48 protein-coding genes (2 of these 48 cut by a window edge) are annotated in these 57,671 nt (G+C 70.7%); 31 read left to right on the forward strand and 17 right to left on the reverse strand.

From position 1 onward, the window contains the following. The 5 genes from ACFPQ9_RS12210 to ACFPQ9_RS12230 all read right to left on the reverse strand — a co-directional run. A protein-coding gene (locus ACFPQ9_RS12210; RefSeq protein ID WP_380851221.1) for a phytoene desaturase family protein crosses the window boundary here: on the reverse strand, positions 1 to 730 show its beginning. The gene continues 785 nt to the left of window position 1, outside the view; the window shows 730 of its 1,515 coding nt (coding positions 1-730); its start codon is at positions 728 to 730; its stop codon lies beyond the left edge, outside the window. Between the two features lie 55 nt (positions 731 to 785). Continuing rightward, positions 786 to 1,400 carry a DUF4126 domain-containing protein gene (locus tag ACFPQ9_RS12215; protein ID WP_380851224.1) on the reverse strand — a complete coding sequence of 205 codons (615 nt, stop codon included), beginning with the start codon at positions 1,398 to 1,400 and terminating at the stop codon, positions 786 to 788. A gap of 401 nt (positions 1,401 to 1,801) precedes the next feature. After that, entirely contained in the window at positions 1,802 to 2,431 is a 630-nt protein-coding gene (locus ACFPQ9_RS12220; RefSeq protein WP_380851227.1) for a TetR/AcrR family transcriptional regulator, read from the reverse strand. 23 nt (positions 2,432 to 2,454) lie between these two features. After that, positions 2,455 to 4,539 carry a YhgE/Pip family protein gene (locus tag ACFPQ9_RS12225; RefSeq protein WP_380851230.1) on the reverse strand — a complete coding sequence of 695 codons (2,085 nt, stop codon included), beginning with the start codon at positions 4,537 to 4,539 and terminating at the stop codon, positions 2,455 to 2,457. Further along, a complete protein-coding gene (locus tag ACFPQ9_RS12230) occupies positions 4,511 to 5,335 on the reverse strand; it encodes an ATP-binding cassette domain-containing protein (protein WP_380851233.1) in 825 nt (274 codons plus the stop codon). The genes ACFPQ9_RS12225 and ACFPQ9_RS12230 overlap by 29 nt, the downstream gene beginning before the upstream one ends. 168 nt (positions 5,336 to 5,503) lie before the next feature. Here ACFPQ9_RS12230 and ACFPQ9_RS12235 point away from each other — a divergent pair, with 168 nt between their 5' ends. The 3 genes from ACFPQ9_RS12235 (at position 5,504) to ACFPQ9_RS12245 (ending at position 8,186) form a co-directional block, all read left to right on the forward strand. Next, entirely contained in the window at positions 5,504 to 6,082 is a 579-nt protein-coding gene (locus ACFPQ9_RS12235; protein WP_380851236.1) for an SAV_6107 family HEPN domain-containing protein, read from the forward strand. A 591-nt stretch (positions 6,083 to 6,673) separates the two neighbouring features. Then, positions 6,674 to 7,501, forward strand: a complete 828-nt coding sequence (locus ACFPQ9_RS12240) for a class I SAM-dependent methyltransferase (protein ID WP_380851239.1) — start codon at positions 6,674 to 6,676, stop codon at positions 7,499 to 7,501. A 292-nt stretch (positions 7,502 to 7,793) separates the two neighbouring features. After that, positions 7,794 to 8,186, forward strand: coding sequence for a DUF3040 domain-containing protein (locus tag ACFPQ9_RS12245; protein ID WP_380851242.1), 393 nt, complete (start codon positions 7,794 to 7,796; stop codon positions 8,184 to 8,186). A 98-nt stretch (positions 8,187 to 8,284) separates the two neighbouring features. On the opposite strand, the gene ACFPQ9_RS12250 is transcribed toward ACFPQ9_RS12245, so the two are convergent. The 4 genes from ACFPQ9_RS12250 to ACFPQ9_RS12265 form a co-directional block, all read right to left on the reverse strand. Further along, positions 8,285 to 10,669, reverse strand: coding sequence for a transglutaminase TgpA family protein (locus tag ACFPQ9_RS12250; protein WP_380851245.1), 2,385 nt, complete (start codon positions 10,667 to 10,669; stop codon positions 8,285 to 8,287). Next, the gene (locus ACFPQ9_RS12255) at positions 10,666 to 12,027 is read right to left on the reverse strand and encodes a DUF58 domain-containing protein (RefSeq protein WP_380851248.1); all 1,362 of its coding nucleotides are present in this window, start codon (positions 12,025 to 12,027) and stop codon (positions 10,666 to 10,668) included. Before ACFPQ9_RS12255 ends, ACFPQ9_RS12250 begins: the two co-directional genes overlap by 4 nt. Continuing rightward, entirely contained in the window at positions 12,024 to 13,067 is a 1,044-nt protein-coding gene (locus tag ACFPQ9_RS12260) for an AAA family ATPase (protein ID WP_380852359.1), read from the reverse strand. The genes ACFPQ9_RS12255 and ACFPQ9_RS12260 overlap by 4 nt, the downstream gene beginning before the upstream one ends. Before the next feature lie 245 nt (positions 13,068 to 13,312). Beyond that, entirely contained in the window at positions 13,313 to 13,861 is a 549-nt protein-coding gene (locus tag ACFPQ9_RS12265; protein ID WP_380851251.1) for a beta-class carbonic anhydrase, read from the reverse strand. Between the two features lie 407 nt (positions 13,862 to 14,268). Between ACFPQ9_RS12265 and rsmH the strand changes: the two genes are divergently transcribed. From rsmH to ACFPQ9_RS12345, 16 genes are all read left to right on the forward strand, one after another. After that, on the forward strand, positions 14,269 to 15,225 hold the full coding sequence (gene rsmH / locus ACFPQ9_RS12270) for a 16S rRNA (cytosine(1402)-N(4))-methyltransferase RsmH (RefSeq protein ID WP_380851254.1): 957 nt from the start codon (positions 14,269 to 14,271) through the stop codon (positions 15,223 to 15,225). A gap of 78 nt (positions 15,226 to 15,303) precedes the next feature. Continuing rightward, positions 15,304 to 15,867 (forward strand): cell division protein FtsL, encoded by a 564-nt coding sequence (ftsL, locus tag ACFPQ9_RS12275; RefSeq protein ID WP_380851257.1) that lies wholly within the window; start codon positions 15,304 to 15,306, stop codon positions 15,865 to 15,867. 5 nt (positions 15,868 to 15,872) lie between these two features. Continuing rightward, complete coding sequence (locus ACFPQ9_RS12280; protein WP_380851260.1) at positions 15,873 to 17,834, forward strand: peptidoglycan D,D-transpeptidase FtsI family protein; 1,962 nt, start codon at positions 15,873 to 15,875, stop codon at positions 17,832 to 17,834. Between the two features lie 171 nt (positions 17,835 to 18,005). Next, a complete protein-coding gene (locus tag ACFPQ9_RS12285; protein ID WP_380851263.1) occupies positions 18,006 to 19,535 on the forward strand; it encodes a UDP-N-acetylmuramoyl-L-alanyl-D-glutamate--2,6-diaminopimelate ligase in 1,530 nt (509 codons plus the stop codon). Positions 19,536 to 19,539: 4 nt separating this feature from the next. Beyond that, on the forward strand, positions 19,540 to 20,946 hold the full coding sequence (locus ACFPQ9_RS12290; protein WP_380851266.1) for a UDP-N-acetylmuramoyl-tripeptide--D-alanyl-D-alanine ligase: 1,407 nt from the start codon (positions 19,540 to 19,542) through the stop codon (positions 20,944 to 20,946). Continuing rightward, the gene (gene mraY / locus ACFPQ9_RS12295; RefSeq protein WP_380851269.1) at positions 20,943 to 22,016 is read left to right on the forward strand and encodes a phospho-N-acetylmuramoyl-pentapeptide-transferase; all 1,074 of its coding nucleotides are present in this window, start codon (positions 20,943 to 20,945) and stop codon (positions 22,014 to 22,016) included. Before ACFPQ9_RS12290 ends, mraY begins: the two co-directional genes overlap by 4 nt. Next, positions 21,998 to 23,428, forward strand: a complete 1,431-nt coding sequence (murD, locus tag ACFPQ9_RS12300; RefSeq protein ID WP_380851272.1) for a UDP-N-acetylmuramoyl-L-alanine--D-glutamate ligase — start codon at positions 21,998 to 22,000, stop codon at positions 23,426 to 23,428. Before mraY ends, murD begins: the two co-directional genes overlap by 19 nt. Before the next feature lie 203 nt (positions 23,429 to 23,631). Beyond that, entirely contained in the window at positions 23,632 to 24,993 is a 1,362-nt protein-coding gene (ftsW, locus tag ACFPQ9_RS12305) for a putative lipid II flippase FtsW (RefSeq protein ID WP_380851275.1), read from the forward strand. A 6-nt stretch (positions 24,994 to 24,999) separates the two neighbouring features. Beyond that, positions 25,000 to 26,094: an undecaprenyldiphospho-muramoylpentapeptide beta-N-acetylglucosaminyltransferase gene (gene murG / locus ACFPQ9_RS12310; RefSeq protein WP_380851278.1), complete on the forward strand. Its 1,095-nt coding sequence runs from the start codon at positions 25,000 to 25,002 to the stop codon at positions 26,092 to 26,094. Between the two features lie 23 nt (positions 26,095 to 26,117). Further along, positions 26,118 to 26,915 (forward strand): cell division protein FtsQ/DivIB, encoded by a 798-nt coding sequence (locus ACFPQ9_RS12315; RefSeq protein WP_380851281.1) that lies wholly within the window; start codon positions 26,118 to 26,120, stop codon positions 26,913 to 26,915. Between the two features lie 288 nt (positions 26,916 to 27,203). Further along, a complete protein-coding gene (gene ftsZ / locus ACFPQ9_RS12320; RefSeq protein WP_380851284.1) occupies positions 27,204 to 28,400 on the forward strand; it encodes a cell division protein FtsZ in 1,197 nt (398 codons plus the stop codon). 10 nt (positions 28,401 to 28,410) lie between these two features. Further along, on the forward strand, positions 28,411 to 29,139 hold the full coding sequence (pgeF, locus tag ACFPQ9_RS12325) for a peptidoglycan editing factor PgeF (protein ID WP_380851287.1): 729 nt from the start codon (positions 28,411 to 28,413) through the stop codon (positions 29,137 to 29,139). A 6-nt stretch (positions 29,140 to 29,145) separates the two neighbouring features. Next, on the forward strand, positions 29,146 to 29,865 hold the full coding sequence (locus tag ACFPQ9_RS12330) for a YggS family pyridoxal phosphate-dependent enzyme (protein WP_380851290.1): 720 nt from the start codon (positions 29,146 to 29,148) through the stop codon (positions 29,863 to 29,865). A 125-nt stretch (positions 29,866 to 29,990) separates the two neighbouring features. Further along, entirely contained in the window at positions 29,991 to 30,632 is a 642-nt protein-coding gene (locus ACFPQ9_RS12335) for a cell division protein SepF (RefSeq protein WP_030950524.1), read from the forward strand. A 60-nt stretch (positions 30,633 to 30,692) separates the two neighbouring features. Beyond that, the gene (locus tag ACFPQ9_RS12340; protein ID WP_030950525.1) at positions 30,693 to 30,980 is read left to right on the forward strand and encodes a YggT family protein; all 288 of its coding nucleotides are present in this window, start codon (positions 30,693 to 30,695) and stop codon (positions 30,978 to 30,980) included. Between the two features lie 55 nt (positions 30,981 to 31,035). After that, positions 31,036 to 32,193, forward strand: a complete 1,158-nt coding sequence (locus tag ACFPQ9_RS12345; protein WP_380851295.1) for a DivIVA domain-containing protein — start codon at positions 31,036 to 31,038, stop codon at positions 32,191 to 32,193. 299 nt (positions 32,194 to 32,492) lie between these two features. On the opposite strand, the gene ileS is transcribed toward ACFPQ9_RS12345, so the two are convergent. After that, on the reverse strand, positions 32,493 to 35,639 hold the full coding sequence (gene ileS, locus ACFPQ9_RS12350) for an isoleucine--tRNA ligase (protein ID WP_380851298.1): 3,147 nt from the start codon (positions 35,637 to 35,639) through the stop codon (positions 32,493 to 32,495). Positions 35,640 to 36,232: 593 nt separating this feature from the next. On the opposite strand from ileS, the gene ACFPQ9_RS12355 reads away from it, so the two are divergent. The 6 genes from ACFPQ9_RS12355 (at position 36,233) to ACFPQ9_RS12380 (ending at position 42,162) form a co-directional block, all read left to right on the forward strand. Next, positions 36,233 to 37,486 (forward strand): TraR/DksA family transcriptional regulator, encoded by a 1,254-nt coding sequence (locus ACFPQ9_RS12355; protein ID WP_380851301.1) that lies wholly within the window; start codon positions 36,233 to 36,235, stop codon positions 37,484 to 37,486. A gap of 71 nt (positions 37,487 to 37,557) precedes the next feature. Then, entirely contained in the window at positions 37,558 to 38,211 is a 654-nt protein-coding gene (lspA, locus tag ACFPQ9_RS12360; protein WP_380851304.1) for a signal peptidase II, read from the forward strand. A gap of 87 nt (positions 38,212 to 38,298) precedes the next feature. Further along, the gene (locus ACFPQ9_RS12365) at positions 38,299 to 39,243 is read left to right on the forward strand and encodes an RluA family pseudouridine synthase (protein WP_380851307.1); all 945 of its coding nucleotides are present in this window, start codon (positions 38,299 to 38,301) and stop codon (positions 39,241 to 39,243) included. Beyond that, complete coding sequence (locus ACFPQ9_RS12370) at positions 39,240 to 39,710, forward strand: GNAT family N-acetyltransferase (protein WP_380851310.1); 471 nt, start codon at positions 39,240 to 39,242, stop codon at positions 39,708 to 39,710. Before ACFPQ9_RS12365 ends, ACFPQ9_RS12370 begins: the two co-directional genes overlap by 4 nt. An 86-nt stretch (positions 39,711 to 39,796) precedes the next feature. Beyond that, on the forward strand, positions 39,797 to 41,383 hold the full coding sequence (locus tag ACFPQ9_RS12375; protein WP_380851313.1) for a Na+/H+ antiporter: 1,587 nt from the start codon (positions 39,797 to 39,799) through the stop codon (positions 41,381 to 41,383). 38 nt (positions 41,384 to 41,421) lie between these two features. Next, positions 41,422 to 42,162 (forward strand): SDR family oxidoreductase, encoded by a 741-nt coding sequence (locus ACFPQ9_RS12380; protein WP_380851316.1) that lies wholly within the window; start codon positions 41,422 to 41,424, stop codon positions 42,160 to 42,162. Positions 42,163 to 42,275: 113 nt separating this feature from the next. Here ACFPQ9_RS12380 and ACFPQ9_RS12385 read toward each other — a convergent pair whose 3' ends face one another. Continuing rightward, on the reverse strand, positions 42,276 to 43,394 hold the full coding sequence (locus ACFPQ9_RS12385) for a mechanosensitive ion channel family protein (RefSeq protein WP_380851319.1): 1,119 nt from the start codon (positions 43,392 to 43,394) through the stop codon (positions 42,276 to 42,278). Between the two features lie 95 nt (positions 43,395 to 43,489). Between ACFPQ9_RS12385 and ACFPQ9_RS12390 the strand changes: the two genes are divergently transcribed. Then, positions 43,490 to 44,059 (forward strand): dienelactone hydrolase family protein, encoded by a 570-nt coding sequence (locus tag ACFPQ9_RS12390; RefSeq protein ID WP_380851322.1) that lies wholly within the window; start codon positions 43,490 to 43,492, stop codon positions 44,057 to 44,059. Between the two features lie 8 nt (positions 44,060 to 44,067). Here ACFPQ9_RS12390 and ACFPQ9_RS12395 read toward each other — a convergent pair whose 3' ends face one another. From ACFPQ9_RS12395 to ACFPQ9_RS12410, 4 genes are all read right to left on the reverse strand, one after another. Then, positions 44,068 to 45,729, reverse strand: a complete 1,662-nt coding sequence (locus ACFPQ9_RS12395; protein ID WP_380851325.1) for an alkaline phosphatase D family protein — start codon at positions 45,727 to 45,729, stop codon at positions 44,068 to 44,070. An 80-nt stretch (positions 45,730 to 45,809) separates the two neighbouring features. After that, positions 45,810 to 46,652, reverse strand: a complete 843-nt coding sequence (locus ACFPQ9_RS12400) for a thioredoxin domain-containing protein (RefSeq protein WP_380851327.1) — start codon at positions 46,650 to 46,652, stop codon at positions 45,810 to 45,812. A gap of 87 nt (positions 46,653 to 46,739) precedes the next feature. After that, positions 46,740 to 47,432 carry a hypothetical protein gene (locus ACFPQ9_RS12405; RefSeq protein WP_380851330.1) on the reverse strand — a complete coding sequence of 231 codons (693 nt, stop codon included), beginning with the start codon at positions 47,430 to 47,432 and terminating at the stop codon, positions 46,740 to 46,742. An 89-nt stretch (positions 47,433 to 47,521) separates the two neighbouring features. Next, the gene (locus ACFPQ9_RS12410; RefSeq protein WP_380851333.1) at positions 47,522 to 48,847 is read right to left on the reverse strand and encodes a DUF2252 domain-containing protein; all 1,326 of its coding nucleotides are present in this window, start codon (positions 48,845 to 48,847) and stop codon (positions 47,522 to 47,524) included. Between the two features lie 201 nt (positions 48,848 to 49,048). Between ACFPQ9_RS12410 and dnaE the strand changes: the two genes are divergently transcribed. Beyond that, the gene (gene dnaE, locus ACFPQ9_RS12415; RefSeq protein ID WP_380851336.1) at positions 49,049 to 52,588 is read left to right on the forward strand and encodes a DNA polymerase III subunit alpha; all 3,540 of its coding nucleotides are present in this window, start codon (positions 49,049 to 49,051) and stop codon (positions 52,586 to 52,588) included. A gap of 84 nt (positions 52,589 to 52,672) precedes the next feature. Here the strand turns inward: dnaE and ACFPQ9_RS12420 are convergent, their stop codons facing one another. Beyond that, the gene (locus ACFPQ9_RS12420) at positions 52,673 to 52,837 is read right to left on the reverse strand and encodes a hypothetical protein (protein WP_093745688.1); all 165 of its coding nucleotides are present in this window, start codon (positions 52,835 to 52,837) and stop codon (positions 52,673 to 52,675) included. Positions 52,838 to 53,083: 246 nt separating this feature from the next. Between ACFPQ9_RS12420 and ACFPQ9_RS12425 the strand changes: the two genes are divergently transcribed. From ACFPQ9_RS12425 to ACFPQ9_RS12440, 4 genes are all read left to right on the forward strand, one after another. Next, the gene (locus ACFPQ9_RS12425) at positions 53,084 to 54,304 is read left to right on the forward strand and encodes an NYN domain-containing protein (RefSeq protein WP_380851339.1); all 1,221 of its coding nucleotides are present in this window, start codon (positions 53,084 to 53,086) and stop codon (positions 54,302 to 54,304) included. Between the two features lie 183 nt (positions 54,305 to 54,487). Next, positions 54,488 to 55,462 carry an ABC transporter ATP-binding protein gene (locus ACFPQ9_RS12430; RefSeq protein ID WP_380851342.1) on the forward strand — a complete coding sequence of 325 codons (975 nt, stop codon included), beginning with the start codon at positions 54,488 to 54,490 and terminating at the stop codon, positions 55,460 to 55,462. Positions 55,463 to 55,550: 88 nt separating this feature from the next. Further along, positions 55,551 to 56,375 carry an ABC transporter permease gene (locus ACFPQ9_RS12435; RefSeq protein WP_380851345.1) on the forward strand — a complete coding sequence of 275 codons (825 nt, stop codon included), beginning with the start codon at positions 55,551 to 55,553 and terminating at the stop codon, positions 56,373 to 56,375. A 34-nt stretch (positions 56,376 to 56,409) separates the two neighbouring features. Beyond that, positions 56,410 to 57,168 (forward strand): AAA family ATPase, encoded by a 759-nt coding sequence (locus ACFPQ9_RS12440; RefSeq protein ID WP_380851348.1) that lies wholly within the window; start codon positions 56,410 to 56,412, stop codon positions 57,166 to 57,168. A 162-nt stretch (positions 57,169 to 57,330) separates the two neighbouring features. Here the strand turns inward: ACFPQ9_RS12440 and ybaK are convergent, their stop codons facing one another. Beyond that, positions 57,331 to 57,671, reverse strand: partial view of a Cys-tRNA(Pro) deacylase gene (ybaK, locus tag ACFPQ9_RS12445; RefSeq protein ID WP_380851351.1) — the 3' portion only. 166 nt of this gene lie beyond the right edge of the window; the window shows 341 of its 507 coding nt (coding positions 167-507); its start codon lies off the right edge, out of view; the stop codon is at positions 57,331 to 57,333.

The raw sequence follows: 57,671 nt of genomic DNA on the forward strand, positions 1-57,671 counted from the left end.
CCAGGCACCGCTCGTACACGGCCCGCGCCAACTCCCGTATGCCGCCGCGCACATACCAGGTCCCGAAGGCATGCTCCATGTACGGCAGCACGGCCGCGTTGGCCGGGGAGGTGCCGGGGTCGAGGCCGTACGCCAGCGCGTGGCTCTCCAGCAGGGCGACGAGCCGGGGGTCGCGCAGCTCCCAGGCGCCGACCTCGGCGAGCGTGCCCGCCCGGCGGGTGCGCAGCAGGCGCTTGTGCGGGACCGCGGGGTAGGGCTCGCGCCCGGCCAGCACCTGCCAGTTGGGCCACAGGGGCTCCTCCAGCAGCGGTCTGCGGGTGCGGTCCCAGGTCTCCCGGGCGCGAATCAGGAAGTCGCCCCAGCGGGCGCCCGCCCCGGCACCCAGCGCCTCGTCCAGAGCGGCCACCACGCCCGCGCGCGAGGCGTTCGGCAGCGACACTTCGGTGCCGTCCGCGAAGACGTGCCGGGCGGACGGGTCGACCTGGACCAGGTCGACGCATGCCTCCAGCGGCTCCTTGCCGGTCTTGATGAACAGATCGCGGTACACGGCGGGGACCATGAGCAGCCCGGGGCCCGTGTCGAAGCCGAAGCCGTCCCGCTCGAAGCGGCGCACCGCTCCGCCGTACGTCTCCGTGCGCTCGTACACCGCCACCCGGTGGCCCGCGACGGCCAGTCGGGCAGCGGCCCCCATCGCGCCCATCCCCGCGCCGATCACCGCAATCCTCGCCATGCCAGGGACTTTATCGGCCGGCACTGACAACGGCGCACCGACCTGGGACGACGGCTCAGCCGGGCCGTTGGGCCACCGCTTGCCCGAGCCGTTTCTCCGCCCGCCGCTCGGCCCTGCGCCGCAGGAAGCGACGGATCCGGGAGACCAGGAAGTAGAGCAGGAACAGCCCGGCAAGCAACAGGGCGCCCGCGACGGTGGCCGCGGCGACGGGGTGGAAGATCGCGAAGGTGATGATCGCGGCGACCCCGAGGTCCTCGGCGAGGCTCACGATGACGTTGCTGAACGGCTCGGGCGAGGAGTTGACGGCCATCCGCGTCCCGGCCTTGACCAGGTGGCTGATCAACGCCGTGGAACCGCCGACCGCGCCCGCCGCCAGCTCCGGCACCGACCCGCTCTGCCCGGCGAGCAGCGCCGCGACGACCGCGCCCGACACCGGCCGGATCACGGTGTGCACCGAGTCCCACGCGGTGTCGACGTACGGGATCTTGTCGGCGACGGCCTCGATGAGGAACAGCACGCCGGCGGCTATCAGGACATCGGGCCGTTGCAGTGCCTCGGGCACCTCGTCGCTCAGCCCCGTCGCACCGAATATGCCGAGCAGCAGCACGACGGCGTAGGCGTTGATACCGCTGGCCCAGCCGCTTGTGAACACCAATGGGAGTACAGACACGGGGGCGATCGTAACCACTGGGCAACACCGGGTCTTGGGGATGAGCACGCAGCTCTGAGTACCCGTACCTAGCCCACGAGATGAGTACGCGCGCGGATGGGGCGCGACCTGCGTGAACGAGAGAGTGGAGGCACGGAGAAGGGGATCGGCTCCGGCACCGGCGACACGGGGCGCCGGAACGGAGCGTCCCCGGATCCGCTCCTTCCGCCGGCCACTGGTGTCGGCGGGAGTGAGACCGGGGGACCCGGGGGAACGACCGAACGGGGGTCCAGGGGGGATACGGGGGAAACGGGGGGCGTACGGGGGAACGGGGGAGCACGAGAGGGCGCCGGTTCGACAGTGGCCCGCGGGGGACGCGGCCACTTCGAACCGGCGCTTTCGTGTGTGCGCTCCGGCCGGCCTCAGCGCCGGCCGCTCACCCGGCCCTGCAACAGCCGGGACAGCGCCGCGTGCACATCGTCGAGGGAGCGCTCCGGCTGGAAGGACTGCCAGTCCAGCGCGGCCACCAGGACCATGCCGACCAGCGCGGCGGCGGTCAGCGGGACATCGATCTCGTCGCTGAACTCGCCGCTCTCCACGCCCTCGCGCAGCACGCCCTCGACGACCGCCACGGCCTGCTGGCGGACCACCATCAGCGTGGACTGCCAGGCCCGGTTCGTCCGCCACAGTTCGGCGACGTACAACTGTGTGAAGGACGGGTAGCGGTCGATGAAGACCAGCCCCGCGCGGATCATCGCGTCCAGGGCGTCCACCTTGTCGCCGCCCTCCCGCGCGGTCTGCTCGGCGGCCTCGCGCAGGGAGGCGGTCAGGAGGCCCACTCCGTGCCGCAGCAGCTCCTCGAAGAGGACCGACTTGCTGGCGAAGTTGTAGTAGACCGTGCCCTTCGCCACCCCGGCCCGCTCGGCGATCTCGTCGACCGTGGTGGCGGAGAAGCCCTGCTCGGCGATGAGCGTGACGGCCGCTTCGTAGAGCTTCTGCCGGGTGGCCTCACGGCGCGTGCTGCCGCCCGACGCGGCGCTGCTGCTTTCCATGGGGCTGATTGTGCCGCGCGCGCTCACAGGCTCAGCTCCGGGTGCAGCCGGTCGAGCGTCCACACCTGGCGGCGCCGGGCCGACAGCGCGGTCAGCGCGAGGGCGCCCGCGGTGAAGGCGACGAGCACCACGCACGCGTGCCACACCGGTCCCAGACCGCCGCCCGTGATGAGCCTCCTGAGGGCCTCCACGACGTAGCTCATCGGCAGGAAGGGATGGAGCGCGTTGAAGAAGCCCGGGCTGGTCTGGACGGGGTAGGTGCCGCCCGCGGACGTCAACTGGAGCATCAGGAAGGCCAGGACGAGGATCCGGCCGGCCGCCCCGAAGCGTGCGTTCAGCCACTGCACGATCGCCGCGAAGCACGCCGTCACCAGGAACAGGAAGCCCACCGTGCCCGCCGCGCGCGCCATCTGGAGCCCGACGGCCCAGTGCAGCACCGACATCAGGGCCACCGTCTGGAGCACCCCGATCGCCACCACGGGCAGCCATCCGGCCAGCGCGATCCGCCAGGCCGGGGCGCCCGCGGCGAGCGCACGCCGGTTCATCGGCGCGATCAGCATGTACGCCACCATCGCGCCCACCCATAGGGACAGCGGGATGAAGTACGGGGCGAACCCGGTGCCGTAGTTGGGTGCCTTGTGCAGGTCGTTGGAGAGCAGCTGGACCGGGTCGGCCATGACCTCGGTGCGCTGGTCGCGGTCCTTCTTGTCGTAGTCGGGGATCTGCTTCGCGCCGTCGTGCAGGCCGTCCGAGAGCTTCCCGGAGCCGTCGACGAGCTTGTAGATGCCGCCGTTGAGGTCGTACGCACCGGTCTTCAACTCGCCCACGCCGGTGTCCAGATCGGCCGCGCCGCCCTTGGCGTCGCCGAGCCCGGAGTGCAGCTTCTCGGCGCCCGCGGCGACCTTCGCGGCGCCCTGGTTGAGCTTGTTGATCCGCCCGACGGCGTCGTCGAGGTCCTCGGAGAGGCGGGGCGCGCGGTCGGCGAGGCCCTGGGCCTGCTTCTGGAGGGTGGCGAGGTGCTTGTCGAGCTTCTTCAGATCGCCGTCCTGGTCGGCGATCAGCGTGTTGAGGTCGTCGGCGATCAGCGCCACGTCGGCGGCGGACTGCTTGGCCTTCTTCAGGTCGGAGCAGGCCGGGTCGGGCAGTACGGGGTCCTCGCAGCGCGCCTTGTGGATGAGGGTCAGCGCGTCGGAAGCCGTGTGCGCGCCCTTGGCGGCGGCCGGAGCGCGCTCCACGAGGTCGTCGAGGTTGTTGCGGATCGCCCCCGAGGCGTCCGCGACCAGCTGGGCGGTGTCGCCGATGGTCTTCTCGTTGTCCTTCAGGAACGGGCCGATCTTCTTGTCGATCCCGTTGACCTTGTCGGCCAGCGTCTGCGTGCCCTCAGCGACCCGCCGGGAGCCGTCCTCCAGGTCGCCCGCGCCCTTGTTGAGCTTCTTCAGGCCGGTGGACAGCTTGCCGCTGCCGTCCTTGGCGTCCTTCAGCCCGTCGGCGAGGTCCTTGGAGCCCTTCTCGGCCTTGCCGATGCCGCCTTCGAGCCGGTCGGCGCCGTGCGCCGCGTCGACCGTCGCTCCGTGGATGTCGGAGAACGACACGAAGATCCGGTCCAGGAACGACCGCGACGCCTTCGTGGACGCCGCCTCGCGCACCTCGCTGAAGACCGTCCGCGAGATCTGCCCGACGATGTAGTTGTTCGCGTCGTTCGTCCGTACCTGAAGGGCGCCCGTCTCCGGCGCGTCGCCCGCGCTGGAGGCGATCCGCTCACTGAAGTCGGACGGCATCGTCAACGACAGGTAGTAAGTGCCGTCCTCGACGCCCTTCTCGGCCTCGGCCGCATTCACCTCGCGCCAGTCGAAGACGTCGCTCTCGCGCAGCCCCTTGGTGATGTCGTCGCCGGCCGTCAGCTTCTTCTCCCCGACGACCGCCCCCTTGTCGTCGTTCACGAGCGCCACGGGGATCTTGTCGAGCCGGCCGTACGGGTCCCAGAACGACCACAGGTACAGGGCTCCGTAGAGCAGGGGCAGCACCAGTAGCGCGACCAGTGCGGCACGCGGCAGCTTCCCCCGGCCGAAGCGCCTCAGCTCAAGCGCGGCCAGCCTCGGCGAGCGCATCGGCGGCCTCCTTTCCGTCGGATTCCTGCGCGTCTTCCTGTACGTCTTCCTGCGCGTCCTGGGAGGCCGGTGCCTCGTCCGGCGCGTCGGTGGGCTCGGTCGGCCCGGTCGAGACCCTGACCGTGCCTTCGGGTGCCTCGCTGCACACCGCGACGACCGTGGTCCCGTTCTCGGCGACCGACTTCAACAGCGCCCAGATATCGGCCCGTTCGGTGTCCGAGAGCTTGAGGTCGGTGTCGTCGACACCGAGGAGCTGCGGACGCCCGATCAGGGCCAGCGCGAGCGACAGCCGCAGCGCCTCCGGACGCTCCAGATCGCGTACGGCCGTGCGGGAGCCCTTGGGCAGGGACGCGCGGTCGAGCCCCGCCGCCTTCAGCGCGGCGTCGATCCGGAGTTGTTCCTCCGACCTGCGCTCGGCCCGCGGGCGCAGCAGCCCGCGCAGCGAGTCGCCGAACCGCCGCTGGAGCAGCGCCCGTTCGTGGAGGTGCTCGCAGACGGTCAGGGCCGGGTCCAGGTCGGTCACACCCGGAACGTGGGCCACGGCACTGACGCGCCGCACCGCCGCCATGCGTTTGGGCAGCGCCGTCCCGCCCACGGTCGCGCTTCCCTCGGTGGGCTTCATCCGCCCGGTGAGCGCCAGCAACAGGCACGTACGGCCGGTGCCAGACGGCCCCTCGATCGTGATCAGCGAGCCCGGCTCGGCCTCGAACGAGACCCCGCGGAACGCCCATCCGCGGGGCCCCTTGAGCCCGAGCCCCAGGGCCGTGACGCCGACTCCGGCCACGGTTCCCCCCATCCCTGCCCCCTCCAGATTTGAACTGACTGGTCAGTGCAAAAACTAGTCCGAACTCGCGATCGAAGCAAAGCCGCAGGTCAGAACGGATTGTCAGTGCCATACCTCACGATGGGCACATACGGCATCCCGTATCGGGCATGCCGTCACACAGACGACAGGAGGTTCGTCATGGCCAGCTACCACGCAGCCGCCGCCCGCCGGCGCCGCGCCACCGGCCCTGCCCCCTCACTGACCGGCCCGGCGAGCGACGTGCACCCCGTGCTCCGCCGGGCCACGGCCCCGCCCGCAGCCCTCGACCTGCTCGCCCAGGCCCGTGCCGGACTGGACGAGGCCGCCGTTCTGGAAACACCGAACGAGCGGTACGCGACTGCCCACCTCGCCGCCCTGCGCACCGCCGCCGCCGTGCTGGCCGCGCGCGGGCGCCCGGAGCCCACATCCAGGCGCCGGGCCCGCATCCGGAGCGCTTGGGAAGTGCTCCCCGAGATCGTGCCCGAACTCACCGAGTGGAGCGCCCTGTTCGCCTCGGGCGCCAGGCGTCGCGCCCGGGCCGAGGCCGGCATCCAGGGCGCGGCCAGCCGCCGGGACGCCGACGACCTGATACGCGACGTGGCGATGTTCCTGCGCCTCGTCGAGCGGATGCTGGTGCTCCAGCCGGTCCTGCCCCAGCCGCGCACGGACACGGACGCGAGCACCGAGGATCCGGGCACGCCGCACCGGGGGAGGGACGAGATGCCGGACGCTGGGTGAGAGGGGCCGGGCCGTCCGGCGGGCCGCCGGGAGAACCGGGCCGTCCGGCGGGGCGCCGGGAGAACCGGGCCGTCCGGCGGGGCGCCGGGGCAACCGGGCCGTCCGGCGGGGCGCCGGGACAACCGGCCAACTCGGCGTGCGGAGTGCGACCGGGGCGCCCGGCCTGCGGGGTGCGACCGTGCGGGCCGCGGGCCGTGCGGGCTGCTACCCGGCGGGCTTCTCGGCGTGCGGGAGATGACCGGGCCGCCCGGCGTACCGGGGACATGATCGACGCACGCGTTCCGCAGCGCGGACCGGTTCTCGTGCCCCAGGCACACGCACGCGTTCTGCAGCGCGGACCGGTCCTCGCGTCCCAGGCACGGCGGAGGGGCGTCCGTCCGGCACATGACCCCCGGTCACCGCGCTGCCCGGTGCCGCGTGTCCGTCGTGCGAGACGGACGGTGTCGCGAGGCACCGCGATGGCCGGGTGGGGCGTCGTAGGCAATAGGGTGGAGGGCGCCTGAAGCCTTCCCGCCCCCGACCCGGGCCGGTGGAGGCAGCCCGCTCGCTCCGCCGTGCCGACGGCGGTGCCCCGCCGAGGAGTCAATCGCCGTGTCGGACCCGATGCGCCCGCCCGTCTCCCACCAGCACCCCCAGACGGCGTCGCTGCGCTCCGACCCCTCCCGCCCCCGCGCCTCCCTGCGTACCGCCGTGGTCTGGGAGGTCCTCCAGGACGCCCTGGACCGCCGGGTGAAGGCCACGGGGCGCCAGGCGCTGGACGTCCTCGACACCGGCGGCGGCAGCGGCAACTTCGCCGTGCCCCTGGCCCGCCTCGGACACCGCGTCACCGTGGTCGACCCCAGCCCGAACGCGCTCTTCGCCCTGGAGCGGCGCGCCGCCGAGGCCGAGGTCGCCGACCGGGTGAAGGGCGTGCAGGGAGACGCCCACGGCCTGTTCGACGTGGCCGAGCGCGGCGGCTACGACGTCGTCCTGTGCCACGGCGTCCTGGAGTACGTCGACGACCCCGCCGAGGGCATCCGCAACGCGGTGGCGGCCCTGCGCTCCGAGGGCGTCCTCAGCCTGCTCGCCGCCGGTCTGGGCGGTGCCGTGCTGGCGCGCGCCCTCGCCGGGCACTTCAAGGAGGCCAAGCAGGCCCTCCAGGACCCGGACGGCCGCTGGGGCCAGGGTGACCCCATGCCGCGCCGTTTCACCGCCCAGCAGCTCACCGGGCTCGTCGAGGGGGCCGGGCTCAGGGTCGGTGCCGTGCACGGTGTGCGGGTCTTCGCCGACCTGGTTCCCGGGGTGCTGGTGGACACCGAGCCCGGGGCGCTCGAGGCGCTGCTGAAGCTGGAGGAGGCGGCCGCCGAGCTGTCCGCCTTCCACTCGGTGGCCACCCAGCTCCATGTGCTGGGCGAGACGACGGAGACCTCGGAGACCTGAGCCGTCCCCTGCGCCCGGACCGCCAGGGTGCGCCTTGATCAGGGACTTGGCTGCACATGGAGTACGCCACAGGCCCCCCGATCGAGCGCGCGGCGCCGTATGATCGAGGGAGACCGTTCCGGCATGACGGGTCGGCCGCTGGGGAATGAAGATCTCAGCGAGCCGGGACGCCCATGCCGGAGCCCGGTTGGCCAATTGGCGTAGAGGGGCGGGTTTCACGGGGGCGATTCCCTGCCTATCCTGAAGGGACCCCCCGGGTCGCCCCCGGCGACTGCACGATGAGGAGGACTCCGTGCCGCTCTCGGAGCACGAGCAGCGAATGCTCGAGCAAATGGAGCGAGCGCTGTACGCCGAAGATCCCAAGTTCGCGACAGCGCTTGAGGGAAGCGGGCTGCGTACGTACACCCGGCGACGGGTCTACCAGGCGGTCGCGGGCTTCCTCGTAGGTATCGCGCTCCTCATGGCTGGAATGGTCGCCAAGCAGGTGTGGCTCAGCGTGGTGGGCTTCCTCGTCATGCTGGGCTGTGCGGTACTCGCGGTGACCGGCTGGCGCAAGGCCCCCAAGCCGGGCGAACAGCCCTCCGGCGGCCAGCAGGCCCGCCGTCAGCCACGTCAGAAGCGTTCCCTGATGGACCGCATCGAACAGCGCTGGCAGCGCCGCCGTGACGAACAGGGCGGCCATTAATTCGAAGAGCTCCCGGACAGCTCCACGACATACGTCAGGGGGGTGACCACCGACCGGTGGTCACCCCCCTGACGTATGTCCCGGCCAGGCCGCCGCCGTCACCCCTGCTGCCCAGGCGTCGACGGCCTCCGCAGCGTCGGCCGGGCCGCTGCCGCGCGGCGCTTGACCGCGATCCACCAGTCCGACACCGCCCAGGCCACGCGCACGCCGGAGCGGGGGAGCAGCAGGGCGCGCACGTTGGTCGTCCAGCCGACCCTGGACCGGAGGTCGGAGCGCACCCGCCGGACGTCCTCGGCGAGGCCCGCCGTCGCGTGGGGAACCGGGGCGTAGAGGACCTGTTCCACCGCGTCCGCCACCCGGTGGACCGAGGCCGCGGCCGGCGGATCGAGACGGCCGAGGCGCACGATGCGGGCGGCCGTCTTGCGGGGCGTCTGGGAGTCGTCCGGCGGAATGCCGAAGTCCCAGGCGGTGTCCGTCAGTTCCTGCCACACCGACAAGGTGTGCACAGGGATGTCCGCCTCGGCGCGTCCATGTGCTCCCAGCCGTACCGATCTCATCCGCAGTCGCCACAGCATCGGTGCCGACGGGATCAGCAGCGCCACCGCGCCGCCGAGCGCCCAGGCCAGCAGGACGTACCACTTGGGGCCGTCACCGCCGACGGCCACCGCGGCCTCCGGCGACTCGCTCGCGCACAGCTCCGGGTTCTGCCCCGCGCAGCTCTCGCTGGTCGAGGGAGTGGCGGACGGGCCCGTGCTCGTCGACTGCGAGGGCCGCGCCACGTCCGGGAGCGTGGAGCCGGGCGCCTCCGCCTGGGTGTACGACGGTACCGAGCCACGGGTCGGCGTCGGCTCGAAGCGGGTCCAGCCCACACCCTCGAAGTACAGCTCGGGCCAGGCGTGCGCGTCCCTCAGCCCCACCGAGACGGAGTTGTCGCCCTGCGGGGTACCGGGGGCGAAGCCCACCGCGACCCGGGCCGGAATGTCCAGCGAGCGGGCCATGGCCGCCATCGCGAACGAGAAGTGGACGCAGAAGCCTTCCTTGTCCCGCAGGAAGCGGGCTATGGCCCCGGGGCCGCTGCCGACCTTCACATTCGTGTCGTACTGGAAGCCGCCCGTGATGGAGAAGTACTCCTGGAGCTTGACCGCCTGCTCGTACTGGCTGGTCGCGCCCTCGGTGACCTGGCGCGCGGTCCGGCCGACCACCCCGGGCAGCGATTCCGGCAGCTTGGTGAACTCGCGCTTCAGCGCGGCCGGCGGCTCCGGCGCGCCCGCGAGCTGGTCCGCCGTCGGCTGCACGTCGAGGCTGCGCACGGTGTACGTCGCCCCGCGCGTGGTCTGGCGGCGGTCGCCCACGACCGTCATGCCCAGCGGTTCGTACCGCCAGTTGCCGCTGATGTCCACGCTGCTCGGCGGGTACGGCATCGGCAGCCAGTTCTGGGCGTACCAGTCCGCCGCCGAGACGGTCGTCTCCACCTCGGCGCGCTTGACGTCCGCGCCCAGGCCGAAGGGCGTGGGGAACTTGTCCGGCACGGCCTCGATGCTGCGCTTGGACGGCTGCCAGGTGGTGCCGTCGAAGTCGTCCAGGGACACGATCCGCAGGTAGAGGTTGGACAGGTCGGCCGTATTGGTCTTCAGGGAGAGGACCTCGCGGTCCTCGTCCACGTTCAGACTGTCGCGCAGCGACACCAGTGGGTTCACCGCGGATATCGTGCCGCCGCCCCCACGGCCGGCGCCCACGCCCGTGCCCGCGGCGTCCAGCAGGCCGCCGTTCATCGAGGGCAGCGCCAGCGGCACCGCCAGGGCGATGCCCAGCGCGACCACGCCGATGCGCCGGCCGGTGCGGACCGGCGCCACCGCGCCGCTCGGCTCCCCGCCCGGGGTCCGCGGCGCCCCGCCGAAGACCCGGCCCCACTGCGAGAGCCGGTCGCGGCCCTCGGCCAGGAGCAGCATCAGATAGCCCATGGCGGCGACCAGGAACCACAGCCAGTCCGCGCCGCCGTCGGACAGCCCGGCGGCCACGGAGTACAGCGCCAGCAGGGGCAGCCCGGCCGGCGCGGCGCTGCGGAACGTCACCGCGAGGGTGTCCACCGCGAGTCCGATGATCAGGACGCCGCCGATGAGCATCAGCCGGATGCCGTCGGACAGCGGCGCCGGGATCGAGTACCGGCTGACGTCGTCCGCGCCGGACTGCAGCAGGTCGGCGAAGTGTGCGAACGCCTCCGGCCCCGGGATCACTCCGGCGATCGCCTGCTGGTTGGCGAAGGTCAGGGTCAGCAGCATCAGCGCGGCCAGGGCCTGCGCGGCCACCGTCACCGGCCGGGCCAGCGGGACCCGCCGGGTCGCCATGCCCACGCCCGTCTGGATGGCGAGCAGGAAGATCGCCTGCATCAGCCAGGTGACCGGCGAGACCAGCGGCAGCAGGGCGCACGAGGCCATCAGCGTGGCCGCAGCGGCGCACAGCGCCATCCGTGTCCGCCCGCTCATGCCGCTCCCCCCTCGCCCAGCGCGGCGGCGTCCGTACGCGCTCGGTCCGCCTGGCGCCACAGCTCGTTCAGCGAGGCGCCCCGCGGCACGCTCAGGGCCGTCCAGCCCGCCTCCCGCAGCATCCGCAACCGCTCCTCGCCCCTGTCCAACGCGCCGGGCACATCGGTGGGTTCCCGTCCCCAGGTCGCGCTGTCCAGCACGAACGCCACCGCGCCCCCGCTGCGCTGCCGCATCTTGGCGGCCACCGTCGCCTGCTCCTCGTCCAGGTCGCCGAAGAAGGCGACCAGCAGGCCCTCGTTGCCGCCGCGCAGCACGTCGTACGCCCGCGACAGACCCGTGCCGTCGGAGTGGTCGATCACCGCCAGAGTGTCCATCATCAGCCCCGCCGCGTCCGCCGACTCCTGACTCGCGCCAGCGAACCCGTCGGCTCCCTCACCGGGCACCGAACTGCCGGTGTCGGTCAGCAGCCGGACGGAGAAACCCCGCTCCAGCATGTGGACCAGCACGGACGCCGCGCCCGACACGGCCCACTCGAAGGCCGAGTCGGGTCCCGCGCCCTGGAAGGCCGGGTCCCGGGTGTCAAGGAGCACCGTGCAGCGGGCGCGCTGCGGCTGCTCCTCGCGGCGCACCATCAGCTCGCCGTAGCGGGCGGTGGAGCGCCAGTGGACGCGGCGCAGGTCGTCGCCGTAGCGGTAACCGCGCGGGATCACGTCGTCCTCGCCGGCCAGGGCCAGCGAGCGCTGCCGGCCGTCGCCGTACCCCTTGGCCTCCCCGCTGAAGCGCACCGGCGGCAGCGGCTCCACGCGCGGGATGACGGTGAGGGTGTCGTACGTCGAGAAGGAGCGGGTCAGTTCGCACATGCCGAACGGGTCGCTCAGGCGCAGCTGCAACGGGCCCAGCGGATAGCGGCCGCGCAGGTCGGAGCGCACTCGGTAGGACACCTCGCGGCGGCCGCCCGGCTCGACCCGGTCCAGCACGAAGCGGGGGCGCGGGCCGAGGACGTAGGGCACCCGGTCCTGGAGCATGAGCAGGCCGGTGGGCAGCCGGGAGACGTTGTCCATCCGCAGGTGCACCCGGGCCTCGCTGCCGGCGGGCACGCGCGCGGGGGAGAGCCTGCGGCTGCCCGAGACCCGGTAGCGGGTGCGGTAGAGCACCGTCGCGCAGACCAGCGGGAGCACCGAGAGCAGCAGTCCGACGCGCAGCAGGTCGCTCTGGCCGAGGACGTAGGCGCAGACGGCGGCCGCGATGCCGGCGGCCAGGAAGGAGCGCCCGCGTGTGGTCAGACCGGCCAGTGCCGTGCGGATCCCGCCCTTGTCGTCGCGCTCCGCCTCGGCCTGGCCCGTACTGCCGGAGGTCATCCGAGCCTCCGCGGCGGCTGCTGGCCGTACGGCTGAGTGCCGCGGCCCAGACCGCCGTAGCCGTGCTGCTGCTGTTGCGCGGCGGGCACCGGGGTGCGCTGGAGGATCTCCTGTACGACCTGCTCGGACGTGCGCCGGTTGAGCTGGGCCTGTGCGGTGGGCAGCAGGCGGTGGGCCAGGACGGCCACGGCGAGGGCCTGTACGTCGTCCGGCAGGGCGTACTCCCGGCCGCTGAGGGCCGCGGACGCCTTCGCGGCGCGCAGCAGGTGCAGCGTCGCGCGCGGGGAGGCGCCGAGTCTGAGGTCGGGGTGGTTGCGGGTGGCCGCGACCAGGTCGACCGCGTAGCGGCGGACCGGCTCGGCGACGTGCACCCCGCGCACCGCGTCGATCAGCTTCACGATGTCGTGCGCGTGGGCCACCGGCTGCATGTCCTCCAGCGGCGAGACGCCGCCGTGCACGTCCAGCATCTGCAGCTCGGCCTCCACGCTGGGGTAGCCGACCGAGACGCGGGCCATGAAGCGGTCGCGCTGGGCCTCGGGCAGCGGGTAGGTGCCCTCCATCTCGACCGGGTTCTGCGTGGCCACCACCATGAAGGGGCTCGGCAGCTCGTAGGTCTGGCCGTCGATCGTGACCTGGCGCTCCTCCATGGACTCCAGAAGCGCGGACTGCGTCTTGGGCGAGGCGCGGTTGATCTCGTCGCCGATCACGATCTGGGCGAAGATCGCGCCGGGCTTGAACTCGAAGTCCTTGCGCTGCTGGTCCCAGATCGACACACCGGTGATGTCCGACGGCAGCAGGTCCGGCGTGAACTGGATGCGTCGCACCGAACAGTCGATGGACCGTGCCAGCGTCTTCGCCAGCATGGTCTTGCCCACGCCGGGAACATCCTCGATCAGAAGATGTCCCTCGGCGAGCAGTACGGTCAGCGAAAGCCGTACGACCTCGGGCTTGCCCTCGATCACTCCCTCCACCGCGTCGCGGACTCGCTCCACAGTGGCGGTCAGATCAGTGAGGCTCGCTCGATCGTCATAGGTCGTCACCCGGCCCTCCTCGGCCCGTTCTTTCCGGGCCGACGCGATGCGCGGACCGGCCCACCCCTGGAACACGGACACCACGCGAGAAGTGTTCCGCGTGTTGCCACACCCGCATTCTTGCTGCCGTTACCGATTCGTGTCACTCGCCTGTGGACAACTGCCTGCGTTATGTCGGGTCTTACGCCGTTTTGGGCACGCCCGAGCGCAAATTGACAGCGGAACGACAGGTGTCACGGAATGCGCTGTGCCGGTTACGCGGGGTCGATCTCGCGCAGCAGACCCGTCTTCACGTCGAAGACGAAGCCCCGCACCTCGTCGGTGTGCAGCAGGAACGGCGAGGTGCGCACGCGCTGCATCGACTGCCGTACGTCCTGGTCGACGTCGCGGAACGCCTCCACCGCCCAGGCGGGACGCTGGCCCACTTCCAGCTCCAGCTCGTTGCGGAAGTCCTCGGTGATGCTCTCCAGACCGCAGCCCGTGTGGTGGATCAGGACGATGCTGCGGGTGCCGAGCTTGCGCTGGCTGATCGTGAGCGAACGGATCACGTCGTCCGTGACCACACCGCCCGCATTACGGATGGTGTGACAGTCGCCGAGCTCCAGGCCCAGCGCGTCGTGCAGGTCGAGGCGGGCGTCCATGCAGGCCACGACGGCGACGTGCAGGACAGGGCGGGCGTCCATCCCAGGGTCGGTGAAGGCGGCGGCGTACTGCTCGTTCGCCTCGACGAGACGGTCGGTGACCGTGCCGCGGCGGGCTATCGCGCCCTGGGAACCTGCGGGAACCGATGCAGAAGTCGTCATACCCATGACGTTACTGGTCACGTCCGGAGTGGGCTTGTTGTGAGGGGGGACAAAGAACGTCATCGAGGCTTGTTGTGAGCTAACCCACAAGGGTGGCGTGAGTGCCCCCATACGAGCCATTTTCCCGCCGGTACGACTTCCGCGGAATCCGAAGCGGCGACGCGCAGGCCGGTTGATTGACCGCGCGACACGGTGGACTAAAGTGACGCGGAGCGGGAGGCGAGACTCCCTGCTGGACTGTTTTTCCCGGAGACACCGGCGATTTTTTCCGGAGATCTCCCCGCGTGCGCGGCGCGTACGTACGGCTCGGCCTCCTCCCGCTCCCGGTCGGCTGACGCTTCCGGCGCCGGCAGGCCTCCCCGGGGACCCGGCGGTGCGTATGGCCCCGCCGGATCTGAGAGGGCCCCTTGAGTTCCAGTCGACATGTCCCGGTGATGCTCCAGCGGTGCCTGGACCTGTTGGCTCCCGCCCTGCAGCGCCCGGGAGCGGTCGTCGTCGACTGCACGCTCGGGCTCGGCGGACACAGCGAGGCCCTGCTGACGCAGTTCCCCGAGGCCCGGCTCGTCGCCCTCGACCGTGACAAGGAGGCCCTGCGCCTGTCCGGAGAGCGGCTGGCACCGTACGGCGAGCGCGCCACCCTGGTGCACGCCGTCTACGACGAGCTCCCGGACGTACTGGCCAGGCTCGGCCTCGCGCGCGTGCAGGGCGTCCTGTTCGACCTCGGCGTCTCCTCCATGCAGCTCGACGAGGCCGACCGCGGCTTCGCCTACGCCCAGGACGCCCCCCTCGACATGCGTATGGACCAGACGACCGGCATCAGCGCCGCCGAGGTCCTCAACACCTACCCGCCCGGCGAGCTCGTCCGGATCCTGCGCGCCTACGGCGAGGAGAAGCAGGCCAAGCGGATCGTGGCAGCCGTCGTGCGCGAGCGCGCCAAGGAGCCGTTCAGTAACAGCGCCCGGCTCGTGGAGCTGATCCGGGACGCGCTGCCGCAGGCCGCCAAGCGCACCGGAGGCAACCCGGCCAAGCGCACCTTCCAGGCGCTGCGCATCGAGGTCAACGGCGAGCTCTCCGTCCTGGAGCGGGCGATCCCGGGCGCCGTGGAAGCCCTCGCCGTCGGTGGGCGGATCGCCGTCCTGTCGTACCACTCGCTGGAGGACCGGCTGGTCAAGCAGGTGTTCGCGGCCGGTGCCGCCAACACCGCCCCGCCCGGGCTGCCCGTCGTCCCCGAGCAGTACCAGCCCCGGCTCAAGCTGCTGACGCGCGGTGCCGAACTTCCCACCGATGAAGAGATCGCCGAGAACCGGCGCGCGGCACCCGCGCGCCTGCGCGGGGCCGAGCGCATCAGGGAGTCCATCGGATGAAGGCCGTGAGGCAGGGGCGGGAGTCCGGCTCCACGATGCGAACCCATCGGTTGGAAAACCGGACCCGGGGGAGGGCCAGTGAGTAGGAAACCCGAACTGAGGGGGCGGGCCGCCCGGCTCGCGCGACTCCTGCCCCCGGGCGCCGGGCAGGCCGCCCGTGCCCCCTTCGTCCTCCTGGTCGTCCTTCTCCTCGGCGGCGGCCTCATCGGCCTTCTCGTCCTGAACTCCGCCCTCAGTGAGGGCGCCTTCCAGAAGGACGACCTCCAGAAGGAGATGAAGGCCCTCACCGACGAGGAGCAGTCCCTGCAACGGGACATCGACGCCTACTCCGCCCCCGACGCCCTCCAGCGCCGGGCCCGCGAACTCGGCATGGTCCCCGGCGGCGACCCCGCCTTCCTCAACCCGGACGGCACCGTCAAGGGCGTCCCCAGCGCCGCGCCCGCCGGGCAGACCGCCGCCCGCGGCCCCCTCGCTCTCGCCCCGGAAGCCATCCCCGGCTCGCCCGCCACGCCCTCCGCGACGACACCGGCCGCGCCCGGGGCCGGCCAGGTCACGCCGCAGACCGTGCCCGAGTACACGGTCCCCCTCCAGCAGTCCGCACCCTCCGCCCAGTCCTCCACGTACCCGACCCCCGGCAGGTGACGGAAGTGTCCGACAGGGAACCGCCGCGCCGCCGGGTGCCCGGACCCGCGAAGCCCGCCCGCTCCGGCGGCGCCCAGCGGCGCCCGGGCCCCGGCGCCCGCCCGGCCCGCCGCCCGGCACGCCCACGTCCCGGGGCGCCCGCCGCCATCCGGCTCGGCAGCCCCCGCCCCCGACTGCGCATGGTCAGCCTGGCCCTGACGCTCGTGCTGATCGCCTTCGTCGTACGACTGCTCCAGGTGCAGGGCGTCGACGCGAGCACCTATGCCGCCAAGGCGCAGAAGAACCGCTACGTCGGCTACACCTTGGCCGCCGAACGCGGCGGCATCACCGACCGCAACGGCGTGGCGCTGGCGACCAGCGTGGACGCGTACGACATCACGGCCGACCCCACGCTCTTCTCCCGCGAGCAGCTGAAGATCGACGACGGCCCGGAGCAGGCGGCCGCCCTGCTCGCCCCGATCCTCGGCCAGGACCAGGAGAAGATCGTCAACAAGCTCCGGCCCGCGAACAAGAACCTGCGCTACACCCTGCTGGCCAGCCGTCAGACCCCCCAGGTCTGGAAGCAGATCAAGGACCTGAAGAGCGCGCTGGCCACCAAGGCCGAGACCGACAAGACCGCGGTCAACGTCCTCGCGGGTGTCCTGTCCGTCGCCAGCAGCAAGCGCGTGTACCCGAACGGCGATCTCGCCGCCGGGATACTGGGCTGGGTCAGCGCCGACGGCAAGGGCGGCGGCGGTATCGAGCAGCAGCTGAACAAGGCGCTGTCCGGCAAGGACGGCGAGATCCGCTACGCCCAGTCCGGTGGCCGTCAGGTCCCCACCGTGGGCTCCACCGAGACGCCCGCCGTGCCCGGCAGCGACGTCGAGCTCACCATCGACCGCGACATCCAGTGGGCCGCGCAGAACGCGATCACCAAGCAGGTGCAGGAGTCCAGAGCGGACCGTGGCTATGTGATCGTCCAGGACACCCGCACCGGCGAGATCCTCGCCATGGCCAACTCGCCCGGCTTCGACCCGAACGACCTCTCCGAGGCCTCCAGCGCGAACATGGGCAACGCCGCCCTCCAGGACGCCTACGAGCCCGGCTCCACCGCGAAGGTCATGTCGATGGCCGCCGTACTGGAGGAGGAGGCGGCCACGCCCGGCACGCATGTCATCGTGCCCAACCGGCTGCACCGCGGCGACCGGCTCTTCAAGGACGACATCGACCACGACACCTGGTACCTCACGCTCAACGGCGTGCTCGCCAAGTCCAGCAACATCGGCACCATCCTCGCCACCGGCCAGCTCGGCAAGACCCAGCGGCAGTCCAACAAGGTCCTCTACGACTACCTGCGCAAGTTCGGCCTCGGCAGCTACACCGGCCTCGGCTTCCCCGGCGAGACCCCCGGCATCCTGGCCGCCCCCGACAAGTGGTCGACTTCGCAGCAGTACACGATTCCTTTCGGCCAGGGGCTGTCCCTCAACGCGATGCAGGCGGCGTCGATCTACTCGACGATCGCCAACGGCGGCGTACGCATCGAACCCACGCTGGTGCGCGGCACCGAGGGACCCGACGGACAGTTCACCGAGGCGGCGAAGCCCAAGAAGACCCGGGTCGTGAGCGCGAAGACGGCGAGGACCCTCGCCCAGATGCTGGAGTCGGTCGTGGACGACCGGGAGGGCACCGGCACCAAGGCGCGCATCCCCGGCTACCGGGTCGCGGGCAAGACGGGTACGGCGAACCGTGTGGATCCGGCCACCGGAAAGTACCGCGGCTACACGTCGTCGTTCGCCGGCTTCGCGCCGGCCGACAACCCCCGGGTCACGGTCTACTGCGCCATCCAGAACGCCACCCAGGGCAACTACTTCGGCGGCCAGATCTGCGGCCCCATCTACAAGCAGGTGATGGAGTTCGCGCTGAAGACCCTCCAGGTCCCGCCGACCGGGGCCAAGGCAGCCAAGCTCCCGGTCGCCTACAAACCCTGACCCCCTGATCAGCACCGAGCAGCCAGGAACCACCTCGTGACGACGATCACCCCCGACTCCGGGAACCAGGGCGCATCCCGCCCCTCACTTCGCTCTGATGCCGGTGCGCCCGGTACGCTCACCGCCGTGCCACACGCTGATCAGTCCCAAACCACCCAGAAGGGGCATCCTGTGACGTATCCGGGACCGCCCAGGCCGGCGCAGGTCTCCGCCACACCCCTCGCGGAACTTGCCGACCAGCTGGGTGTCCCCGCGCCGGAACACACGGACGGCTCCGCCGAGGTCACGGGCATCACCCATGACTCGCGAGCCGTCCGCCCCGGCGATGTGTACGCCGCACTCCCGGGTGCCCGCCTGCACGGCGCCGACTTCGTCACGCAGGCCGCGGGCCTCGGCGCGGTCGCCGTGCTCACCGACCCGACCGGCGCCGAGCGCGCCACCGAGACCGGCCTGCCGGTCCTGGTCGTCGAGGACCCGCGCGGGCGGATGGGTGAACTGGCGGCCACGATCTACGGCCGACCCGGCCGCGATCTGCTCCAGATCGGCATCACCGGCACGTCCGGCAAGACCACCACCGCCTATCTCGTCGAGGGCGGCCTGAAGACGCTCAGGTCGACCGGCCTCATCGGCACGGTCGAGATGCGCATCGGCGACGAGCGCATCAAGTCCGAGCGGACCACCCCCGAGGCCACCGACCTCCAGGCCCTGTTCGCCGTCATGCGCGAACGCGGCGTCGACGCGGTCGCCATGGAGGTCTCCAGCCACGCCCTGGTCCTCGGCCGGGTCGACGGCTGCGTCTTCGACATCGCGGTGTTCACCAACCTCAGCCCGGAACACATGGAGTTCCACTCCGACATGGAGGACTACTTCGGGGCGAAGGCGCAGCTGTTCACCCCGAAGCGCAGCAGGCTCGGCGTGGTCAACTTCGACGACGAGTACGGCCGCCGTCTCGCCGAGGAGGCCACCGTCCCGGTCGTCACCTTCTCCGCCGAGGGTCACCCCGACGCCGACTGGCGCGCCGAGGACGTCCAGGTCGGCCCGATGGACGCCACGTTCACCGTGATCGGCCCCAAGGGCGAGCGCATCGCCGCCACTTCGCCGCTGCCGGGCCCCTTCAACGTGGCGAACACCCTCGCCGCCATCGTCGCCCTGGCCGCCGCCGGCCTCGACGCGCAGACCGCCGCCGACGGCGTGGCCGCGGTGCCGGGTGTACCGGGCCGACTGGAACGGGTGGACGCCGGGCAGCCGTATCTCGCGGTCGTGGACTACGCCCACAAGACCGACGCCGTCGAGTCGGTGCTCAAGGCGCTGCGCAAGGTCACCGAGGGCAAGGTGCACGTGGTGCTCGGCTGCGGCGGGGACCGTGACAGGACCAAGCGGGAGCCGATGGGCGCCGCTGCGGCCCGGCTCGCCGACACCGCCGTACTGACATCGGACAACCCCCGCTCCGAGGACCCCCTCGCGATCCTTGCAACCATGCTCCAGGGCGCGGCGTCCGTGCCGGTACACGAGCGTGGCGAGGTCCAGGTCTTCGAGGACCGGGCCGCCGCGATCGCCGCGGCCGTCGCGCGCGCCCAGCCCGGCGACACGGTGCTGGTCGCGGGCAAGGGCCATGAGCAGGGCCAGGACATCGCCGGAGTGGTCCGTCCCTTCGACGACCGCCAGGTGCTTCGCGAAGCTATCCAGAAGACCCAGGGATGAACTTGTGATCGCCCTCTCTCTCGCCGAGATCGCAGAAGTCGTCGGCGGGCAGACCCACGACATACCGGATCCGTCGGTCCATGTCACCGGATCCGTCGTCCGGGACTCCCGTGAAGTGGAGCCCGGCAGCCTCTTCGTCGCCTTTGTCGGCGAGCGCGTGGACGGCCACGACTTCGCGGAGGCCGTCGTCGCGGCCGGAGCGGTCGCGGTCCTCGGCTCGCGGCCGGTGGGCGTGCCCGCGATCGTCGTGCCGGACGTGCAGAAGGCGCTCGGCGCCCTCGCCCGCCATGTCGTCCAGCGGCTCGGCGCGACCCTCGTGGCGCTGACCGGCTCGGCCGGCAAGACCAGCACCAAGGACCTGATCGCCCAGGTGCTCCGGAGCAAGGCACCGACCGTGTTCACACCGGGCTCGCTCAACAACGAGATCGGGCTGCCGCTGACCGCCCTCAGCGCCACCGGGGAAACGAGGTTCCTCGTCCTGGAGATGGGCGCGCGCGGCATCGGCCACATCCGCTACCTCGCCGATCTGACGCCGCCGAAGGTCGGCCTCGTGCTCAACGTCGGCACCGCCCACATCGGCGAGTTCGGTGGCCGCGAGCAGATCGCCGAGGCCAAGGGCGAGTTGGTGGAGAGCCTTCCGGAGGACGGCGCGGCGATCCTCAACGCCGACGATCCCCTCGTACGGGCCATGGCGTCCCGTACGAAGGCGAAGGTGATCCTTTTCGGAGAGTCCGGCGAAGCGGACGTACGCGCCGAGAACGTGCGACTCACGGACAGCGGTCAGCCCTCCTTCCTGCTTCACACACCCTCCGGGTGCAGCGATGTGACCATGCGCCTGTACGGTGAGCACCACGTGTCGAACGCGCTCGCCGCGGCCGCCGTCGCCCATGAGCTGGGCATGTCCGCGGAAGAGATCGCCACCGCGCTCTCCGAGGCGGGCTCCCTCTCCCGCTGGCGTATGGAGGTCACCGAGCGCCCGGACGGCGTGACCATCGTCAACGACGCCTACAACGCGAACCCCGAGTCCATGCGAGCCGCTCTGCGCGCCCTCGCGGCGATGGGCAAGGGACGCCGGACGTGGGCGGTGCTCGGCAAGATGGCCGAGCTCGGGGACGAGGCGCTCGCCGAGCACGACGCGGTCGGACGGCTCGCCGTCCGGCTCAACGTCAGCAAGCTCGTCGCGGTCGGGGGCAGGGAAGCGTCCTGGCTGCAACTGGGCGCATATAACGAGGGTTCGTGGGGTGAGGAGTCGGTGCACGTGTCCGACGCACAGGCGGCGGTCGACCTGTTGCGCAGCGAGTTGCGCCCAGGGGACGTCGTGCTCGTGAAGGCGTCCCGTTCGGTGGGTCTGGAGAGCGTCGCCGAGGCGCTGCTCACGGGCGGTGCCGAGGGTGAGGTTGCCGCCCGATGATGAATCAGATCCTGTTCTCGGGTGTCATCGGTCTGTTCCTGACCCTGGTCGGCACCCCGCTGCTGATCAAGCTGCTGGCCCGCAAGGGCTACGGCCAGTACATCCGTGACGACGGCCCGCGCGAGCACCACAGCAAGCGCGGTACGCCGACCATGGGCGGTATCGCCTTCATCCTGGCGACGATCGCCGCGTACTTCCTGTCCAAGCTGATCACCGGCAAGCCGCCGACGTTCTCCGGCGTCCTGGTGCTCGGTCTGATGGCCGGCATGGGTCTGGTCGGCTTCCTGGACGACTACATCAAGATCGTCAAGCGTCGTTCGCTGGGTCTGCGGGCCAAGGCCAAGATGGCCGGACAGCTGCTCGGCGGTATCGCCTTCGCCGTGCTCTCGCTGCAGTTCGCGGACAACCGCGGCAACACCCCGGCCTCCACGAAGCTCTCCTTCGTGCAGGACTTCGGCTGGTCCATCGGCCCGGTGCTGTTCGTCATCTGGGCGCTGTTCATGATCCTCGCCATGTCGAACGGCGTGAACCTGACGGACGGTCTGGACGGCCTGGCCACCGGCGCCTCCGTACTGGTCTTCGGTGCCTACACCTTCATCGGCGTCTGGCAGTTCCAGGAGTCCTGCGCCAACGCCCAGACGCTCGCCAACCCGGGCGCCTGTTACGAAGTGCGAGATCCACTCGACCTCGCCGTCGTCTCCTCGGCGCTGATGGGTGCCTGCCTCGGCTTCCTGTGGTGGAACACGTCGCCGGCCAAGATCTTCATGGGCGACACCGGTTCGCTGGCCCTCGGTGGCGCGCTCGCCGGTCTCGCCATCTGCTCGCGCACCGAGCTGCTGCTCGCCATCCTCGGCGGCCTGTTCGTGCTGATCACCATGTCGGTGGTCATCCAGGTCGGCTCCTTCCGCCTCACCGGCAAGCGTGTCTTCCGCATGGCGCCACTCCAGCACCACTTCGAACTCAAGGGCTGGTCAGAAGTGCTCGTAGTGGTCCGCTTCTGGATCATTCAGGGCATCTGTGTGATCGTCGGACTGGGCCTCTTCTACGCGGGATGGGCAGCGGACAAGTGACCGACTGGCAGGGGAAGAACGTCACCGTCGCCGGACTCGGTGTCTCCGGGGTCCCGGCGGCCAAGGTGCTGCACGGCCTCGGCGCGAAGGTCACCGTCGTCAACGACGGCGACGACGCACGCGCGCGTGCCCAGGCGGCCGAACTGGAGGCCCTCGGCATCGCCGTACGCCTCGGTGACGGGGCGACCCTGCCCGTAGGCACCGAACTGATCGTCACCGCGCCCGGCTGGAAGCCGGACAAGCCGCTGTTCACGGCGGCCCGTGAGGCGGGCGTCGAGATCTGGGGCGACGTCGAGCTCGCCTGGCGGCTGCGCGGCCCGGACGCCGCGCCCTGGCTCGCCGTCACCGGCACCAACGGCAAGACCACGACCGTCCAGATGCTCGCCGCGATCCTGAAGGCGGCGGGCCTGCGCACCGCCGCCGTCGGCAACATCGGCGTCTCGCTGCTGGACGCGGTGCTCGGCGAGGAGCAGTACGACGTCCTCGCCGTGGAGTTGTCCAGTTACCAGCTCCACTGGGCGCCCTCACTGCGGGCACACTCGGCTGCCGTGCTGAACCTCGCGCCCGACCATCTCGACTGGCACGGCTCCATGGAGGCGTACGCCGCCGACAAGGGCCGTATCTACGAGGGCAACCGCGTCGCCTGCGTCTACAACGTCGCCGACAAGGCCACCGAGGACCTGGTGCGCGAGGCGGACGTCGAGGAGGGCTGCCGGGCCATCGGCTTCACGCTGGGCGCCCCGGCCCCCTCCCAACTCGGCGTCGTCGACGGCATCCTCGTCGACCGTGCCTTCGTCGAGAACCGGCAGAAGAGCGCCCAGGAGCTCGCCGAGGTCTCCGACGTCAACCCGCCGGCCCCGCACAACATCGCCAACGCCCTTGCGGCGGCGGCCCTCGCCCGGGCCTTCGGGGTGCCCCCCAGGGCCGTACGGGACGGCCTGCGGGCCTTCACCCCGGACGCCCACCGCATCGCTCACGTGGCGGACGTCGCCGAGGTCTCCTACGTCGACGACTCCAAGGCCACCAACACGCACGCGGCGGAAGCCTCGTTGGCGGCGTACGAGTCCATCGTGTGGATCGCGGGCGGGCTCGCCAAGGGCGCCGTCTTCGACGAACTGGTCGCCAAGTCGGCCGGGCGGCTGCGCGCGGCGGTCCTCATCGGCGCCGATCGTGGCCTGATCCGGGAAGCCCTCGCGCGACACGCGCCGGAAGTACCCGTCGTCGACCTCGACCGGACCGACACTGGGGCGATGCTCGCGGCAGTCCAGGAGGCGCAGCGGCTCGCCCGGCCCGGCGACACGGTGCTCCTCGCCCCCGCGTGTGCCTCGATGGACATGTTCGCCAACTACAACCAGCGCGGTGACGCGTTCGCGGAAGCGGTTCGCGAACTCGGCGCGGGCGCGGGCGCCTGACGGCGGGTCTCGACCGCGCCGGCGCCACGGGACGCTTGGAGGGCGCGTGACTCGGATGTGGCCGATTCGTTGCCGACAGCGCGATGTCGTTCGGCTGCGGGCCCTGGGGGCTGGGCGCGCCCCGCGGCGGAGCCGCACATGGACACAGCCCCGCGCCCCTAGGGCATTGCAGCCGACGTGCGCTGTTCTGCCGGCGGTGAATGATGCCCAGTAGTCGTACCGGAAGGCCGCCCGTGCAGCGGGCCGTTCGGCGGCCCGTGGCCTCGGGGCCGCCGCGCGACAACGCGGTACGGCGGCTCTACACACGTCTGCACCGGGCGTGGGACCGGCCGCTGACCGCGTACTACCTGATCCTCGGCGGCAGCCTGCTGATCACGGTGCTCGGTCTGGTGATGGTCTACTCGGCCTCCCAGATCACCGCGCTGCAGATGTCGCTGCCCGGGTCGTACTTCTTCCGCAAGCAGCTGCTGGCCGCGGTGATCGGCGCCGGGCTGCTGTTCGCGGCCTCCCGGATGCCGGTGAAGCTGCACCGGGCGCTGGCCTATCCGATCCTCGCGGGCGCCGTCTTCATGATGGCGCTGGTGCAGGTGCCCGGGATAGGAGTCGCGGTCAACGGCAACCAGAACTGGATCGCCCTCGGCGGCTCCTTCCAGATCCAGCCCAGTGAGTTCGGCAAGCTGGCGCTGGTGCTGTGGGGCGCCGACCTGATCGCCCGCAAGCAGGACAAGAAGCTGCTCAACCAGTGGAAGCACATGCTGGTGCCGCTGGTACCGGTCGCTTTCATGCTGCTCGGGCTGATCATGCTCGGCGGCGACATGGGTACGGCGATCATCCTGTCGGCGATCCTGTTCGGCCTGTTGTGGCTGGCGGGGGCCCCGACCAGGCTGTTCGTGGGCGTCCTCTCGGTCGCCGGGATGATCGGGCTGGTGCTGATCAAGACCAGCGAGAACCGTATGGCCCGCCTGCAGTGTCTCGGCGCCACCGAACCGCGCGGCGGCGCCGTCGACTGCTGGCAGGCCGTGCACGGCATCTATGCGCTCGCGTCCGGCGGAATCTTCGGCTCCGGACTGGGTGCGAGTGTGGAGAAATGGGGCCAACTCCCCGAAGCCCACACCGACTTCATCTTCGCCGTCACCGGTGAGGAACTGGGCTTGGCGGGGACGCTGTCGGTGCTCGCCCTCTTCGCGGCTCTAGGCTATGCGGGTATCCGCGTGGCCGGACGCACGGAGGAACCCTTCGTGAGGTACGCCGCGGGAGGCGTGACCACCTGGATCACCGCGCAAGCCGTGATCAACATCGGTGCGGTGCTCGGCCTGCTGCCGATCGCCGGCGTCCCCCTGCCGCTGTTCTCGTACGGAGGGTCCGCCCTGTTGCCGACCATGTTCGCCATCGGGCTCCTCATCGCCTTCGCACGTGATGAGCCCGCTGCGCGGGCAGCGCTTTCCGTGCGGCAACCCCGCTTTGGTAGAAAGCGTGCGGGAGGCGCCGTGCGTGACCGGGGGCCTCGGAGATGGAACACGATGCGACGGCGTGCCTCGGCGGCGCGTTCGTCCGGAGAGCGGTGAATTTCGGTGCATGTCGTACTCGCCGGTGGGGGGACCGCCGGCCACATCGAGCCCGCGCTCGCCCTCGCGGACGCCCTGCGCAGGCAGGACCCGACCGTGGGGATCACGGCCCTGGGCACGGAGCGCGGCCTGGAGACCAAGCTGGTGCCGCAGCGCGGCTATGAACTCGCGCTGATCCCGGCGGTACCGCTGCCGCGCAAGCCCACTCCCGAGCTGATCACCGTCCCGGGCCGGCTGCGCGGCACGATCAAGGCGACCGAGCAGATCCTGGAGCGCACCAAGGCGGACGCCGTCGTCGGCTTCGGCGGCTATGTCGCACTGCCCGGCTACCTCGCCGCCAAGCGCCTCGGCGTGCCGATCATCATCCACGAGGCCAACGCCCGCCCGGGCCTGGCCAACAAGATCGGCTCGCGCTACGCCGCCCAGGTCGCCGTCTCCACCCCGGACAGCAAGCTCCGCAACTCGCGCTACATCGGCATCCCGCTGCGCCGGACCATCGCCACCCTCGACCGGGCCGCCGTCCGGCCCGAGGCCCGCGCCGCGTTCGGCCTCGACCCGAACCTGCCCACGCTGCTGGTCTCCGGCGGCTCGCAGGGCGCGCGTCGGCTCAACGAGGTCGTCCAGCAGGTCGCGCCCTGGCTCCAGCAGGCCGGTATCCAGATCCTGCACGCGGTCGGCCCGAAGAACGAACTGCCGCAGGTGCACCAGATGCCGGGGATGCCCCCGTACATCCCGGTACCGTACGTGGACCGGATGGACCTCGCGTACGCCGCGGCCGACATGATGCTCTGCCGCGCGGGCGCGATGACCGTCGCCGAACTCTCCGCCGTCGGACTCCCGGCCGCATATGTCCCGCTGCCCATCGGCAACGGCGAACAGCGGCTGAACGCCCAGCCGGTGGTCAAGGCCGGCGGCGGACTGCTGGTCGACGACGCGGAACTCACGCCCGAATGGGTGCAGCAGAACGTCCTGCCCGTGCTCGCCGACCCGCACCGGCTGTACGAGATGTCCCGCGCCGCAAGCGAATTCGGCCGCCGGGACGCCGACGAACTGCTCGTCGGCATGGTGTACGAGGCGATCGCCTCGCACCGCCGCCAGTAACCGTGTGACGGAGGGCAGGGAGCGTGGCCGGACCGACGACCGCCGAGCGCGGTGAACGCAAGCAGGAGTCGTCCGACCCGCCCCTCGCCCGGCGGCGGTTGAGGCTGTCGCGTCTTCGTATGATCATCATCCTTGCCGTCCTCCTGGTACTGCTGGGGGCGGGCTCCGGGTGGCTGCTCTACGGCTCCAAGTGGCTGCGCGTCGAGCGTGTATCGGTCGCGGGGACCCGGGTTCTGACGCCCGAGCAGGTCCGCGAGGCGGCCGACGTCCCCGTCGGGGCCCCACTGATTTCCATCGAGACCGGTGCGATTGAGGCACGCCTGCGCCGGAAATTGCCCCGAATTGACGAGGTTGACGTAGTCCGCTCCTGGCCGCAAGGAATCAGCCTGAAAGTGATGGAGCGGACTCCGGTTCTGATGGAGCAAAAAGGCGGAAAGTTCATCGAAGTGGATGATGAAGGTGTCCGTTTCGCCACAGTTTCCACGCCTCCGAAAGGCGTTCCCGTACTGGAATTGACGGTGACCCGGTCCAGCTCCGCGGCCGCGAGTCTGCGCCGTTTCGGAGACGACCGTCTGGTGCGCGAGGCGGTACGGGTCGCCGGCGCCATTCCGGCCGCCGTCTCCCACGACACCCTGGTCGTCAAGGTCCGTTCCTACGACGACATCTCGCTGGAGTTGCGCGACGGCCGGACCGTCGCGTGGGGGAGTGGCGAGAAGGGGGCCGCCAAGGCTCGCACACTCACCGCTCTCATGAAAGCCTCGCCGCGTGCGCGGTACTTCGACGTGAGCGTTCCCACCGCCCCGGCGTCATCGGGGAGTTGACGCACATCTGCGCAGGCCAGCACCCTGGTTGGGCAGCGACATGGCTGATCACATAGGGTGAAAAGAAAAACGGGAGGTTCGGCGTGTTCGTTGAACGTGCGCCACTTGTCGACTTAGTGTCCTGTTCAGAAGACTTCAAGGAACAGACACACTGGTAACCCTAAACTTCAGGGTTAGGGTTCGGGTCGGCGCTACGGACCGTCCCATTCGGCATCAGTCGCCGGTTCCAGAAGCTGACCCGCTTCCCATGAACCGACGACCCGTAACTCGAGGCGAGAGGCCTTCGACGTGGCAGCACCGCAGAACTACCTCGCAGTCATCAAAGTCATCGGTGTCGGCGGCGGTGGTGTCAATGCCATCAACCGGATGATCGAGGTCGGTCTCAAGGGCGTCGAGTTCATCGCCATCAACACTGACGCACAGGCGCTGTTGATGAGCGACGCCGACGTCAAGCTCGACGTCGGCCGTGAACTCACCCGCGGACTCGGCGCCGGAGCCAACCCGGCCGTCGGCCGCAAGGCCGCCGAGGACCACCGCGAGGAGATCGAGGAGGTCCTCAAGGGGGCCGACATGGTCTTCGTGACGGCCGGTGAAGGCGGCGGCACCGGCACCGGCGGCGCGCCCGTCGTGGCCAACATCGCCCGCTCCCTGGGGGCCCTCACCATCGGTGTGGTCACCCGCCCGTTCACCTTCGAGGGACGGCGCCGCGCCAACCAGGCCGAGGACGGCATCGCCGAACTCCGCGAAGAGGTCGACACCCTCATCGTCATCCCGAACGACCGGCTTCTGTCCATCTCGGACCGCCAGGTCTCGGTGCTCGACGCCTTCAAGTCGGCCGACCAGGTCCTGCTCTCCGGTGTCCAGGGCATCACCGACCTGATCACCACGCCCGGCCTGATCAACCTCGACTTCGCCGACGTCAAGTCGGTCATGTCCGAGGCCGGTTCGGCCCTCATGGGCATCGGCTCGGCCCGCGGCGACGACCGCGCGGTGGCCGCGGCCGAGATGGCGATCTCCTCGCCGCTCCTGGAGGCGTCCATCGACGGCGCCCGCGGCGTGCTGCTCTCCATCTCCGGTGGCTCCGACCTCGGTCTGTTCGAGATCAACGAAGCGGCCCAGCTGGTCAGCGAGGCCGCCCACCCCGAGGCCAACATCATCTTCGGCGCGGTCATCGACGACGCCCTCGGCGACGAGGTCCGGGTCACCGTGATCGCGGCCGGCTTCGACGGCGGACAGCCGCCGGCCCGCCGGGACAACGTCCTCGGCTCGACGTCCTCCACGCCCCGCCGCGAGGAGCCCACCCCGGCACGCCAGCCCGAGAGCCGTCCCTCCTTCGGCTCGCTCGGCAGCGTCACGCCGAAGGAGGAGCCGGAGCCCGCGCCGGATCCGGTGGCCGACATTCCGGTCGCCCCGCCGGTCCCGCCGTCGCGCACCTACGCCGACAGCGCGGCGGAGGAGCTGGACGTCCCGGACTTCCTTAAGTGATCCTTCTGACGTGATAGGACAGCGCGACACCGTGAGCGGCGCGCACTTCGCCTTCACCGACCGGTGGGGCGGGGTGAGCGCCGCTCCGTATGAGGAGCTCAATCTCGGCGGAGCGGTCGGCGACGACCCCGGGACCGTGACCGCCAACCGCGAGCTCGCAGCCAAGTCGCTCGGGCTCGACCCCGGCGACGTCGTCTGGATGAACCAGGTGCACGGAGCGGACGTCGCCGTGGTCGACGGACCATGGCGTGATCGTCCGGTGCCCGAGGTCGACGCGATCGTCACCGCACGGCGCGGTCTCGCCCTCGCCGTCCTCACCGCCGACTGCGTGCCGGTCCTGCTGACCGACCCGGTCGCCGGGATCGCCGCCGCGGCCCACGCGGGACGGCCCGGCATGATCGCCGGGGTCGTCCCGGCGGCGCTACGCGCGATGACGGAACTGGGCGCCGACCCCGCCCGGATCGTCGCCCGCACCGGCCCCGCCGTGTGCGGCCGGTGCTACGAGGTGCCGGAGGCGATGCGCGCCGAGGTGGCCGCCGAGGAGCCGACGGCGTACGCCGAGACCAGCTGGGGCACACCGGCGGTGGACGTGGCCGCCGGGGTGCACGCCCAGCTCGCGCGGCTCGGAGTGCGCGACCGGGCGCAGTCGCCGGTGTGCACGCTGGAGTCGGGCGACCACTTCTCGTATCGCCGTGACCGCACCACAGGGCGGCTCGCGGGATACGTCTGGCTGGACTGAATGGACATGACGGACCGCAAAGACGAACTCGCCGCGAACCTGGCGCAGGTGGAGGAACGAATCGCCGCCGCCTGCGCGGCCGCCGGACGTGCCCGCGAGGAGGTGACCCTGATCGTGGTCACCAAGACCTACCCCGCGAGCGATGTGCGGATCCTGTCGGAACTCGGTGTGCGCCACGTCGCCGAGAACCGCGACCAGGACGCTGCCCCCAAGGCCGCCGAATGCTCGGATCTGCCGCTCGTCTGGCACTTCGTCGGCCAGTTGCAGACCAACAAGGTGCGGTCCGTGGTCGGTTACGCGGACCTCGTGCAGTCCGTCGACCGCGCCCGGCTGGTGACGGCGCTCTCGAAGGAGGCCGTACGGCAGGAGCGCGAGGTGGGCTGCCTGATCCAGGTGGCGCTGGACGCCGGCGAGAGCGCCCGAGGTGAGAGGGGCGGTGTGGCGCCGGGTGGCATCGAGGAGTTGGCCGAGCTCGTCGCGAAGGCTCCGGGGCTGCGGCCGGCCGGGCTCATGACCGTAGCCCCGCTCACCGGGGAGTACGCGGGGCGCCAACGGGCGGCATTCGAGCGGTTGATGGATTTGTCGACCGACCTGCGCCGAGCTCATCCGGCTGCGAACATGGTGTCGGCAGGGATGAGTGCGGATCTCGAAGAGGCGGTGGCGGCGGGTGCGACACATGTGCGCGTCGGCACTGCGGTACTCGGAGTCCGCCCCAGGCTCGGGTAACGTCGCCAAGAAGTCGGACCACAGCAGAAAATATGGTCAATGTCGCCGAAAGGCGGGCGTAACGACCGCGTGGATCGCGGGCACTTGGCAGTCGTCGATCCACCACAGAGCGGAGGACTCAGAGCATGGCCGGCGCGATGCGCAAGATGGCGGTCTACCTCGGCCTCGTGGAGGACGATGGGTACGACGGCCGGGGGTTCGACCCCGATGACGACTTCGAGCCCGAGCTGGACCCGGAGCCCGAGCGGGACCATCGACGGCATGAGCCGTCCCACCAGTCGCACAGTGCACATCAGTCCCAAAGGGACGAAGAGGTGCGAATCGTTCAGCCGCCCGCGCCTCGTGAACCTGTGGCCCGTGCGACTTCGCTACCCGCGGAATCCGGCCGCCCGGCGCGCATCGCGCCCGTGGCGTCCATCACACAAGAACGCGCAAGCCTGGAGAAGAACGCACCGGTGATCATGCCCAAGGTCGTGTCGGAACGAGAGCCGTACCGGATCACCACACTTCACCCCCGGACCTACAACGAGGCCCGTACCATCGGGGAACACTTCCGTGAAGGTACCCCGGTGATCATGAATCTGACTGAGATGGATGACACAGACGCGAAGCGACTTGTCGACTTTGCGGCAGGTTTGGTGTTTGGTCTTCACGGCAGCATCGAGCGGGTGACGCAGAAGGTGTTCCTGTTGTCGCCTGCTAACGTCGATGTCACGGCGGAGGACAAGGCCCGCATCGCAGAGGGCGGGTTCTTCAACCAGAGCTGAGACGCACCACCGGAAGAACAGCACGGAACTGGGAAAACAGGGGAGAGGGAAACACCAGTCATGAGCGTGGTCCTGCAGGTTCTCTACATCGCGCTGATGGTGTTCCTCATCGTGCTCATCTTCCGGTTGGTCATGGACTACGTCTTCCAGTTCGCCCGCTCATGGCAACCCGGCAAGGCGATGGTGGTCGTTCTGGAGGCCACCTACACTGTCACTGATCCACCGCTGAAGCTTCTGCGGCGGTTCATCCCGCCGCTGCGTCTCGGGGGCGTGGCGCTCGACCTGTCCTTCTTCGTACTGATGATCATCGTCTACATCCTGATCACCGTTGTACGGAGCGCGATGTGAACGATGTGACAGATACGGTCTTGCCGACTGCCGACGACTACGTTGAGGTGAAGAGATGCCGTTGACCCCCGAGGACGTGCGGAACAAGCAGTTCACGACCGTCCGCCTCCGAGAAGGCTATGACGAGGACGAGGTCGATGCCTTCCTCGATGAGGTCGAAGCCGAACTGACGCGCCTGCTCCGCGAGAACGAGGACCTGCGCGCCAAGCTGGCCGCGGCCACGCGTGCTGCTGCCCAGAACCAGCAGAACATGCGCAAGCCTCCGGAGGGGCCCGGCGGTCCGCAGGACCAGCAGGGCGGTATGCCTCAGCAGGGCGGTATGCCCCAGGGCGGAATGCCGCAGCAGGGCATGCGCGGTCCCGGGGCTCCTGTCCCCGCCGGCATATCGGGCCCGCCGCAGCAGCAGATGGGTGGCCCCATGGGTGGTCCGCCCCAGCTGCCCAGCGGTGCCCCGCAGCTGCCCGCCGGTCCCGGCGGTCAGGGTGGCCCTCAGGGTCCCGGTCCGATGGGCCAGGGTCCGGGGCCGATGGGCCAGCCCCCCATGCAGCAGATGGGCGGCCCGATGGGCGGTCCTATGGGTGGCCCGATGGGCGGTCCCGGTCAGGGCGGCCCCGGCGGCGACAGCGCCGCACGCGTTCTGTCGCTCGCGCAGCAGACCGCCGACCAGGCGATCGCCGAGGCCCGCTCCGAGGCCAACAAGATCGTCGGCGAGGCGCGTTCGCGTGCCGAGGGTCTTGAGCGTGACGCCCGTGCCAAGGCCGACGCCCTGGAGCGGGACGCGCAGGAGAAGCACCGTGTCGCGATGGGCTCCCTTGAGTCCGCCCGCGCCACGCTGGAGCGCAAGGTCGAGGACCTGCGCGGCTTCGAGCGCGAGTACCGCACGCGGCTGAAGTCCTACCTCGAGTCCCAGCTGCGCCAGCTGGAGACCCAGGCAGACGACTCGCTCGCTCCGCCGCGGACCCCGGCTGCGGCGTCCCTCCCGCCGTCCCCGGCGCCTTCCATGGCTCCGGCCGGCGCGAGTGCCCCGTCGTACGGCGGCAACCAGGGCATGGGCGGCGCCCCGTCCCCGGCTGCTCCGTCCTACGGCGGTCAGCAGCAGATGTCCCCGGCGATGACCCAGCCGATGGCTCCGGTCCGGCCGCAGGGTCCGTCCCCCATGGGTCAGGCCCCGTCGCCGATGCGCGGGTTCCTCATCGACGAGGATGACAACTGACGGTTGGTAGTACGCCGTAGGCGTCGGCAGCGTTCAGGGCGGGGCCCCGGATTTCGATCCGGGGCCCCGCCCTTTTGCTACGCGTGTTCACGGGGTTTGCGGTGTTTGTTCGGAAGCGGCCGAGGTGTCCTACGGACACAACGCCGAAGGCCCGGACCGACCAAGATTTTCTTGGCGGGCCCGGGCCTTCGGGGCGCCGGCGCCCCCTCAGGGGCGCGGGGAACTGCGCGATCAGCCACGACCTACCCGCAGACGCGGGACAGCCGGACCCGGCAGACGCGACGCCCCTCAGCGAAGCACTACGCCTTACGCAGGCGGAACGCCAGGGTCAGTCCCTCATCCGTAAAGGCGGAGCCATACGTGCCATCCGCCTCGCCCTGGGCGAAGTCCGTCGCCAGCACCTCGTCGGCGATCAGCCCGGCATGCTCGGCGAGAGCCTCGGCCACCGCCGGGTCCGTCGCCGTCCACCGCAGAGCGATCCGGTCGGCCACGTCCAGGCCGCTGTTCTTGCGGGCCTCCTGGATCAGACGGATCGCGTCACGGGCCAGGCCCGCACGGCGCAGCTCCTCCGTGATCTCCAGGTCCAGGGCGACCGTGGCACCCGAGTCGGACGCCACCGACCAGCCCTCACGCGGGGTCTCGGTGATGATCACCTCGTCCGGGGCGAGCGTGATCGTCTCGCCGTCGACCTCCACCGAGGCCGTGCCCTCGCGCAGCGCCAGCGACAGTGCCGCCGCGTCCGCGTTCGCGACGGCCTTCGCCACGTCCTGGACGCGCTTGCCGAACCGCTTGCCCAACGCGCGGAAGTTGGCCTTGGCGGTGGTGTCGACCAGGCTGCCACCGACTTCGGAGAGCGACGCGAGCGAGCTGACGTTCAACTCCTCGGTGATCTGCGTGTGCAGCTCGGGGTCGAGGCTCTCGAAGCCCGCGACGGCCACCAGAGCCCGGGACAGCGGCTGGCGGGTCTTCACGCCCGACTCCGCGCGCGTGGCACGGCCCAGCTCGACCAGCCGGCGCACCAGCACCATCTGCTTCGACAGTTCGGGGTCGATCGCCGTCAGGTCCGCCTCCGGCCAGGAGGACAGGTGGACCGACTCCGGGGCGCCCGGCGTCACCGGCACGACCAGGTCCTGCCAGACCCGCTCGGTGATGAACGGGGTCAGCGGGGCCATCAGCTTGGTGACCGTCTCGACGACCTCGTGCAGCGTGCGCAGCGCCGCCTTGTCGCCCTGCCAGAAGCGGCGACGCGAGCGGCGGACGTACCAGTTGGACAGGTCGTCGACGAACGCCGAGAGCAGCTTGCCGGCGCGCTGGGTGTCGTACGCGTCCAGGGACTGGGTCATCTGGTCGACCAGCGCGTGCAGTTCGGACAGCAGCCAGCGGTCCAGGACCGGGCGGTCGGCCGGGGCCGGGTCGGCCGCGGAGGGCGCCCAGTTCGACGTACGGGCGTACAGCGCCTGGAAGGCGACCGTGTTCCAGTACGTCAGGAGCGTCTTGCGGACGACCTCCTGGATCGTGCCGTGACCCACGCGGCGTGCCGCCCACGGGGAGCCGCCGGCCGCCATGAACCAGCGCACCGCGTCGGCGCCGTGCTGGTCCATCAGCGGGATCGGCTGGAGGATGTTGCCCAGGTGCTTGGACATCTTGCGGCCGTCCTCGGCGAGGATGTGGCCGAGGCAGACGACGTTCTCGTACGACGACTTGTCGAAGACCAGCGTGCCGATCGCCATCAGCGTGTAGAACCAGCCGCGGGTCTGGTCGATGGCCTCGCAGATGAACTGCGCCGGGTAGCGGGCCTCGAACAACTCCTTGTTCTTGTACGGGTAGCCCCACTGCGCGAACGGCATCGAGCCCGAGTCGTACCAGGCGTCGATGACCTCCGGCACGCGCGTGGCCGTCTTGGCGCACTGCGGGCAGCCGAAGGTGACGTCGTCGATGAACGGGCGGTGCGGGTCCAGGCCCGACTGGTCGGTGCCCGTCAGCTCGGTCAGCTCCGCGCGGGAGCCGACGACGGTGAGGTGGTCGTCCTCGCAGCGCCAGATCGGCAGCGGGGTGCCCCAGTAGCGGTTGCGGGACAGCGCCCAGTCGATGTTGTTGTTCAGCCAGTCGCCGTACCGGCCGTTCTTCACCGTCTCCGGGAACCAGTTGGTGTTCTCGTTCTCCTCGAGGAGGCGGTCCTTGATGGCGGTGGTGCGGATGTACCAGGACGGCTGTGCGTAGTAGAGCAGCGCGGTGTGGCAGCGCCAGCAGTGCGGGTAGCTGTGCTCGTACGGGATGTGCCTGAAGAGCCGGCCGCGCTGCTGGAGGTCCTCGGTGAGCTTTTCGTCGGCCTTCTTGAAGAAGACGCCGCCGACCAGGGGGACGTCCTCCTCGAAGGTGCCGTCCGGGCGGACCGGGTTCACCACGGGCAGGCCGTAGGCGCGGCAGACCTTGAGGTCGTCCTCACCGAAGGCGGGGGACTGGTGGACCAGACCCGTGCCGTCCTCGGTGGTGACGTACTCGGCGTTGACCACGTAGTGGGTGCCGCTCTCGGTCTCCGGGAACTCCACGAGCTCGAACGGCCGTTGATACGTCCAGCGCTCCATCTCGGCGCCGGTGAAGGACTGGCCGGTGGTCTCCCAGCCCTCGCCCAGGGCCTTGGCGAGAAGGGGCTCGGCGACGACGAGCTTCTCCTCGCCGTTCGTCGCGACGACGTAGGTGACCTCGGGGTGCGCGGCCACGGCCGTGTTGGAGACGAGCGTCCAGGGCGTGGTCGTCCACACCAGGAGCGCGGCCTCGCCGGCGAGCGGACCGGAGGTGAGCGGGAAACGGACGTACACGGACGGGTCGACGACCGTCTCGTAGCCCTGCGCCAGCTCGTGGTCGGACAGGCCGGTGCCGCAGCGCGGGCACCAGGGGGCGACGCGGTGGTCCTGCACCAGCAGGCCCTTGTTGAAGATCTCCTTCAGCGACCACCAGACGGACTCGATGTACTCGGGTTCCATCGTGACGTAGGCGTCGTCGAGGTCGACCCAGTAGCCCATGCGGGTCGTCAGATCGGAGAAGGCGTCGGTGTGGCGCAGCACGGACTCGCGGCACTTGGCGTTGAACGCCGCGATGCCGTAGTCCTCGATGTCCTTCTTGCCGCTGAAGCCGAGCTCCTTCTCGACGGCGAGCTCCACCGGGAGGCCGTGGCAGTCCCAGCCGGCCTTGCGGGCCACGTGGTAGCCGCGCATGGTGCGGAAGCGGGGGAAGACGTCCTTGAAGACGCGGGCCTCGATGTGGTGGGCGCCGGGCATGCCGTTGGCGGTGGGCGGGCCCTCGTAGAACACCCACTCGGGGCGGCCCTCGGACTGCTCCAGGCTCTTGGCGAAGATCTTCTGCTCGCGCCAGAAGTCGAGCACGGCGTGCTCAAGGGCGGGCAGGTCGACCTGGGCGGGCACCTGGCGGTACGTCGGCGTTGTCATCAGCGAGCTTCCTCCGGCGGACTTGCTGCCTTCCGTCCGGAGGGACGAGAGCCGAGTCTTCCTTACGCCGGTTTCGGCGCGCTCCCGCGGTACCACCCTCCTTGGCCCTCCGACGCGGGGTGTGCGTCGGCGAGCCCCCTCATTGGGGTCGCGATGCCGGTTCTACCAACCCTGGGAGGGTCTTCTTCCGGCGGCTCCGGGGTGATCTTCACGTCGCGCTCGCCCCCGGGCTTCCACCGTCCCCGGGTCGCTCTGGGCTGCGTACGTCGCTACTCGTCCCCATCCACGCTTTTCGCTCCGCCCAGTGTACGGCGCCGCACGGACAGCGGCCGACCGGATTTCCGGAGCGCCGGGGCAGGGATCGTGTTCGGGCAGCGCTGACCCGAATGGTGCGGTACGCCTGTTCGGATTCTGGGACGTCCGGCTCGTCTGCATACCCGGCGGGGAGCTGGGCACAACGCATGCATGTCTCCCGCGCGGCATGCGCGAGGCGGGCGAATCGGGCGGTGTGCCCCGTTGCCGCGGGACTCAAGTCGATTTATCGTCCCAGCACGATTCGCGTGCAAGATCACAATATGTGAAGGGGCCGCGGCATGGTGGCGAAGAAGACCGCCGTACAGCAGTCGGCGTCGAGCAGATCCACACATGCGCGTGCCGGTGCCTCCGCTGGGGCGGCCAAGGACGTGAGCGGGAAGAAGACCACGCGGGGGCGCGCCGCGGGGACCGGGAACGGGAAGCCGGTCAGGACGGGGCGGGGGGACGGCGAATCGGCGGCCGAGAGGGCCCCGGAAGGGAAAGCCGCGGAGGAGAAGGTCGCGGAGGGGAGCGCGAGGGAGAAGGTCGCGGAGGAGAAGGAGAAGGGCGGGAAAGGGGCCGGCCGGGAGGCCGGCAAGGCGTCCGGCAAGGGCGCCGGGAAGAAGACCGCCACTGCTCGTACGACAGCCCCCAAGGCGGCCGGGAAGAAGGCGTCCGGCAAGAAGGCCGTCAGTAAGAAGAAGGCGGTCGCGGCGAAGGCGGCCGAGGGGGAGGCCCACAAGGAGGCGGAGGCCGAGCAGACGGCAGCAGGCAAGCCCGCGTCCAAGGGGAAGACGGCGAAGGGACGAACGGCCAAGAAGGCCGTGACCAAGGAGGGCGCGGGAGAGAAGAGCGCTGCCAAGGAGAGCGTCGCTAAGAAGAGCGCGGGAGAGAAGAGCGCCGCCAAGGAGAGCGTCGCTAAGAAGAGCGCCGCCAAGAAAAGCACCGCCAGGAAGAGCGCGGCCAAGCGGAGTGTGGGCGCGCAGGGTGCGGCCGGGAAGCGTGCGGCCGCCGAGAGCAGGGTCAAGAAGGTGGGCGCGGCGCAGGCCGCGGAGCAGACGGGAGCCACGACGGTGGTTGCGAAGAAGACCCCTGGCACGGCCACGGCGGCCAAGACCGCCGTTCCCAAGGCACGCATCGCCGCGGCGGTGGAGCCCGGCGAGCTCGCGGTGCGCCCCGGCGAGGACCCCTGGACGGCGGAGGAGGTCGAGGAGGCGCGGGCGGAGCTGATGGCCGAGGTGATGCGGCTGCGCGACGAGATCGAGTCGTCCGAGCAGTCCCTCGTCGGCCTGATGCGGGACTCCGGGGACGGAGCGGGCGACGACCAGGCCGACACCGGCGCCAAGAACATCACGCGCGAGCACGAGCTGGCGCTCGCCGCGAACGCCCGCGAGATGCTCACGCAGACCGAGCGGGCCCTGGAGAGGCTCGACGCGGGCACCTACGGCCTGTGCGAGAACTGCGGGAACCCGATCGGCAAGGCCCGTATGCAGGCCTTCCCGCGCGCGACGCTGTGCGTCGAGTGCAAGCAGAAGCAGGAACGGCGGTACTGACCGGTGGCCCGGGCCCCGCGGGACGTGTCGTACTCTCGTCCTCAGTCAGGTACCTAGGTCGAGGGACTCACGTGGCAGAGGCGGAGCGCATCATCGGTACGCCGGATACCCCCAAGCCGGCGGCAGCCGAGCCGGAGCAGTCCGGCGCGGACGCGCGGGGCGCCGACGACGCCGGCAGCACGGCGTCGGCCGAGTCGTCCGGCGAGGCGGCGCAGGACGCCGAGGCCCGGCGGCCCCGGGGCAAGCGCCGGATCGCCGTGCTGTTCGGCGTCGCCGCGTTCGCGTATGCCCTCGACCTGATCAGCAAGATGATCGTGGTCGCCAAGCTGGAGCACCACCCGCCGATCGAGATCATCGGGGACTGGCTGAAGTTCGAGGCGATCCGCAACGCGGGCGCGGCCTTCGGCTTCGGCGAGGCCTTCACCGTGATCTTCACGGTGATCGCGGCGGCTGTGATCGTGGTGATCGCCCGGCTCGCCCGCAAGCTGTACAGCCTGCCCTGGGCGATCGCTCTCGGCCTGCTGCTCGGCGGTGCGCTCGGCAACCTCACCGACCGGATCTTCCGCTCGCCGGGCGTCTTCGAGGGCGCGGTCGTGGACTTCATCGCCCCCAAGCACTTCGCCGTGTTCAACCTCGCCGACTCGGCGATCGTGTGCGGCGGCATCCTGATCGTGCTGCTGTCGTTCCGGGGCCTGGACCCCGACGGCACCGTGCACAAGGACTGATTCCCGCAAAGAGCCGCCACGGGGGGTCGGGGGAGTTATCCACAGGCTCCGTACGGGGGTGGCGGCCCGGTCCGGCATACTCGTCGGGTGAGCACGATTCCCGAGATCCGTACCCTGCCCGTGCCCGACGGCCTGGAGGGCGAGCGCGTCGACGCCGCCATCTCCCGCATGTTCGGCTTCTCCCGTACGAAGGCGGCCGAGCTTGCCGCGGCGGGGAAGGTCATGGTCGACGGGTCGGTGGTCGGGAAGTCGGAGCGGGTGCACGGCGGGGCCTGGCTGGAGGTCGAGATGCCGCAGGCGCCCGCGCCCGTGCAGATCGTCGCCGAGCCGGTCGAGGGCATGGAGATCGTGCACGACGACGATGACGTGGTCGTGATAGTCAAGCCGGTCGGCGTCGCCGCGCATCCGTCGCCGGGCTGGAGCGGGCCGACGGTCATCGGCGGGCTCGCCGCGGCGGGCTACCGGATCTCGACGTCCGGCGCCGCCGAGCGCCAGGGCATCGTGCACCGCCTCGACGTGGGCACCTCGGGCCTCATGGTGGTCGCCAAGTCGGAGCGCGCGTACACCTCGCTCAAGCGTCAGTTCAAGGAGCGCACGGTCGACAAGCGGTACCACACGCTCGTCCAGGGCCACCCCGACCCGACCAGCGGCACCATCGACGCCCCGATCGGCCGCCACCCGAACCACGACTACAAGTGGGCGGTCACGGCCGACGGCAAGCCGTCGATCACGCACTACGACCTCATCGAGGCGTTCCGCGCGGCCTCCCTGCTCGACGTGAAGCTGGAGACCGGGCGCACCCACCAGATCCGCGTCCACATGGCGGCCCACCGGCACCCCTGCGTCGGCGACCTGACCTACGGCGCCGACCCAACCCTCGCCAAGCGGCTGCGGCTGACCCGCCAGTGGCTGCACGCCGTGCGGCTCGGCTTCGAGCACCCCGGGGACGGGCAGTGGGTCGAGTTCGAGAGCGAGTACCCGGCCGACCTCCAGAAGGCGCTCGACCAGGTCCGCGAGGAGACGTGGGGATGAGCCCGGTGACCTACGCCGTGCGTGTCGCCGACGACCCCGCCGACCGGGAGGCGTGCTTCACGGTGCGCAAGGAGGTCTTCGTCGTCGAGCAGGGCGTCCCGCAAGAGATCGAGTACGACGCCCACGACACGGATGCCGTGCATGTGCTGGCGGTCCGCGAGGACGGGCTGCCGCTCGGCACCGGCCGGCTGCTGTACGGCGAGGCGGCCGCGGCCAAGACCGACGGCGACCCGTCGGTGGGCTCGCTGGGGCGTCTCGCCGTGACGCGGGAAGCCCGCGGGCTGGGCGTCGGGGCGGCCCTGGTGCGGGCGATAGAGGACGCGGCACGCGCGCGTGGCCTCGCCGCCGTGGACCTGCACGCGCAGACGCACGCCCTGGGCTTCTACGAGCGGCTGGGGTACGTGCCGTACGGGCCGGAGTTCCCGGACGCGGGGATGCCGCACCGGGCGATGCGGCGCGCTCTGTAGCGGAGGGCCCGTAAGCCCTGGTGGCAGGGTCGGCGTGGCAGGCTTGAGGTCTGCCCTGTGGATGCCGAGTCACCGGAGCGCTGACCGTGGATCAGTTGGCCCTGTTGTTCGTGCTGTTGCTCGGGGCCGTGGTGAGTGTCCCGGTGGGGGACCGGTTCGGATTGCCCGCGCCGGTGCTGATGACGCTGCTCGGGCTCGTGCTCGCGCTGCTGGAGTTCGTGCCCAACGTCGAGGTGCCGCCGGACCTGATTCTCCCGTTGCTGCTGCCGCCCCTGCTCTACGCGGCCGTACGGCGGACCTCGTGGCGGCAGTTCGCGGCGAACGTACGCCCCATCTTCCTGCTGGCCGTGGCGCTGGTGTTCGTCACGACGTTCTGCGTGGCCGCCGTCGCCCACGCGATCGTGCCGGGGCTGCCGCTCGCCGCCGCGGTGGCGCTGGGCGCGCTCGTCGCGCCGCCCGATCCGGTCGCCGCGACCGCCGTCGCCGGGCAACTCGGGCTGCCGAGGCGTCTGGTGTCCATCCTGGAGGGCGAGGGGCTCTTCAACGACGTGACGGCCATCGTGCTGTACCACGTGGCCATCGCCGCCGCCGTGAGCGGCCACTTCACCGCGTGGGAGGCGGGACTCGACCTCGTCCTGTCCGCCGTCGTCGCACTCGCCGTCGGGCTCGCCCTCGGGTGGGGCGCCTACAAGCTGATGGACCTGCTCGGCGACGCGACCCTCCAGATCGGGCTCTCGCTGCTCGTGCCGTACGCCTCATATGTGCTGGCCGAGGAGCTGCACGGCTCCGGTGTGCTCGCCGTGCTCGTCACCGCCATGTTCCTCGCCGAGTACGCCACCGACGCCGACGACGTGATGACACGGCTCGCCGGGCACACCTTCTGGGACATCGTCGACACGCTGGTCACCGGCGTCGCGTTCGGGCTGATCGGGCTCGAACTGCACATCGCGGTGCGCACGGCGTCCGGCCGCTGGAGCGAGCTGCTCGGCTGGGCGGCGACGGTCGTCGGCGTCGTCGTGGTCGTGCGGCTGCTGTACCTGCTGCCGGCCACCTGGCTCACCAAGCGCATGCACGCCAAACGGGACTACGACGAAGAGGTCCCGATGAGCTGGCGCGAGACGGTCGTGATGTGGTGGTCGGGGATGCGGGGCGTGGCGTCGGTGGCCCTGGCGCTGGCCATCCCGCTGGAGACCGACTCCGGTGAGCCCTTCCCCAACCGCAACGAGATCGTCTTCATCGCGTTCGGCGTGATCATGGCGACGCTGGTGGCACAGGGGCTGACCCTGCCGTGGCTGGTGAAGCGGCTGGGCGTGCGCGCCGACAGCGACCGGGAGGAGGAGTTCGAGAAGCAGCTGGCGGTGCGCGCGGCGAAAGCGGCGAAGCGGCGGCTCAAGGAGATCGAGGCGGTCGAGGATCTGCCCGAGGAACTGTCCGAGCAGATGCTGCGGCGGGCGTTCGAGATCGGGGTGCGGATCAGTCCCGACATGGGCGAGGACGAACGCCGCGAGGCGCATCAGCAGCGGGTGCGGCGGATGAAACGGGTACGGCGGATCCAGAGCGAACTGCTGAGCGCGGCACGGCACGAGGTGCTGGCGGCGCGCAGCGAGCCGGGTGCCGACCCGGAGGTGGTGGACCGAGTGCTGCGGCATTTGGACGTGCGCAGTCTGCGCTGACCTCGCCGTGGGCGGCTCCGGCTTCGTACGATCTGATCATGGCTCGCAACGTTGTCATCAGTGGTGGCGGTACCGGGATCGGGCTCGCGGCGGCCCGGCTGTTCGCGCAGGACGGGGACCGGGTGCTGCTGCTCGGGCGGCGCGCCGAGGTGCTTCAGCGGGCCGATGTGCCCGGAGCCCTCACCTACGCGGCGGATCTGAGCAGGCCACGCGGGGTGCGGGGGGTGGAGCGGTTCGTGGCGTCGGAGCTCGGCACCGTGGACGTCCTCATCCACAGCGCCGGCGGCTCCGGGTACCGGGAGCCCAAGGTGGACAGCGACGAGCCCCTCGACGTCGTCCTGCACAACTGGACGCTCAACTTCGGCCTCAACACCCTGACCGCGGCCCTGCTCACCGAGGCCCTCAAGGACCGGCTCGCGGACCCCGGCGGGCGGGTGCTGTTCATCGGCTCCATCGCCGCGTTCCGGGGGTCCGGCAACGTGGCGTACGCGGCGTCCAAGGCCGCGCTGCATCCGTACGCCCATGATCTGGCCCGGCAGCTGGGGCCGCGCGGGATCACCGTGAACGTGGTCGCGCCCGGCTATGTCGAGGACACCGAGTTCTTCGGCGACGGGATGGACGAGGAGCGGCGCGCCCTGCGGATCGCCGAGACCTCGACCGGGCGGGCCGGTACGCCGGGGGATGTCGCGGCGACGCTGCACTGGCTGGCTTCGCATGGTGCCGGGCACATTACGTCGCAGATCATTCAGGTGAATGGAGGGGCTGAGCGGGGTCGCTGAGCGCTCGGCCTGGGACGCGACGCCGGGAGGGTCCGTGGCTGGCTGCGGCGCCGTTGGGGCTGGTCGCGCAGTTCCCCGCGCCCCTTTTTTTACCGGCGTTGCCGGTCCCGGGGTCAGAAGCGGTCCGGGCGTTGTAGTGGGGAGTGGTCGGGCTGGTGGGTGCGGCGGGCCGTGAGACGGTCGGGTGTCGGGTAGCCGGGCGGCAGGGCCGCGTCCGCCGCGTTGACGCGCGGCAGTGCGTACGGGTGTCCCTCCGCCAGCCAGCGGATCAGCTGCTCACGCACCGTGACCCGGACCGTCCACAGGTCGTCCGCGTCCTTCGCCGTGACCAGGGCCCGCACCTCCATCGTGCTGGGCGTGGAGTCCGTGACGACCAGGCCGTAGTCCCGGCCGTCCCACGCCGGGCATTCCCGCAGGATGTCGCGGAGCCGCTCGCGCATGGCCTCCAGCGGCGCCGAGTGGTCGACATGGAAGAAGACGGTGCCGGTCATCTGGGCGCCGCCGCGCGACCAGTTCTCGAAGGCCTTCGACGTGAAGTACGACACCGGCATGGTGATCCGGCGCTCGTCCCAGGTCCGCACCGTCAGGAATGTCAGGGTGATCTCCTCGACGGTGCCCCACTCGCCGTCCACCACGACCGTGTCCCCGATGCGCACCATGTCGCCGAAGGCGATCTGGAGCCCGGCGAACATATTGCTCAGCGTGGACTGGGCCGCGACACCGGCGACGATGCCGAGGATGCCGGCCGAGGCCAGCAGCGAGGCACCGGCCGCGCGCATCGCCGGGAACGTCAGCAGCATCGCCGCCACCGCGACCACGCCGACGACCGCGGAGACCACCCGCATGATCAACGTCACCTGCGTGCGCACCCGGCGGACCCGGGCCGGATCGCGGTGCACCCGGGCATAACGGCTGTACGTCGTCTCCACGACGGCCGCCGCGATACGGATCGCCAGCCAGGCCGCCGCCCCGATCAGCACCAGCGTCAGCACCCGGCCGATCGCGACCCGGTTCGCCTGGAACAGCTCGGCCTCGTCGTAGGACCCTCTGAGCAGGGCCGTGCACAGCACGAGCTGGTAGGGGACGCGGGCCCGGCGCAGCTGACCCCACAGCGGTGTCTCGCTGTGCCGTTCGTCGGCCTTGCGCATGAGGCGGTCGGTGGCCCACCCGATGATCAGCGTGAGCAGCACCGAGCCACCGATGACGATCAGCGGTCGGAGTATGTTCTCCATGCCTCCGAACGTAACCAGCCGAGGGGGGTCATGAACATCCGCGTCGGTGAGGCGGTGGTCACGGCACTGTCGGACCCGGCTGGCACCATGGCCTCATGAACATCATGCTGTTTCACTCGACGTACGGCCTCAGGCCTGCCGTGCGCCAGGCCGCGGACCGGCTGCGCGCCGCCGGACACGAGGTGTGGACGCCGGACCTCTTCGAGGGCCGCACGTTCGACACGGTCGAGGAGGGCATGGAGTTCAACGAGCGGATCGGCAAGGACGAGCTGCTGAAGCGGGCCGTGCTCGCCGCCGCGCCCTACTCGGAGCGGGGGCTGGTCTACGCCGGATTCTCGCTCGGCGCCTCCATCGCCCAGACCCTCGGACTCGGTGACGAGAAGGCGCGCGGACTGCTGCTGGTGCACGGCACGTCGGACATCGCGGCGAACGCCTCGGTGGACGAGCTGCCGGTGCAGTTGCATGTCGCCGAGCCGGACCCGTTCGAGACGGACGACTGGCTGAGCGCCTGGTATCTCCAGATGGGCAGAGCGGGCGCCGATGTCGAGGTGTACCGATACGCCGGGGCCGGCCACCTCTACACCGATCCCGACCTGCCGGACTACGACGAGGAGGCCGCCGAGGCCACCTGGCGGGTGGCGCTCGGCTTCCTCGAAACCCTCTAGCGGCCGCGTCACACGGGGTCGTAGGTGCGCTCGACCTTCTGCGTGCCGCTGCGCGTGCGGTAGGAACGCGCCCAGGACGCGCGGGAGTCCTGCTTGGTCTTGTCGGACAGGACGTAGTAGTCCATCTGCGCCCGGTCGGCCGTGATGTCCAGGATGCCGTAGCCGTGGCGGTCGGTGTCGACCCAGTGGACGTGCCGGTTGGCCGCCCGGATGATCGGCGAGGCGATCGCGGAGACGGTGCCCTCGGGGACCTTCACGATGTCGTCGAGGTTGTCGGAGGTGACCGACGTGACGACGAACTCGGTGGCGGCGGAGGCCGACAGCGGGTAGGTGCCGGCGTCCACCGGCACGTCGTTGGCCCACGCCATGTGGATGTCTCCGGTCAGGAACACGGTGTTGCGGATCGCGTTCGAGCGCAGATGGGCCAGCAGTTCGCGGCGGTCGTCCGTGTAGCCGTCCCACTGGTCGGTGTTGAGGGCGAGGCCCTCCTGCGGCAGACCCAGCAGCTTGGCCAGCGGCTTCAGCAGGTCCGCGGAGAGGGAGCCGATCGCGAACGGCGAGATCATCACCGAGTTGCCGACGAGCCGCCAGGTGGTGTCGGAGGACTTCAGGCCCGCCTTCAGCCAGTCGAGTTGGGCGCGGCCGGTGAGTGTGCGGTCCGGGTCGTCGACGTCGCCGTTGCCGACCTTGACCTGCTCGGAGCGGAAGGAGCGCAGGTCCAGCAGGGACAGGTCGGCGAGCTTGCCGAAGCGCAGCCGCCGGTAGGTGGTGCCGGCGAGGGCCGGACGCACCGGCATCCACTCGAAGTACGCCTGCTTGGCGGCGGCCTGACGCGCGGCCCACGCGCCCTCGGCGCCCTCGGTGTGGTTCTCGGCGCCGCCCGACCAGGCGTCGTTGGCCATCTCGTGGTCGTCCCAGATCGCGATGACGGGCGCCTTCGCGTGCAGGGCCTGGAGATCGGCGTCGGTCTTGTACTTGCCGTGCCGGCCGCGGTAGTCGGCGAGCGTGAGGATCTCGTTGGCGGGCGCCGTGGGCCGTACGACGGTGCCGCGCGTGCCGTACTGGCCGGTGCCGTACTCGTAGATGTAGTCGCCGAGGTGCAGCCAGGCGTCCAGGTCGCCGCGGGCGGCGAGGTGGCGGTACGAGGAGAAGTAGCCGGCCTCCCAGTTGGCGCAGGAGACCACGCCGAAGCGCAGGCCGGCCACGGAGGCGTTCGCCGCCGGCGCGGTGCGGGTGCGCGCCACCGGAGAGTCCGTGCCGCCCGCCGAGAAGCGGAACCAGTAGTCGGTGGCCGGCTCCAGGCCCCGTATGTCCGCCTTCACCGTGTGGTCGGAGGCGGCGGTCGCGGTGGTCGAGCCTTTGGCGACTATGTTCGTCAGCGCTTTGTCGCGGGCGACGATCCAGCTGACCTCGGTGTTCGGTCCGAGTCCGGAGCCGGGCGTCGCGTCGGCGGTCGGCGTCACGCGGGTCCACAGCAGGACGCCGTCGGGCAGCGGGTCGCCGGAGGCGACGCCGTGCAGGAAGGCGGGACCCTGTTCGGCCGCGCGCGCGGGCAGCGCCGCGGCGAGCGGACCCGCCAGGACAGCCGTCGCCGCCGCGGCCTTGACGACCGTACGGCGGCGAGGGGTAGGGGAGTTGAACGGCTCGGATGATCTGTATCGACTGGTCACAGCCGATCAGGTTACTGAGCGGTATGAACAAGAGCGGGCGAACTCGTAAATGTTCGCCCGCTCTTCTCCTCCAGGTCGGTTCAGCCCTTGAGGGCCGCGTCCACCGCCTTGTTGAAGTCCTCCACCGAATACGGCTGGTTGGGCTGGGCGACGGTGAGCTTCTTGCCGTCCATGACGAAGCCCGGGGTGCCCGTCACGCCTTCCTTGTTGGTGTCGAAGGTCTTCGACATGGCCAGCGCCCAGGCGTCGTAGGTGCCCTTCTTCACGGCGTTCTCGAACTTGGCGTTGTTCTTCAGGGCGGGGACGGTGCCAGCGATCTCGATCAGGTAGCTGTCGTCCTTGAACTTGTCGTCCGACTCCTGCGGGTGGTACTTCGCCGAGTAGAGCGCGGCCTTGTACTCGAGGAACGCCTCGGAGCTCACATTCAGCGCGGCGCCCAGGGCGCTCATCGCGTTCTTGGAGCCCTCGCCGCCGGCACCGATCTTGCCGTCCTTCAGCGAGTCACCGTCGAGGAAGGTGGCACCGATGAACTGGATCTTGTACTTGCCGGCGTCGATGTCCTTCTTCACGGTCGAGCCGACCGTCTGCTCGAAGTTGGCGCAGACCGGGCAGCGCGGGTCCTCGTAGACCTTCAAGGTCTTCTTGGCGCTGTCCTTGCCGATGACGACGGTCGTGCCGTCCGTGCCGCTGGTGTTGGCCGGGGCGACGACCTTCTTGTCGTCCTTCACGGCCTCCCAGTGGCTGGGCTTGTTGGCCTGGACGACGGCGTAGCCGACGCCGCCGGCGGCCGCCAGGACGCCGACGATCGAGGCGGCGACGATGATCTGCCGCCTGACCTTGGCCCGCTTGGCCTCGCGCTCGCGCTCGGCGCGCAGCCGCTCCCGGGCAGCCGTCTTCGCGGCCTGGCTGTTTCGCTTGCTCATGTCGGTGTTCTCCATGGGGACACGCACACACGTCGTGTGCGGGATACGTATGGGTGGGCTGTGCTGCTCAGATGCCGTTCACGTGGGTCACGCGAAGGCGGGCGAGCACGGCGGTCCACGTCGTCCCAGGGAGTGCACGAGGAGGCTGCTGCGGGCGGCGGCCGTACGGTCGGTGGGGCGCGGCAGACGGCGGGCCGGGGCGGTCGGCGGGACCGTCACCGCGGCGACCGCCAGGAGCAGCGGCCGGAACGTGGTCGCGGCGACCGCGCTCAGCAGCTGGGCCAGCGCCCGCTCGCCGCGGCGCAGCCAGGCCGCGGCGAGGAGGCCGACGGTGACGTGGGCGCCGAGCAGCAGCCAGGCGGTGACCGGGTCGACATGGGCGAGCAGGCCGCCCAGCCGGTTGGGGTCGGTACCGGTGACCTGCGCCAGCGGGGCCCCGACCTGGGTGCCCTCACCGCACAGCACGTCCCAGCCGACCGACGCCAGGGGGCCCGCGACCGGGCCGCCCGCCCTGCCGTAACAGACGTGCTGGCCGGTGGTGAGGACGGTGTCCGCGGCCAGCTCCAGCGGGACCAGCAGGACGGCGATCCGGCCGAAGGTCCGCTCACGGCCCGCCAGGGCGAAGGCGAGGACGAACACGGCGGCCGTGAGCAGGGCCACCGTGTTCAGCGGCAGGGGGGCACGGGACAGCAGCACGTGTGACGCGGTGCTCAGTGTCACGACGAGTGCCGTGAAGAGCGCCGCGCGTACGGCTCGCAGCTGGGTCCCGGATATGTCCATGGCGTGGAGAGTCTGTCACGTGCTCCTGTAAGAGACCCCTAAAGGCTGCCTGTGAACGGCTCAGGAGCGCCGGTGAGCGACCTTTTTCGTCACAGACCCGGGATCCGGCCGTTGCGGAACAGGTCCACGAAGATTTGGTGGTCGGCACGCGCGCGTGCGCCGTAGCCGTGGGCGAAGTCGACCAGGAGCTCCGCGAAGCCGTCCTCGTCGGCCGCGATGGCCGCGTCGATGGCGCGCTCGGTCGAGAACGGCACCAGGGACTCGCCGGAGGTGTCGTCCGCCGCCGCGTGCATGGTGGCCGTGGCCCGGCCGAGGTCGGCGACCACCGAGGCGATCTCCTCCGGGTCGTCGATGTCGCCCCAGTCCAGGTCCACCGCGTACGGCGAGACCTCGGCGACCAGCTGGCCCGCGCCGTCCAGCTCGGTCCAGCCCAGCCACGGGTCGGCGTGCTGCTGGAGGGCGCGCTGGGAGATCACCGTGCGGTGGCCCTCGTGCTGGAAGTAGTCCCGCAGCGCCTGGTCCGTGACGTGCCGGGAGACCGCCGGGGTCTGGGCCTGCTTGATGTAGATCACGACGTCGTTCTCGAGGGCGTCGGTGTGGCCCTCCAGCAGGATGTTGTACGACGGCAGCCCGGCCGAGCCGATGCCGATGCCGCGCCGGCCCACGACGTCCTTGACCCGGTAGGAGTCGGGGCGGGCCAGGGAGGCGTCCGGCAGCGTCTCCAGGTAGCCGTCGAACGCGGCGAGGACCTTGTAGCGGGTGGCCGCGTCCAGCTCGATGGAGCCGCCGCCGGGGGCGAAGCGGCGCTCGAAGTCACGGATCTCCGTCATGGACTCCAGCAGCCCGAAACGGGTCAGCGCGCGGGCGTCGCGCAGCGCGTCCAGGAGCGGCCCCTGAGCGGTGTCCAGCGTGAACGGCGGCACCTCGTCGCTCTTGGCGCCGGTGGCCAGGGCGTGCACGCGCTCGCGGTAGGCGGCCGCGTAGATCCGCACCAGCTCGCTGATCTGGTCGTCGCCGAACGCCTTGGCGTACCCGATCAGGGCGATGGAGGCGGCGAAGCGCTTGAGGTCCCAGGTGAAGGGGCCGACGTAGGCCTCGTCGAAGTCGTTGACGTTGAAGATCAGCCGGCCGTTGGAGTCCATGTACGTGCCGAAGTTCTCCGCGTGCAGGTCGCCGTGGATCCACACGCGCGAGGTGCGCTCGTCCAGGTACGGGCCGCCCCGCTTCTCGGCGTCCAGGTCGTGGTAGAAGAGGCACGCCGTGCCGCGGTAGAACGCGAACGCCGAGGCCGCCATCTTCCGGAACTTCACGCGGAACGCGGCCGGATCGGCGGCCAGGAGCTCGCCGAAGGCGGTGTCGAAGACGGCGAGGATCTCGTCGCCGCGCTGCTCGTCGTTGAGCTGGGGGACCGACATCGCTGGGTGCCTCCTGGTGCATGTGTACGACAGCGTTTCTGTCGTATCCAACGGGCGGGCCGACCGGAAAGTGCCCGAAGCCCTCGCTGTGAAGGTACGCGGGGGAGCCCCGCGAGTGTCAGTGCCGAGGCATAGACTTCGACGCTGTCCCCAGAAGTGTCCGTCCGCCTGTCACCGAGCGTTTTCCATGGAGGCCAAGCCGTGTCAAAGCCGCCGTTCACGCACCTGCACGTCCACACCCAGTACTCCCTGCTGGACGGTGCCGCGCGGCTGAAGGACATGTTCGACGCGTGCAACGAGATGGGCATGACGCACATCGCCATGTCCGACCACGGCAACCTCCACGGGGCGTACGACTTCTTCCACTCCGCGAAGAAGGCCGGAGTCACCCCGATCATCGGGATCGAGGCGTACGTCGCCCCCGAGTCCCGGCGCAACAAGCGCAAGATCCAGTGGGGCCAGCCGCACCAGAAGCGCGACGACGTGTCCGGTTCCGGTGGTTACACCCACAAGACGATGTGGGCCGTGAACAAGACGGGCCTGCACAACCTCTTCCGGCTGTCCTCGGACGCGTACGCCGAGGGCTGGCTGCAGAAGTGGCCCCGGATGGACAAGGAGACGATCTCCCAGTGGTCCGAGGGGATCGTGGCCTCCACCGGCTGTCCCTCCGGCGAGCTCCAGACCCGGCTGCGCCTCGGCCAGTACGACGAGGCCCTGAAGGCGGCGGCCGACTACCAGGACATCTTCGGCAAGGACCGGTACTTCCTGGAGCTGATGGACCACGGCATCGAGATCGAGCACCGGGTCCGTGACGGCCTCCTGGAGATCGGCAAGAAGCTCGGCATCCCCCCGCTGGTCACCAACGACTCGCACTACACGTACGCGCACGAGGCGACCGCCCACGACGCCCTGCTGTGCATCCAGACCGGCAAGAACCTCTCCGACCCGGACCGCTTCAAGTTCGACGGTACCGGCTACTACCTGAAGTCCACGGACGAGATGTACGCCATCGACTCCTCCGACGCCTGGCAGGAGGGCTGCGCCAACACGCTCCTCGTCGCCGAGATGGTCGACACGGCCGGCATGTTCGAAAAGCGCGACCTCATGCCCAAGTTCGACATCCCCGAGGGCTTCACCGAGGTCACCTGGTTCAAGGAGGAGGTGCGCCGCGGCATGGAGCGCCGCTTTCCCGGCGGCATCCCCGAGGACCGCCAGAAGCAGGTCGAGTACGAGATGGACGTCATCATCCAGATGGGGTTCCCGGGCTACTTCCTCGTCGTCGCCGACTTCATCATGTGGGCCAAGAACAACGGCATCGCGGTCGGCCCAGGGCGAGGCTCCGCGGCCGGCTCGATCGTCGCCTACGCCATGGGCATCACCGACCTCGACCCGATCCCGCACGGCCTGATCTTCGAGCGGTTCCTCAACCCCGAGCGCGTCTCCATGCCCGATGTCGACATCGACTTCGACGAGCGCAGGCGCGTCGAGGTGATCAGGTACGTCACCGAGAAGTACGGCGCCGACAAGGTCGCCATGATCGGCACCTACGGCAAGATCAAGGCGAAGAACGCCATCAAGGACTCCGCGCGCGTGCTGGGCTACCCGTACGCGATGGGCGACCGCCTCACCAAGGCGATGCCCGCCGACGTCCTCGGCAAGGGCATCGACCTCGACGGCATCACCAACCCCTCGCACCCGCGCTACAGCGAGGCGGGCGAGATCCGCGGGATGTACGAGAACGAGCCGGACGTCAAGAAGGTCATCGACACCGCGAAGGGTGTCGAGGGCCTGGTGCGGCAGATGGGCGTGCACGCCGCCGGCGTGATCATGTCCAGCGAGCCCATCGTCGACCACGCCCCGATCTGGGTGCGGCACACCGACGGCGTGACCATCACGCAGTGGGACTACCCGCAGTGCGAGTCGCTCGGCCTGCTGAAGATGGACTTCCTCGGCCTGCGCAACCTGACGATCATGGACGACGCCGTCAAGATGGTGAAGTCCAACAAGGGCATCGACCTCGACCTGCTGTCCCTGCCGCTGGACGACCCGACGACCTTCGAACTCCTCCAGCGCGGTGACACCCTGGGCGTCTTCCAGTTCGACGGCGGCCCGATGCGTTCGCTGCTGCGGCTGATGAAGCCCGACAACTTCGAGGACATCTCCGCCGTCTCCGCGCTGTACCGTCCGGGCCCGATGGGCATGGACTCGCACACCAACTACGCCCTGCGCAAGAACAAGCTCCAGGAGATCACCCCGATCCACAAGGAGCTGGAGGAGCCCCTCGAGGAGGTCCTGGCCGTCACCTACGGTCTGATCGTCTACCAGGAGCAGGTGCAGAAGGCCGCCCAGATCATCGCCGGGTACTCGCTCGGCGAGGCCGACATCCTGCGCCGCGTGATGGGCAAGAAGAAGCCCGACGAACTGGCGAAGAACTTCGTCCTCTTCCAGAAGGGCGCCCGCGACAAGGGCTACAGCGACGAGGCCATCCAGGCCCTGTGGGACGTGCTGGTCCCCTTCGCCGGCTACGCGTTCAACAAGGCGCACTCCGCCGCGTACGGCCTGGTGTCGTACTGGACCGCCTACCTCAAGGCGAACCACCCCGCCGAGTACATGGCCGCCCTGCTGACCTCCGTCAAGGACGACAAGGACAAGTCGGCGGTCTACCTCAACGAGTGCCGCCGCATGGGCATCAAGGTGCTCCCGCCGAACGTCAACGAGTCGGTGCACAACTTCGCCGCCCAGGGCGACGACGTGATCCTCTTCGGCCTGGAGGCCGTGCGCAACGTCGGCACCAACGTCGTCGAGTCGATCATCAAGAGCCGTAAGGCCAAGGGCAAGTACGGCTCCTTCCCCGACTACCTCGACAAGGTCGACGCGACGGCGTGCAACAAGCGCACCACCGAATCGCTGATCAAGGCGGGCGCGTTCGACAGCCTGGGGCACACCCGCAAGGGCCTCACCGCGCACTTCGAGCCGATGATCGACAATGTGGTCGCGGTCAAGCGCAAGGAGGCCGAGGGCCAGTTCGACCTCTTCGGCGGCATGGGCGAGGAGGAGAGCGACGAGCCCGGCTTCGGCCTCGACGTCGTCTTCACCGACGAGGAGTGGGACAAGACGTATCTGCTCGCCCAGGAGCGGGAGATGCTCGGTCTGTACGTCTCCGACCACCCGCTCTTCGGCCTGGAGCACGTGCTCTCCGACAAGGCCGACGCGGGCATCGCCCAACTCACCGGCGGTGAGCACGCGGACGGCGCGGTCGTCACCATCGGCGGCATCATCTCGGGCCTCCAGCGCAAGATGACCAAGCAGGGCAACGCCTGGGCCATCGCCACCGTCGAGGACCTCGCCGGTTCCATCGAGTGCATGTTCTTCCCCGCGACGTACCAGCTCGTGTCGACCCAACTCGTCGAGGACGCCGTGGTGTTCGTCAAGGGCCGCCTCGACAAGCGCGAGGACGTGCCGCGGCTGGTCGCGATGGAGCTCCAGGTCCCCGACCTGTCCAACGCGGGCACCAACGCGCCCGTGATCCTCACCATCCCGGCGACCCGCGTCACCCCGCCGATGGTGAACCGGCTCGGCGAGATCCTCAGCCACCACAAGGGCGACAGCGAGGTCCGGATCAAGCTCCAGGGCCCGACCAAGACGACGGTGCTACGGCTGGACCGGCACCGTGTGAAGCCGGACCCGGCGCTGTTCGGTGACCTGAAGGTGCTGCTCGGACCGTCCTGCCTGGCCGGCTAGCCGAAGCCGTGCGAGAGGGGCGCACCCCGCGCGCGGGTGCGCCCCTCTTCGTGTGCCCGGGCCGCAAAGCCCGTCCTTCGGATGTCAGTTGTGGCCGAAGCGCTTCTGCTTGCCCTTGCGTGCCATGTCGGCGGGTGTCGCCTGCGGCATGTGCTGCTCGGTCTGCGCCTCCATCGAGGAGCGCTGCGCCTGCTGCTGAGCACGCTCGGACTGCGGCTGCTTCCGGTCCTGCTTCTTGTTCTTGGCCATGGTGATCTGCCTCCTGTGGGGAACTAGGGGCCAGGGCCGGGACCAGATTCACATAGGCTGATAAAGAACGCATTTCGGATAATTACCGTCTGTGACAGCGGTTGTCGGGGCGTGAGGCATGGCGCGCCGCGGATCCGATGCCCCGAAACGCCACGCCGAAGATCGAGTTCGGCCCGTTAACCCCCGCGCGGTCGGGCAGACTCGAAGGAAGCCCAAAGCAAACCTCCCGGGAAGAGGGTGAGTCGCGTGGACCGCTGCATCGTCCTGGTGGACGCCGGGTATCTGCTGGGGGCCGCCGCCAGCCTGCTCGCCGGGGAACCCTCCCGGTCCCGGATCACCGTCGACCACACCGCCCTCATCCAGGGGCTGCGCGAACGCGCCGAGTCCGACACCCAGCAGCCCCTGCTGCGGATCTACTGGTTCGACGGTGCCCCCGACCGCGTCCCCCAGCCCGAGCACCGCAGGCTGCGCGTGATGCCCCGGGTCACCGTCCGGCTCGGCGCACTGACCCGCAGTGACGGCCGCTGGGCGCAGAAGGGCGTGGACGCCGCGATGCACGCCGAGCTCACCGAGCTGGCCCGCAACCGCGCCTGCTCCGACGTGGTGCTGGTGACCGGGGACGGTGATCTCCTGCCGGGCATGATGGCGGCCAAGGAGCACGGCGTCGCCGTACATCTGTGGGCCGTGCAGGCCGCCGACGGTGACTACAACCAGTCCGAGGACCTGGTCGCCGAGGCCGACGAGCGGCGGGTCCTCGACCGTACGTGGATCACCAAGGCCGTACGCGCCAAGGAGCTCACCGGAGTGTGTGCCCCGCCGCCCGTTCCCCGGCCGGAGATCGCCGCGATCCTGTCCGCGCCGCTGCCCGACTCGGCGCTCGGCGCGGCGACCGAGCGGCCCCCCGCGGAGGTCGAGCACGCGACTCCGGCCACCGCCTCGGAGAACGGCACACAGGAGCGGGTTCCGGCGCCCAAGGGCGTGCCCACGCCGAAGGATCTCGCCGCGCTGCGCGCCCCCGGCGTCCAGCCGGCCCAGCATCCGGCGAACGCGACGCTGCGCTGGTCCTCCGACAAGGGCTGGGTCGACCGGCCCGGTGTCGCGGGCGAGTCGGCCGAGGCCGCGTCCATGCCGACGCTGGCACAGCTGACCACGGCCGAGCAGCGATGGGCCGACCGCGAGGAGGACATCACCACGGTCGGCGGCGATCCGTACGAGGTGGGCCAGGTCTTCGCCCGTCGGTGGATGGCACGGCTCGGGGACCAGAGCCATTTCCAGCGGCTGTCCGGGATGTATCCGCGGATTCCGCACCGGATCGACGGCGAGCTGCTCCGCTACGCGGCCCGGTTCGGGCTCCTCGCGCACAAGGACGACCAGATCGACGAGCACGACCGGTACGCGATCCGGGCCGGGTTCTGGCGCGAGATCGATGTGCGCACGGCGGCGGAGCACGCGCCGGCGGGCGAGTGAGCCGCACGGCGGCGCCGGGTCCGGGGCCGCCGGACGACGCCGCGTGGTGAGTGGCTTTATGGCGGTGAGCGGTCGATTTGTGCCGAGTGGCCGACCCGAGGGCGGATCAGCCCTGTGGACCCCGTAGTCTCGTCCCTTGTGAGTACGCGCGCGGCACAGGTATTTCGGCACGATGGTGATGTCGTGTGTGCCGTGCGCGGGCTGACCAAGACCTACCCGGCGGTGCGTGCACGGCGCGGGGCGCCCGGGACTCCCGAGGTGCGCGCCACCGACGACGTACGGCTGGACATCAGGCGCGGCGAGATCTTCGGGCTGCTCGGGCCCAACGGCGCCGGCAAGACCACCCTCGTGCGGCAGCTGACCGGCCTGATGCGGCCCGACGCCGGCAGCGTCGAGATCCTCGGGCACGACATCGTGCGCCACCCCGAGCGGGCGGCGCGCATCCTCGCCTACCTCGGGCAGGAGTCGACCGCCCTCGACGACCTGACCGTGTCGCTCGCCGCCGAGACGACCGGACGGCTGCGCGGCCTGGACGTGCGGCAGGCGCGGGCCGAACGGGACGCCGTGCTCGACGAGCTGGGCCTCGGGCCGCTCGCCGGGCGGCCGATCAAGAAGCTGTCCGGCGGCCAGCGCCGGCTCGCCTGCTTCGCCGCCGCGCTGGTGGGGGAGCGGCCGCTGCTCGTGCTCGACGAGCCGACCACCGCGATGGACCCGGTGGCGCGGCGGGCCGTGTGGTCGGCCGTGGACCGGCGGCGGGCCGAGTACGGGACGACCGTCGTCCTCGTCACCCACAACGTCATCGAGGCCGAGACCGTGCTCGACCGGGTCGCCGTGCTCGACCGGGGCCGCGTGATCGCCTGTGACACACCGTCCGGACTCAAGGAGCGCGTCGCCGGCGAGGTCCGGGTCGAACTGCTGTGGCGGGAGCGGGCACCGCTGGACGTGCCCGAGGTCGCAGCCCTCCAGGACCGGGTCGTGGAGTCCGGCCGCCGCTGGACGCTGCGGCTGGCCCCCGAGGAGGCCCGCGCGGTCGTCGCCACCGTCACCGGCGGGGCCGCCTTCGCCGCGCTCGACGACTTCACGCTCGCCACGCCCAGCCTGGAGGACGTCTATCTGTCGCTGGGCGGGGCCGCGCAGCAGGGGCTGGTGAAGGCGTGAGCACGCAGACCGTCGCGTCCGTACAGAACGCCGTACGGAACAGGGCCACCCGCCCGGTGATCCCCCGTGTGAAAGGGAGCAGCGCCACGTGAGTGTCGTACCCGCCGAGGTTCTGCCGGGCAGCGCCCTGGCCGTGGACGAGACGGCCGGCCGGGCCGCGGCCGAGCTCGGGCCGCGCGCGCGGCTGTGGCCGTCGCTGTGCGCCGTGTACCGGGCGCAGCTCTCCCGGGCCCGGGTCGCGCGCATCCCGCTGCTGTTCGTGGCGACCTTCCAGTCGATCGGGATCATGATCCTGATGCGCGGGGTCGTCGACGGCGGCGCCGAGGCGCAGGCCGTGGTCGCCGGTTCGGCGGTGCTCGTCGTGGCCTTCGTCGCGCTGAACCTGCTCGCGCAGTACTTCGGACAGCTGCGGGCGAGCGGCGGGCTCGACCACTACGCCACGCTGCCGGTGCCGCCGGCCGCGGTGGTGCTGGGGGCGGCGGGGGCGTACGCGTCCTTCACCGTGCCGGGGACCGTGGTGACGGCCGTCTTCGGCTGCGTGCTGTTCGGGCTGCCGATGGCGAACCTCTGGGTGCTCGTCGCGGTGATCCCGCTGGCCGGCGCCGCGCTCGCAGGGCTCGGGGCGGCGCTCGGGCTGCTCGCCCCGCGCCCCGAACTGGCCACGCTGCTCGGGCAGCTGGGCATGTCGGCGGCGCTGCTGCTGGGCGTGCTGCCCGCCGACCGGATGCCGGAGGCGGTCCGCCTCGCACGGGACCTGCTGCCCTCGACGTACGGCGTGGAGGCCTTCGCACGGACCTTCGGGGAGCGGCCGGACTGGGCGTTCGTGCTCGGTGACCTGGCCGTGTGCGGTGTCGTCGGCGTCGTCTCGCTGGCCGTGGCCACCTGGGCGTACCGTCGGGCGGCCGTCCGGTGACGCGCCGCACAGACCGGCCTGGCACGATGGCAGGGTGACCGCTCCGCTGACTCCTCCACCGCCACCGCGTGAACCGTCCCCGAACGGGGGATGGCAGCAGCCCGCTGCCCGGCACGCGGCCGCCGTGCCGCCGCACGACGCCATACCCGGTGCCCCGGGCGGGATACCGGGCCATCCCGGCTCTCACGGCCCGTACGGCATGTATGGCTCGTACGAACAGGACGGTCCCGGAATGAAGACCGAACTGCGAGAGGCCGCGATCGTCACGGTGGTGGTGGCGCTCCTCGGCGCGCTCCTCGGGGTGCTGTGGTGGCGGCTGGCGCCGAGCGTGCCGCTGGTCGGGGACGTCGTCGACGACAGCTGGGTCGTCTACTTCAAGGATTCCGAGGGGGAGCAGGCCATCGGGGTGGACGGAACGTTCACTCTGCTCGCGCTGGCATTCGGCCTGGTCAGTGCGGTCGCCGTCTTCCTGTGGCGGCGGCGCGGCGGTGTACCGCTGGTGATCGGGCTGGCCGTGGGGGCGTTCCTCGGGTCGCTGCTCGCCTGGTGGCTCGGCGTCCGGCTCGGGCCCACCGAGGACGTGATCGCCCACGCCAAGGAAGTGGGCAAGGGCGTCGCCTTCTCCGCCCCGCTGAAGCTGGGAGCCAAGGGCGCGCTGCTGGCCTGGCCGCTGGCCGCGCTGGTCGTCCACCTCGGGCTGACGGCGCTGTTCGGTCCCCGGGACGCGGACCCGTACCAGCAGCATCCGCAGGAGCCCGGCAAACAGGGGCCGTACGGGGCGCCGAGGGCCTAGCGCCGGGGATGCCCAGGGGGCCGTGGCCCCCTGGGACGGTGGATCGTCATGCCGGGCGGCGTCCGTGGTTCGAGCGGCCCTTCTTGATGCGCCACTTTCGTTTCCGCGTTTTCTTCGACATGTCCCTCGTACTTAACCGAGGACACCCCCGCCGTCGAGAGGTCAGGCACGTCCGATGGGCGCGAGGACCGCTTCCGTGAGCTTGGCCAGGTCGTCGGGGGAGAGCTCGACCTCCAGGCCGCGACGGCCCGCCGAGACGCAGATCGTGGCGTGGGCGGAGGCCGAGGCGTCCAGGACCGTGCGCAGCTTCTTGCGCTGGCCCAGCGGGGAGATGCCGCCGCGCACATAGCCCGTGGTGCGTTCCGCCAGGGCCGGGTCGGCCATCGCCGCGCGCTTGCCGCCGACCGCCGACGCCAGGGACTTCAGGTCCAGTTGCCCGGCCACCGGGACCACCGCCACGGTCAGGCTGCCGTCCACGTCCGCCACCAGCGTCTTGAAGACCC

The sequence above is a fragment of the Streptomyces coerulescens genome, from assembly GCF_042657965.1.
GTDB lineage: Bacteria > Actinomycetota > Actinomycetes > Streptomycetales > Streptomycetaceae > Streptomyces > Streptomyces coerulescens.

Bases quoted from the DNA above. Each gene is read 5' to 3' on its own strand.
- ACFPQ9_RS12220 (WP_380851227.1), bottom strand. From the start codon at position 2,431: ATGGAAAGCAGCAGCGCCGCGTCGGGCGGCAGCACGCGCCGTGAGGCC.
- ACFPQ9_RS12225 (WP_380851230.1), bottom strand. From the start codon at position 4,539: ATGCGCTCGCCGAGGCTGGCCGCGCTTGAGCTGAGGCGCTTCGGCCGG.
- ACFPQ9_RS12230 (WP_380851233.1), bottom strand. From the start codon at position 5,335: ATGGGGGGAACCGTGGCCGGAGTCGGCGTCACGGCCCTGGGGCTCGGG.
- ACFPQ9_RS12235 (WP_380851236.1), top strand. From the start codon at position 5,504: ATGGCCAGCTACCACGCAGCCGCCGCCCGCCGGCGCCGCGCCACCGGC.
- ACFPQ9_RS12250 (WP_380851245.1), bottom strand. From the start codon at position 10,669: ATGAGCGGGCGGACACGGATGGCGCTGTGCGCCGCTGCGGCCACGCTG.
- ACFPQ9_RS12255 (WP_380851248.1), bottom strand. From the start codon at position 12,027: ATGACCTCCGGCAGTACGGGCCAGGCCGAGGCGGAGCGCGACGACAAG.
- ACFPQ9_RS12265 (WP_380851251.1), bottom strand. From the start codon at position 13,861: ATGACGACTTCTGCATCGGTTCCCGCAGGTTCCCAGGGCGCGATAGCC.
- mraY (WP_380851269.1), top strand. From the start codon at position 20,943: ATGATGAATCAGATCCTGTTCTCGGGTGTCATCGGTCTGTTCCTGACC.
- murD (WP_380851272.1), top strand. From the start codon at position 21,998: ATGGGCAGCGGACAAGTGACCGACTGGCAGGGGAAGAACGTCACCGTC.
- ftsW (WP_380851275.1), top strand. From the start codon at position 23,632: ATGCCCAGTAGTCGTACCGGAAGGCCGCCCGTGCAGCGGGCCGTTCGG.
- ACFPQ9_RS12330 (WP_380851290.1), top strand. From the start codon at position 29,146: ATGACGGACCGCAAAGACGAACTCGCCGCGAACCTGGCGCAGGTGGAG.
- ACFPQ9_RS12335 (WP_030950524.1), top strand. From the start codon at position 29,991: ATGGCCGGCGCGATGCGCAAGATGGCGGTCTACCTCGGCCTCGTGGAG.
- ACFPQ9_RS12340 (WP_030950525.1), top strand. From the start codon at position 30,693: ATGAGCGTGGTCCTGCAGGTTCTCTACATCGCGCTGATGGTGTTCCTC.
- ACFPQ9_RS12345 (WP_380851295.1), top strand. From the start codon at position 31,036: ATGCCGTTGACCCCCGAGGACGTGCGGAACAAGCAGTTCACGACCGTC.
- ileS (WP_380851298.1), bottom strand. From the start codon at position 35,639: ATGACAACGCCGACGTACCGCCAGGTGCCCGCCCAGGTCGACCTGCCC.
- ACFPQ9_RS12355 (WP_380851301.1), top strand. From the start codon at position 36,233: ATGGTGGCGAAGAAGACCGCCGTACAGCAGTCGGCGTCGAGCAGATCC.
- ACFPQ9_RS12370 (WP_380851310.1), top strand. From the start codon at position 39,240: ATGAGCCCGGTGACCTACGCCGTGCGTGTCGCCGACGACCCCGCCGAC.
- ACFPQ9_RS12380 (WP_380851316.1), top strand. From the start codon at position 41,422: ATGGCTCGCAACGTTGTCATCAGTGGTGGCGGTACCGGGATCGGGCTC.
- ACFPQ9_RS12385 (WP_380851319.1), bottom strand. From the start codon at position 43,394: ATGGAGAACATACTCCGACCGCTGATCGTCATCGGTGGCTCGGTGCTG.
- ACFPQ9_RS12390 (WP_380851322.1), top strand. From the start codon at position 43,490: ATGAACATCATGCTGTTTCACTCGACGTACGGCCTCAGGCCTGCCGTG.
- ACFPQ9_RS12400 (WP_380851327.1), bottom strand. From the start codon at position 46,652: ATGAGCAAGCGAAACAGCCAGGCCGCGAAGACGGCTGCCCGGGAGCGG.
- ACFPQ9_RS12405 (WP_380851330.1), bottom strand. From the start codon at position 47,432: ATGGACATATCCGGGACCCAGCTGCGAGCCGTACGCGCGGCGCTCTTC.
- ACFPQ9_RS12410 (WP_380851333.1), bottom strand. From the start codon at position 48,847: ATGTCGGTCCCCCAGCTCAACGACGAGCAGCGCGGCGACGAGATCCTC.
- ACFPQ9_RS12420 (WP_093745688.1), bottom strand. From the start codon at position 52,837: ATGGCCAAGAACAAGAAGCAGGACCGGAAGCAGCCGCAGTCCGAGCGT.